Annotated in this window: 40 protein-coding genes and 1 tRNA gene; 24 read left to right on the top strand and 17 right to left on the bottom strand. The window is 52.8% G+C overall.

What is annotated here, in order from left to right; translation table 11 throughout:
• Positions 1–980 precede the first annotated feature (980 nt).
• From Pla144_RS23610 to Pla144_RS24910, 3 genes are all read left to right on the top strand, one after another.
• Complete coding sequence (locus tag Pla144_RS23610) at positions 981–1,844, top strand: PEP-CTERM sorting domain-containing protein (protein ID WP_146453174.1); 864 nt, start codon at positions 981–983, stop codon at positions 1,842–1,844.
• A 384-nt stretch (positions 1,845–2,228) separates the two neighbouring features.
• The gene (locus Pla144_RS23605) at positions 2,229–3,506 is read left to right on the top strand and encodes an Lpg1974 family pore-forming outer membrane protein (protein ID WP_146453173.1); all 1,278 of its coding nucleotides are present in this window, start codon (positions 2,229–2,231) and stop codon (positions 3,504–3,506) included.
• 442 nt (positions 3,507–3,948) lie between these two features.
• The gene (locus tag Pla144_RS24910) at positions 3,949–4,203 is read left to right on the top strand and encodes a hypothetical protein (protein WP_197530973.1); all 255 of its coding nucleotides are present in this window, start codon (positions 3,949–3,951) and stop codon (positions 4,201–4,203) included.
• 62 nt (positions 4,204–4,265) lie between these two features.
• On the opposite strand, the gene rpsU is transcribed toward Pla144_RS24910, so the two are convergent.
• Positions 4,266–4,484, bottom strand: a complete 219-nt coding sequence (gene rpsU, locus Pla144_RS23595) for a 30S ribosomal protein S21 (RefSeq protein WP_146453172.1) — start codon at positions 4,482–4,484, stop codon at positions 4,266–4,268.
• 338 nt (positions 4,485–4,822) lie between these two features.
• Here rpsU and Pla144_RS24905 point away from each other — a divergent pair, with 338 nt between their 5' ends.
• Positions 4,823–4,987, top strand: coding sequence for a hypothetical protein (locus Pla144_RS24905; protein WP_197530972.1), 165 nt, complete (start codon positions 4,823–4,825; stop codon positions 4,985–4,987).
• A 4-nt stretch (positions 4,988–4,991) separates the two neighbouring features.
• On the opposite strand, the gene Pla144_RS23590 is transcribed toward Pla144_RS24905, so the two are convergent.
• Positions 4,992–6,650, bottom strand: coding sequence for an ABC1 kinase family protein (locus Pla144_RS23590; RefSeq protein WP_146453171.1), 1,659 nt, complete (start codon positions 6,648–6,650; stop codon positions 4,992–4,994).
• 384 nt (positions 6,651–7,034) lie between these two features.
• Between Pla144_RS23590 and Pla144_RS23585 the strand changes: the two genes are divergently transcribed.
• From Pla144_RS23585 to Pla144_RS23545, 9 genes are all read left to right on the top strand, one after another.
• Positions 7,035–8,732 carry a PilW family protein gene (locus Pla144_RS23585; RefSeq protein WP_146453170.1) on the top strand — a complete coding sequence of 566 codons (1,698 nt, stop codon included), beginning with the start codon at positions 7,035–7,037 and terminating at the stop codon, positions 8,730–8,732.
• A 77-nt stretch (positions 8,733–8,809) separates the two neighbouring features.
• A complete protein-coding gene (locus tag Pla144_RS23580; RefSeq protein ID WP_146453169.1) occupies positions 8,810–9,109 on the top strand; it encodes a hypothetical protein in 300 nt (99 codons plus the stop codon).
• Positions 9,110–9,178: 69 nt separating this feature from the next.
• Positions 9,179–9,577, top strand: a complete 399-nt coding sequence (locus tag Pla144_RS23575) for a GxxExxY protein (protein WP_146453168.1) — start codon at positions 9,179–9,181, stop codon at positions 9,575–9,577.
• A 104-nt stretch (positions 9,578–9,681) separates the two neighbouring features.
• On the top strand, positions 9,682–10,848 hold the full coding sequence (locus tag Pla144_RS23570) for a 3-keto-disaccharide hydrolase (RefSeq protein WP_146453167.1): 1,167 nt from the start codon (positions 9,682–9,684) through the stop codon (positions 10,846–10,848).
• 246 nt (positions 10,849–11,094) lie between these two features.
• Complete coding sequence (locus Pla144_RS23565) at positions 11,095–12,309, top strand: argininosuccinate synthase (RefSeq protein ID WP_146453166.1); 1,215 nt, start codon at positions 11,095–11,097, stop codon at positions 12,307–12,309.
• Positions 12,310–12,345: 36 nt separating this feature from the next.
• A complete protein-coding gene (locus Pla144_RS23560; protein WP_146453165.1) occupies positions 12,346–12,705 on the top strand; it encodes a four helix bundle protein in 360 nt (119 codons plus the stop codon).
• A 49-nt stretch (positions 12,706–12,754) separates the two neighbouring features.
• Entirely contained in the window at positions 12,755–14,377 is a 1,623-nt protein-coding gene (locus Pla144_RS23555) for an ABC transporter permease subunit (protein WP_146453164.1), read from the top strand.
• Between the two features lie 129 nt (positions 14,378–14,506).
• Positions 14,507–15,769, top strand: coding sequence for an aspartate/ornithine carbamoyltransferase family protein (locus tag Pla144_RS23550; protein WP_146453163.1), 1,263 nt, complete (start codon positions 14,507–14,509; stop codon positions 15,767–15,769).
• Positions 15,770–16,181: 412 nt separating this feature from the next.
• Positions 16,182–16,799, top strand: coding sequence for an NYN domain-containing protein (locus tag Pla144_RS23545; protein ID WP_146453162.1), 618 nt, complete (start codon positions 16,182–16,184; stop codon positions 16,797–16,799).
• A 24-nt stretch (positions 16,800–16,823) separates the two neighbouring features.
• Here Pla144_RS23545 and Pla144_RS23540 read toward each other — a convergent pair whose 3' ends face one another.
• The 3 genes from Pla144_RS23540 to mnmG form a co-directional block, all read right to left on the bottom strand.
• Positions 16,824–17,501, bottom strand: coding sequence for a sensor histidine kinase (locus Pla144_RS23540; RefSeq protein ID WP_146453161.1), 678 nt, complete (start codon positions 17,499–17,501; stop codon positions 16,824–16,826).
• Between the two features lie 36 nt (positions 17,502–17,537).
• A complete protein-coding gene (locus Pla144_RS23535; protein WP_146453160.1) occupies positions 17,538–18,116 on the bottom strand; it encodes a response regulator in 579 nt (192 codons plus the stop codon).
• 468 nt (positions 18,117–18,584) lie between these two features.
• The gene (mnmG, locus tag Pla144_RS23530) at positions 18,585–20,417 is read right to left on the bottom strand and encodes a tRNA uridine-5-carboxymethylaminomethyl(34) synthesis enzyme MnmG (RefSeq protein ID WP_146453159.1); all 1,833 of its coding nucleotides are present in this window, start codon (positions 20,415–20,417) and stop codon (positions 18,585–18,587) included.
• A 246-nt stretch (positions 20,418–20,663) separates the two neighbouring features.
• Between mnmG and Pla144_RS23525 the strand changes: the two genes are divergently transcribed.
• Positions 20,664–21,680 carry an alpha/beta fold hydrolase gene (locus tag Pla144_RS23525; protein ID WP_197530971.1) on the top strand — a complete coding sequence of 339 codons (1,017 nt, stop codon included), beginning with the start codon at positions 20,664–20,666 and terminating at the stop codon, positions 21,678–21,680.
• On the opposite strand, the gene Pla144_RS23520 is transcribed toward Pla144_RS23525, so the two are convergent.
• From Pla144_RS23520 to Pla144_RS23510, 3 genes are all read right to left on the bottom strand, one after another.
• Positions 21,627–22,895, bottom strand: a complete 1,269-nt coding sequence (locus tag Pla144_RS23520; protein ID WP_146453157.1) for a hypothetical protein — start codon at positions 22,893–22,895, stop codon at positions 21,627–21,629. The two genes, Pla144_RS23525 and Pla144_RS23520, sit on opposite strands and share 54 nt — an antisense overlap.
• A 244-nt stretch (positions 22,896–23,139) precedes the next feature.
• The gene (locus Pla144_RS23515; RefSeq protein ID WP_146453156.1) at positions 23,140–24,525 is read right to left on the bottom strand and encodes an L-serine ammonia-lyase; all 1,386 of its coding nucleotides are present in this window, start codon (positions 24,523–24,525) and stop codon (positions 23,140–23,142) included.
• A 99-nt stretch (positions 24,526–24,624) separates the two neighbouring features.
• Positions 24,625–25,608 (bottom strand): Gfo/Idh/MocA family protein, encoded by a 984-nt coding sequence (locus Pla144_RS23510; protein ID WP_146453155.1) that lies wholly within the window; start codon positions 25,606–25,608, stop codon positions 24,625–24,627.
• Positions 25,609–25,708: 100 nt separating this feature from the next.
• Here Pla144_RS23510 and trhO point away from each other — a divergent pair, with 100 nt between their 5' ends.
• Both trhO and Pla144_RS23500 read left to right on the top strand, forming a co-directional pair.
• Positions 25,709–26,566: an oxygen-dependent tRNA uridine(34) hydroxylase TrhO gene (gene trhO, locus Pla144_RS23505; protein WP_146453154.1), complete on the top strand. Its 858-nt coding sequence runs from the start codon at positions 25,709–25,711 to the stop codon at positions 26,564–26,566.
• 85 nt (positions 26,567–26,651) lie between these two features.
• Entirely contained in the window at positions 26,652–28,634 is a 1,983-nt protein-coding gene (locus tag Pla144_RS23500; RefSeq protein ID WP_146453153.1) for a peptide MFS transporter, read from the top strand.
• Between the two features lie 52 nt (positions 28,635–28,686).
• On the opposite strand, the gene Pla144_RS23495 is transcribed toward Pla144_RS23500, so the two are convergent.
• Positions 28,687–30,150 (bottom strand): OprO/OprP family phosphate-selective porin, encoded by a 1,464-nt coding sequence (locus Pla144_RS23495; protein WP_197530970.1) that lies wholly within the window; start codon positions 30,148–30,150, stop codon positions 28,687–28,689.
• Positions 30,151–30,270: 120 nt separating this feature from the next.
• Between Pla144_RS23495 and Pla144_RS25350 the strand changes: the two genes are divergently transcribed.
• Positions 30,271–30,402, top strand: coding sequence for a hypothetical protein (locus tag Pla144_RS25350; RefSeq protein ID WP_261342341.1), 132 nt, complete (start codon positions 30,271–30,273; stop codon positions 30,400–30,402).
• Between the two features lie 6 nt (positions 30,403–30,408).
• Here the strand turns inward: Pla144_RS25350 and Pla144_RS23490 are convergent, their stop codons facing one another.
• The 6 genes from Pla144_RS23490 to Pla144_RS23465 form a co-directional block, all read right to left on the bottom strand.
• Positions 30,409–32,106 carry a SulP family inorganic anion transporter gene (locus tag Pla144_RS23490; RefSeq protein WP_146453151.1) on the bottom strand — a complete coding sequence of 566 codons (1,698 nt, stop codon included), beginning with the start codon at positions 32,104–32,106 and terminating at the stop codon, positions 30,409–30,411.
• 27 nt (positions 32,107–32,133) lie between these two features.
• Positions 32,134–33,585 carry a proton-conducting transporter transmembrane domain-containing protein gene (locus tag Pla144_RS23485; protein ID WP_146453150.1) on the bottom strand — a complete coding sequence of 484 codons (1,452 nt, stop codon included), beginning with the start codon at positions 33,583–33,585 and terminating at the stop codon, positions 32,134–32,136.
• A gap of 37 nt (positions 33,586–33,622) precedes the next feature.
• Positions 33,623–35,017, bottom strand: coding sequence for a proton-conducting transporter transmembrane domain-containing protein (locus tag Pla144_RS23480; protein WP_146453149.1), 1,395 nt, complete (start codon positions 35,015–35,017; stop codon positions 33,623–33,625).
• Positions 35,014–38,061 (bottom strand): DUF2309 domain-containing protein, encoded by a 3,048-nt coding sequence (locus tag Pla144_RS23475; RefSeq protein ID WP_231936531.1) that lies wholly within the window; start codon positions 38,059–38,061, stop codon positions 35,014–35,016. Before Pla144_RS23475 ends, Pla144_RS23480 begins: the two co-directional genes overlap by 4 nt.
• A gap of 220 nt (positions 38,062–38,281) precedes the next feature.
• Positions 38,282–38,572 (bottom strand): hypothetical protein, encoded by a 291-nt coding sequence (locus Pla144_RS23470; protein ID WP_146453147.1) that lies wholly within the window; start codon positions 38,570–38,572, stop codon positions 38,282–38,284.
• A 416-nt stretch (positions 38,573–38,988) separates the two neighbouring features.
• Positions 38,989–39,888, bottom strand: a complete 900-nt coding sequence (locus Pla144_RS23465; RefSeq protein ID WP_146453146.1) for a DUF4394 domain-containing protein — start codon at positions 39,886–39,888, stop codon at positions 38,989–38,991.
• A gap of 627 nt (positions 39,889–40,515) precedes the next feature.
• Here Pla144_RS23465 and Pla144_RS23460 point away from each other — a divergent pair.
• Entirely contained in the window at positions 40,516–42,519 is a 2,004-nt protein-coding gene (locus Pla144_RS23460) for a 2-oxoacid:acceptor oxidoreductase family protein (RefSeq protein ID WP_146453145.1), read from the top strand.
• A 48-nt stretch (positions 42,520–42,567) separates the two neighbouring features.
• Entirely contained in the window at positions 42,568–44,214 is a 1,647-nt protein-coding gene (locus Pla144_RS23455) for a thiamine pyrophosphate-dependent enzyme (protein ID WP_146453144.1), read from the top strand.
• Between the two features lie 4 nt (positions 44,215–44,218).
• Here Pla144_RS23455 and Pla144_RS23450 read toward each other — a convergent pair whose 3' ends face one another.
• Positions 44,219–45,355: an ABC transporter ATP-binding protein gene (locus tag Pla144_RS23450; RefSeq protein ID WP_146453143.1), complete on the bottom strand. Its 1,137-nt coding sequence runs from the start codon at positions 45,353–45,355 to the stop codon at positions 44,219–44,221.
• Between the two features lie 420 nt (positions 45,356–45,775).
• Here Pla144_RS23450 and Pla144_RS23445 point away from each other — a divergent pair, with 420 nt between their 5' ends.
• Together Pla144_RS23445 and Pla144_RS23440 are read left to right on the top strand one after the other, a co-directional pair.
• A complete protein-coding gene (locus Pla144_RS23445; RefSeq protein ID WP_146453142.1) occupies positions 45,776–47,299 on the top strand; it encodes a porin in 1,524 nt (507 codons plus the stop codon).
• Positions 47,300–47,385: 86 nt separating this feature from the next.
• Positions 47,386–47,856, top strand: a complete 471-nt coding sequence (locus Pla144_RS23440; protein ID WP_146453141.1) for a hypothetical protein — start codon at positions 47,386–47,388, stop codon at positions 47,854–47,856.
• Positions 47,857–47,888: 32 nt separating this feature from the next.
• On the opposite strand, the gene Pla144_RS23435 is transcribed toward Pla144_RS23440, so the two are convergent.
• Positions 47,889–47,959, bottom strand: a tRNA-Gln gene (locus Pla144_RS23435).
• A 166-nt stretch (positions 47,960–48,125) separates the two neighbouring features.
• Here Pla144_RS23435 and Pla144_RS23430 point away from each other — a divergent pair.
• The 3 genes from Pla144_RS23430 to Pla144_RS23420 form a co-directional block, all read left to right on the top strand.
• Positions 48,126–49,271 (top strand): tyrosine-type recombinase/integrase, encoded by a 1,146-nt coding sequence (locus tag Pla144_RS23430; RefSeq protein ID WP_146453140.1) that lies wholly within the window; start codon positions 48,126–48,128, stop codon positions 49,269–49,271.
• A 196-nt stretch (positions 49,272–49,467) separates the two neighbouring features.
• Positions 49,468–49,893, top strand: coding sequence for a hypothetical protein (locus tag Pla144_RS23425; RefSeq protein WP_146453139.1), 426 nt, complete (start codon positions 49,468–49,470; stop codon positions 49,891–49,893).
• Between the two features lie 172 nt (positions 49,894–50,065).
• Positions 50,066–50,314, top strand: a 249-nt coding sequence (locus Pla144_RS23420; RefSeq protein WP_146453138.1) for a hypothetical protein, incomplete at its 3' end; no start/stop codon positions are given.

The raw sequence follows: 50,314 nt of genomic DNA, 5'->3' as shown, positions 1-50,314 counted from the left end.
AGATCGTACTCCGTCTGGCCGAACAGGTTCGAGTCGTCCTTATCGGCCAGCAGCTTAGCCACGCGCTTACGCTCCTGCTCAAAGCAGCCCTCTAAACGCTCGTATAGGAGCTGTTCTTCTTCGTTGAGGTCCAAAGATTCCTGGGGGGATGTGGACATGATCGACTCCTAGAAATGTGGAAAATAGGAAGACTTACCCGCACAACAGAATTAGAGCAAATTTCACACCTACTTTCGAGACGCTCACACAATTCCGCAGATTCCGTGGGAATTTGATTGACAGCACTCTTACAAGCGATTAGAATCTAGATAGCGGCGTTCGAAATGCCTGCTTTTTAAGACATTTTTTTCCTTTTTCGATTGGGTTGTGGACCTCATGAACATTCGATCGGCGACGAGTCGAGTTGACTCTTCGTTGTCCGGACAGGTGAAATTGGTAGCCTGGGTTCACGACACCATCTTTCCTGCTGAGTGCAGTTCCTTTAAACGATTTTTCGTTTTCCAGGATTAGATAATCTCAGCTTTCCTGTGGATGGATCGACTTCCAGGTTTCCTGCAAGAGCATTTCCCACTTAGTTGTACGTGGGACCACCTTAGCTCAAGCCTGTGCCCCCCGGTATCAAACATATAATGTGCTTCGGCAAGCATTGAGAGATGCTTCTCGCTCCACCACATGTTTGCGGGTCTGGACACGCGGTTAATTCGACACGCTACAAGTGCGCGATTACTTCTTGAAGACAGCTCCTTAGCTGGCCGCAAGTCCCTGCATTTTTGCACCCCTCGCCAATCGAATGCTGTCAAACGTGCTTTACGTTTGACACACGTTCTATAGGTCTCCTCCCTGGCTTAGACCCATCACCACACCAGAGACTATTGCCCACACCGCTAAGGTTTTTGCTACGGCAAAACAGCAAACCTAAGTGCTAAGTCGGAAACGCCATCGGATGGCAAACCACGAGCGGTTGTAAATTGGAGACACCTATGAAAAACACACTACTACATCAGTTCATTTCGACCGCAACCGTGATCCGCTACTCGCTTGCATCGCTCGCAGCACTTGTGCTTGTTGGACTTGCAGCGAGTACATCTCACGCAGTAGTCATCGGCAATTTCAACTTCATGATCGGTGAGAGCGATCGCTATTTGGAGGCCATTCTGGACTTCAATCGCGGTGAAATCACCCAGGCACAGCTCAATGCCATTCATCACGAAGAGTCTTGCAAGAACCCCTCGATCCGCCTCCAGCAACGGAATCGTCCGGCAATTCTTGTTCAGAACCTTTCTGCACAGGAAAATGAGCTTAGCACCTTTGTGATTGATCTCAAGCAAGCTGGATTTTCGTTCGGACTTGGCGACAGTCCTTCCGAAGGATTTAACGGCACCCCCGTATCACCCACGAATCGCTCCGATCCGGGCGTAGGCGTCACGGGTGTGCTGGACGCTACCAATACAAAATTGACTCTTAGCTTCACAGGGCTGACTTCGACTCCAAGTATTCAGAACGCAGCCATTTTCCGTATCGATCTTGATCCCACTCCGTTTATCAGTGCTCTTTACCCCGACTATCGCGAAGTCCTGTTGGGTTCCGACGCTGGAAATGGACCAACTGATCCGGCTATGGTTCAAGCAACATTCAGCATGACCGGTATGCCTGATGCGACGACCCCCCTCACTACCTTGAATGGCCCTCCTACGGTTTCCGATGCAGGCCTACTTGAGGTCTACCACGCCCAAACCCCGACGAATATGTTCGAGACCGATGGGGGCACTATTCCTGAGCCTGCCACGGCATCTCTGCTGGGGATCGCAATGCTTGGTCTGATCGGTCGTCGCCGCCGCGCTTAATGATTCTCCTCAGCGGCGGCTGGAAGCCACCGCTGCTTAGAGTCGATTCCCCATACCGAAATGCCCCCCCACCCCTTCCTCGGCCGCCAATGCGTCCGACTCTCCCAGAGAGAAGGGATGGGGATTGGCACTTATTTCGAGTCTCTCCCTGCCTGGGAACTTTTTCCGGATAGGTGATTTCGCAGGATTGTACGAATTCCTCGGTTTATCCGGAAAAAAGGGAAAGTAACGGGTACGCGGGTTCCGATTCTCTTCTCTATACGAATAATCGAACTGGCGGACAGTGCTGGTAGGTGATCCAGTGCTTGTTTTGCTTCCTTCGCAGGCAGTGCGCCCGCAAGCGTCGTCCAGTTCGAAATTTCCTATGTAGGGGGGGGATCCAAGATGAAATTTCGTTTCAGGGAAGTTGCTGCGCTCGCAGTCAGCTTCGCACTCTTAGCGGGACAAACCGCACAGGCTGCCAATCAGAGAGAGTATCAGACCGCCAATTCTGCCGCTCGGCAAGCCAGCGATTCATTGGCCAATTACAATGAGATCGAGCAGGTAGACTATTTTGGCACCTGCTCAGCAGGGAGTTGCTCCAGCGGTTGCTCCGGTGGGGGCAATTTAGGGCTTGGCTCAGCACTGTGCTGTCATGATAGCCAGCTCTTTTTCTACGGCGACTACATTTACGCCCGAGCCTGCTTCAGTGAAGCACTCGCGTATATCGTTAGCGACCCGAACGATCCACAAGGTGGTCAAAGCATCGTCGAGTATGACATGGATTACACCTCTTCCTACCGTTTCGGAGGTGGCATTAATTTCTGCGACTGCGGTGGAGCAATTGTCTTCAATTTCGCTCGCTACCAGAGTGAAGGTGATTTCAATGTCACGGATACTTCTGCTTCGACCGGAACGACAATCTTCGGCCCTTATGAAGTAGACGCTCCCGGCGACAATGGTTCCTTGCGAGGTAACCTCGATGTCGACGTGAAGTCCTACGATCTAGGTGTATCGAAGACGATTCCACTGGGTTGCCCTATGGGTTGCTGCAGCAGTGGTTGCTGTGACTCATGTTGTGGCGACACTTGTTGCGACACTTGCTGTGGTGGCGGTTCCTCGTGCGGTTGTGGCAGCGGATGTGGTTGCTGCCCTTGTCCAGCTTGGGACATAACCTGGACGGCCGGTGTTCGTTTTGCTGAAGTCGATTGGGCACGCAGCAACTTGGCGCTTGCCAACAACGCCGACCAAATCGATAGTGCAACAACCACCTTGAATTTCAATGGGGCTGGTGCTCGCGTTGGCTTCATTGGCCGCAGGTACTTTGGTCGCTCCGGTTGCGTCAGTGCCTACGCCAAGGGTGACCTCTCCTTGTTAGTAGGCGACATGGATATTAGCACCTACACGACCGACGATCCTGATGGAACGGCTCCGCTGACGTTGCGTTCCTATAGCAACTCCGGTTGTCGCGTGATTCCAGTCACCGAAATCGAAGCCGGTGTTAGTGCCCAGGTATCAAACAATATCCAGCTTAGCTCTGGTTATTTCATCGCCGCTTGGCACGACCTTGGCATTCGCGACGAATACGACTGGACCGTTCCCGGCTTGCAGTTGAACAACTTCGACGATGCCAACATTCTGGGCTTCGATGGTTTCTTCGCTCGGGCTGTCTTTTCCTACTAAGAAGTACCATCACAGTTTGACTATCTCCGACACGCCAGCCGCGAAAACGGCTGGCGTGTTTTTTTTGTACGCAGGGATACGTGCATTGTCTCGGAGGAAGTTGTACGCCCTGAGGGATCTCGGCAGGCATTACGTGCGCAAGAGAGCCTATGGACCGCTAACCAAATTTCTTTAGTCGCCATTCTTTCCCTGCGGGATAATGTGGCTTTCCCTGAGGAACTTTATGGCTCCCCTCGGAATGACAGACATCAGAAGAAGCAATCTATGGCGCATCCCAAGATCCTTTTTCTCTGCACGGGCAACTCCTGTCGCAGCCAGATGACAGAGGTGTAGACGAGGCACCTGCATCCTGACACCTACAAAGTCCATTCGGCAGGGATTGTGGCTCACAGGCTTAGCCCACTTGCGATGCGTGTGATGCAAGAAGCCGGAGTCGATATCCGTGCAGAAGTCGCAGACGATTGAAGAGCTCGCTGATGTGAAGCCCGAAGTGGTGATAAACGTCTGCTCACACGCCGATGAGAAATGCCCGATGCTGCCAACGGCGACACACAAAATGCATGTGCCGTTTGATGACCCAGCGGGATTAGCGCGTAATGAGAGTTTGGAAGAAAAGGCGCTCGAGCATTATCGCAGCGTGCGCGACGAAATCCGGGATTTTGTTCAGCGCATGCCAGAAGTGCTGGCTGAAATCTAGCACCTGTCGCCGCACCCTTTTAGAATTCCGGGGAGGAACTGCGCGGGTCAGTTAGAGACGACTCATACTGGTCGTCGGCCAGCAGGGCTGGTGAGCATGAGGCGATCTCGACGCGCACGTCGTTGTGCCCGTAGCCGTGCACGGCGCTTGGTCTCGCTTGGTTTCTCATAAAACTCGCGGACACGAATTTCCTTCTTGATCCCACTTCTTTCCACCAACTTACGAAATCTACGAACGGCTTCTTGAGCAGATTCTCTTTCCCGCAACGTCAACTTAACCAAGGGTATCTCCTAACTTGTTCCATGGACAAGCCCGACCGACGACACTGCCAGCAGGCCTAACCTCTTGTGGGCAAACACTTAAAGTAGCATCGACACAGTTGTCAGTCCAGCCCACCGCCAGCCAAAATGCCTTCGCAGTCAGCAATATCCGCAGATTCTGACAATTTTAACAGCGTCTGCCAGTCCTCCTCGGCACAACCTGCATTTCCCTACTTGCTGAGCGAAAACGCAAGCTGAAGGGGCCCATCTTGGCTCCACCGCCGACGGTTTGCCTGCCGATTGCTTAGGGTGGCTCAACGAGCTAACGACTAAAAGCTAACACCCAATACCTTTCTTCCATGCCTGAACTTGCCACTAGCGAAACGCTCCAGAATCTCGACCGGCGTCATGCCGAGGTTCTCCAGGCCCTAGACTCGTTGTGCCTGGATATTGAGGAGGTCCTCAAGAAAATATCTCCGCCGAAAGAGGCATCGTTCGAACCCGACCTTCAGCAAGCCGCCTAAGCTGCTATTTCCGCCGGTCCAGGCTCCCCGACTTGCTGATCGCTCGCAGCAAGCGCAGTCCGAGAACTCCACTCAAAAGAAATCCTGCTGTGCCTGGGACCGAGACTTCTTTCAGTGGCCACACTTGATGGGTCACCAAGAGCACTGAGCCCAGAAATAAGGCACTGGTCAACATCCCCAATACGAGCCGATTGACCGAGGGCTCCAATCCCCGGTGATCCAAGTGTACGTCAAAGCGGCCCGCCTGTACCTGCTGCAGGATGTCGCGCAGGCGGCGGGGGACCACTTCTGCCAAGAGTTGCATCTCATACGCCATTCGCCGCGCCTTGCGAAGCTGCCTCTTGGGCGACATCCGTCGCGCGACGATCTTTTGCCGATAGGGTTCCAGAACTTCCATCAGGCTAAAGTCCGGCTGCAGCCGCTTGGCGGTCCCCTCCAGCATGATCAGCACCTTCAAGAGCAACGACATAGGCGAGGGGAGCATGATATGGTACTGGAGCATGATGTCGATCATCTCCGTCAGGGCCGCCCCCAGCTCAAACCGGTCAATCGACTGATTGGCATAATGCGCCACGAAGTCCGACAGGTCTAGGTTTAGACTCGTCTCGTCCAGTCCTGCCGGCACTGCACCCACACGAACTACCACCGACCCCAGCCGGTTGGCGTCCTGCTCGACAATCGCCAGGAGCATCTCTTCGATTGCCTCGCGGATCGAGTCATCCATGCGAACGACCATGCCAAAATCAAGTAGCCCGATCTTGCCGTCCGGCATCAAGAGTAGATTTCCTGGATGCGGGTCCGCGTGGTAGATCCCATGTTGGAAGATCATCTCTAAATAAGCCTCGGCCCCGGCCCGGGCCACTTCAGCCAGATCGACACCAACGGCTCGCACTCTTTCAGGCGAAGAAAGCGGCACACCGTCGAGCCATTCCATCACCAGTACTCGCTCGGTACTCAAGTCAGGATGCGATGCAGGAATTTTTACCTGAGTGCTCTCACCAAAGGCACGGTTGAAATGGTCAAGATGTCGCCGCTCGCAAGTGAAATCCAACTCCCGCCGGAGCATCCGTTGAAACTCGCTCACGACAAGTGCGGGCCGGTAGGGGCGTAGCTCTGGCAATTTCTCCGCAAGCTGGGCCAAACCTGTGAGAATCTCCAGATCGACACGCATTCGTTGTTTAATCTGCGGATGCTGCACCTTCACTGCCACGTCGGCACCCGAATGCAGTCGGGCCCGATGCACCTGGCCAATCGAAGCCGAGGCAACCGGCTTCTCGGAGAACTCGGCAAACAAGACATCAAGCGGCTGGCCTAACTCCGTTGCGATGACTGCGGCAACTTCCTCTAAAGAATCGGCGGGCACCTCCGTTTGAAGTTTCTGCAATTCGTTGGCCAACTCCGTGCCGACCACATCAGGCCGGGTACTCATAACCTGGCCAAGCTTGATGAAGGAGGGCCCCAATTCTTCCATGGCCAGTCGGATACGTGTTTCGCGACTCTCGTTGGCCAGCACCTGACCATTGCGGTTCTTCAGCAGCGACTTACCAAGCGAAAAATCAAAACGGCTCAGCCATCCCGCCAGTCCGTACTTACTGAGTATGGAAAAGATCTCTCCCCAGCGATTGACGTTGCGATAGATTTGGGGGATGGAACTGATTCGCATATGTCGGGTTGGCCTGAGTTGAGTTTGAAGAGAAGAAATGGAACGCTGACGAACACGGATTGTGCGGATTTTCGCCGATCATAGAAGATACCGAATTCAATGATCCGCGTTTTATCCGTCAAATCCGCGTTAGTCCGCGGCTAATTTCTCTACCAAATTGTATTGTAACACGCCACATCCCAATCGGCAGTGAGGCACAATTGCTCAATCACTGGTGGTGGACGTTTTAATGTGCTGCAAATTCAATCTCATTGCTCATTGGGTCTTGGCCGTTGGTCATTTCGACCGAGTTCTGCTTGACTTTTGGCCCCCTGCGCGGTGCAATGGTAGTATCAAGACCGTTGGATTCAGAGGCACCCGGTCCAGAGCGGAACAAGAGTTATTATGCCGAAAATCAGCTCATTCTACTTGGCGGCCAATTCGCGCCGCGCCCTCACCTTGATCGAAATGCTCGTCGGCATGGCGATCACCCTGGTGATGATGGCGGCGGTGGTCAATCTGTTCGCCAACATCAGCACGGGAGTCAGCAATCGCCAAGGGGCCATGGAGATCAGCGCCGACCTGCGCATTGCCAGGGCGCGCCTCTACAGCGATTTAGCCGGGGCGACTGTACGGACGGATGATGTCGGTGAACCCAACGGGTATTTTGAAATCGTCGAGGGAAAGGCCTCGGATGAGAATCCATTGAACGGTAGTTTGATAAATAATCCTCCAAACAATGTAGACCCTGCAATCTCCTTGATCCCATCTAGCAACACGGTGTCTGATGCAGAGGGCAATCTAGTTGACCCTTCACTGGTAACAGATTTTCGTTCGCTCGGAGATTTCGACGATATCCTGGCAATGACCGTCGAAAGCCGCGGTACTCCCTTTCGAGGCCGAGGCCGCACACTTATACCAGGCTCTGATCCCACCCAGCCAGCCAATTGGATTGGCACGACCATCGAATCTCAATTCGCAGAAGTGATCTGGTTCGCGGTAGAGAATCCTGCCGACGGTTCACGAGGTGAGCCTGGGATGAGAACTATCTATCGGCGCGTCTTGTTGATCGCGCCTTGGGTCACTTCTCAAGACACCACCGCGGGACCGGTAGACGATCCGATCTTCGATCTTAACAATCTGATCTTTAATCCGACTTCCGGCAACACTTTCGCTTCGCGGCTCCAGGCGATGCGCGATTTTCAAAACGATTATGACATCTCGGTGCGATTCGAAAATCAACAGATGGTACCCAATACTCTTGCTGACCTTTCAAGACGTGAACATCGTTTCGCCCACATGACAAACCCTAGTAATTACCCCCAGAACGCTGCAGGTCATTACCCATATCCTTTCCCCTATAACCTGGTCGACCTTCAGGGCATTCCTTCGTTCACCTATTATGAGCCGGCTGGAAGGGTAGATGCAGGAGGAGATCCCGTCAGTTCCTTACAACCTCTTAGTGGTGAGCGAGCGGGGGGAGATATTGTGCTTACGAATGCACTCGCGTTTGATGTGCAGGTATTTGACCCGGGTGCACCTCTTTACAATTATCAGGGCACTCTCATACGCCCTAATGCAGGCCAAGCTTTTAAGTCCGCAGTCGCCCTAGGAGCTAGTGCTATCACTGGCTTTGGTGCCTATACTGATTTGGGGTGGAACAATGGACCGTCAAATGTTCCTGACTATTTGGCGCCTGTGGGAGCACCAGCAACCTTATTCCAACAGGAACATCAAGTTGGTTGGCATCCTGGTTCAGCGCCCGGAAATTATCGTGGAACCCCTTCTACCTACGATTCCTGGACGAACTATTACGAAACGGATCAGGTCGATCAGGACGCTCGGGATGGCAACACAAACATACTTGACGGCGCAGACGAAGGCACCAATGGCCTTGATGACGAAGCCTACTACGATGACGACAACGATCAAACTACTCCTCCAATTTTTGTTGCACGCAACGGTCCTGACGATACAAATGAGCGTGAAACCTCACCCCCTTACCCCTCTCCACTAAAGGGAGTTCAGGTCAAGCTGCGGGTCTACGAACCCAATTCCCGTGCCATCCGCGAAGCCAACGTTACGCGAAGTATGGCTGATTAGGCGCTGGGCGCTAGTTGCAAGGCGCTAGTCAGAATACTATTAACTAGCACCCAGCGTCTCACAACTAGCGCCTACTAATGCCTGATATCCACACGATTCGACTTCGCGAGCCTTGGCAATGTGAACCATGCGCAACGGGGGTCGTCTGGTCGCGCAAGTTCAATTGGCCTGCCGGGCTCACGCCGCGTGAAAAGGTGTGGATCGTCGTTGAACCTCTGCCTGCCGACGCGCGAGTGTCGATCAATGGCCAACCTCTCGCCGACGAGCTAGAAATCACCCGCTTGATCGGTCTCACCAATCGCGTGGAGATCGAACTCCCCGAGGGCAGGGCAGGGGAGCTACCCTTTGCCGTGCGGATTGATATCGATGAGGGGTGAGAGAAGAAATGGAACGCGGATATCGCGGATTAAGCCGATGAACGCGGATTTTTTGGATAGAGTCTTCTGATGGCAGAGCAACTTATTCAAGGCGAACTCACTGATACAATCATCAAGAGTTTTTTTCATGTCTATAATTCGTTAGGATATGGATTCCTCGAAAAGGTCTATGAAAACTCTTCAGAACTTTCACTTACGAATGCCAGTTGTTTAGTCAAGAAACAGTGGCCTGTTGCCGTGAGCTTTGAAGGGCAAATCGTTGGTGAGTATTTTGTTGATTTGCTGGTAAATGATGCAGTAGTTGTCGAAGTGAAAGCAGCTAAGTCGATTGCAAGCGAGCATGAAGCTCAGCTCCTCAATTATCTAAAGGCTACAGGTTATTCTGTCGGCCTCCTGTTAAATTTTGGACCGAAAGCCGAATTTCGTCGCAAAGTCTTTTCACATCAACACAAGACTGGAACAGAATAGCTGGAGTTAACGATCCTACCTCTACTAACGAATCCGAGCATATCCGTCTAATCCGCCGAATCCGCGTTCTATTTCTTCATTACCTTTCTCGAAATCGCACAATCATGCCTAAACTCGCTTGCTCCTTGATCCTGCTCTTGTCGTTGTCAGTTGCCCATGCTGCGGACGAGGTTCTCACTCCAGATCAAATTAACGATGGCTGGATCGCACTCTTCGATGGCGAAACTCTTTTTGGCTGGGAGGCGACGAATGATGCCAACTGGCGCGTCGAGGACGGTGCGATCATGGTCGATTCCGGCGCCGAAGGTTGGTTGATGACTACCAGCGAGTTTGACGGCTATGATTTGCACGTCGAGTTCCAGGGCCCCGCCACCACTAACAGTGGTGTGTTCTTGCGTACTCCGCTCACCCCAACTGATCCCGCGAAAGATTGCTACGAGGTCAACATCGCGCCTGCGGACAATCCGTTCCCCACCGGGTCGCTAGTCGCCCGTATCAAGTCGGCCGGCCCCGCTTCAGCGGGCCTGCAAGGCTGGAACACACTCGAAATTACCGCCCAAGGCTCCACGATCAAGATCGTTCTTAACGATACCGAGGTTACTTCCTACGACGATCCCCACCCGCTTGCACGCGGCCACATCGGCCTGCAATTCCGCGAAGGACCGATCTACTTCCGCAACATTCGCCTCAAACCACTTGGTCTGAAACCGATCTTCAACGGCCGCAATCTCACCGGCTGGAACACCGATCGCGCGGACCAGAGCGAATTCTCCGTGGATGCCGAGGGTGAACTGACTGTCAAGAATGGCCCGGGGCAATTGGAAAGTGACGATCAGTTCGGCGATTTTTTGTTGCAGCTCGAGTGCAAAGTAAATGTCGATGGGATTAACTCTGGGATTTTCTTCCGCTGCATCCCCGGCGATCTAATGATGGGCTACGAAAGTCAGATTCACAACGCGATGCTGGACGGGGATCCCACGCAGCCAGTCGATTGCGGCACGGGGGGCATCTTCCGCCGCCAGAACGCCCGTCGAATCGTGGCCCGCGACCATGAATGGTTCGCCAAGACCATCGTCGCCACAGGTCCGCACATGGCTGTGTGGGTCAACGGATATCAGGTAAGCGACTGGACCGACGACCGGGCGCCCAACGAAAACCCCCGCCGCGGCCTGCGGCTTGAACCGGGCACGCTCATGATCCAGGGGCACGACCCGACGACCGACCTGGAGTTTCGCAAACTGCAGATCACTGAGTTTCCAGAGGAGAAATAGAACGCGGATAAACGCGGATTGGGCGGATGTTCGCGGATTTTATTTCAGCCTCATATCGGTAGATAGCAACCGACTGAATCCTATCTGCGTTAATCCGCTGAATCCGCGTTTCTCCGCGGGCCATTTCCCTCTGCTGCCGCTTGCCAGTCGAGCGATGGCGAACCACAATGGGCAGTCTGTTGTCCGAGTTTTTCCGTTCGATGCGTTGTATCGCGGTTGTTTTTGTTAACTCAGTGGAATGTGATTATGCCCAGTTGCGTGTTGGCTTATTCGGGAGGTTTGGATACCTCGGTGATTCTCGGTTGGCTCCAGGACGAGGGCTACGACGTGCATGCCGTGTATGTCGATCTGGGACAGCCTTGCGAAGACCGTGAAGCGATTCTGCAGAAGGCACGAGACAATGGCGCCAAATCGTCGCAGCTCATCGATGCCCGCGAAGAGTTGTGTCGCGACTTCGCCTTCCCAGTGCTCCAGTGGCAGGCCAAGTACGAGGGAATTTATCTCCTGGGCACCTCTATCGCACGGCCTTTGATTTCGAAGGTCTGCCTGCAAGTAGCCCGCGAAGTGGGTGCCGAAGCATATGCCCATGGCGCGACAGGCAAGGGGAACGACCAGTGTCGCTTCCAACTCGCCGCTGAAGCGCTCGATCCGGATGTGCAGATTATTGCCCCCTGGCGAATCAAAGAATTCCGCGACCTCTTTCCGGGCCGCACGGAGATGATCGACTACTGCGACGCAAAAAAAATTCCCGTGAAAGCTTCTGCGGCGAAACCGTACAGCAGCGACGAGAATTGCCTGCATATCAGCTACGAGGCGGGCAAGCTCGAAGACCCTACTGTGAATGGCGTCGCTATCGTAGATTTCGGGATGACCGTCTCGCCCCAAGAGGCCCCCGACAAGGTGGAGGAAGTCACGATCGATTTCGAGAGTGGCGTACCGATTGCTGTAAATGGCAAGAAGCTCAGCCCGTTGGCCATTGTCGAAAAGATGAACGAAATCGCCGGTCGCAACGGGGTAGGGCGGATCGACATCGTCGAGAACCGGTTTGTGGGCATGAAAAGCCGCGGTGTCTACGAGGCCCCCGGCATGACTGCCCTCTACGCAGCCCACTTAGCTTTGGAGCAACTCACCCTCGACCGCGAGACGGTCCATCTCCGCGATCGCATCGCTCCCGAAGTGGCTGAGATGGTTTACTACGGTTTCTGGTATGTCCCCAAAATGGACGCACTCCTGGCATTCATCCGCGAAGTACAAAAACCGGTCACCGGCAGCGTCACCCTAGGCTTGTACAAAGGCAATGTCATGGTCCACAGTCGCACCAGCCCCAACAGCCTCTACGACGAAGCCATCGCCAGCATGGAAGGCGGCGGCAGCTACGACCAGACAGATGCGGAAGGCTTCTTGAGGATTCAAGGCTTGCCGAGTCGAGTGATGGGAAATGTCAGAAGGCGCGAGTATTGAGTTGCGAGTTTCGAGTAAAGAAAGGCGCAAAAAGCTATGTCAGGTTATCGCGATTTGAAAGTGTGGGAGTTAGGAGTTGAATTATCTCTGAAGGTTTATCGCCTGACGAGTTGTTTTCCAAAAAGCGAGCAATACGGATTAAGCAGTCAAATGCAACGCGCGGCGGTTTCGATTCCTTCCAATATTGCAGAGGGTCATGCTCGCAGGTCTCAAGGTGACTTCTTACGATTCTTGCGCATCGCCAAGGGATCTCTGGCAGAGTTGGAGACGCAGTTAATCATTTCGCAACGTTTAGGACTCGCCGAAAAGGACCGCCATACAGAGATTCTTAATATGACTGAAGAAGAGAGCCAAATGCTGAGCGGCCTGATCCGCTCAGTTCAAGATACGAAGTAGCTTTTTGCTCTACTCGCGCCTCGAAACTCGCAACTCGAAACTTCTTCTCATGTACCTCTTCGAAAACCCTGTCCTGCAGAAAGAGCTCGTCAGTAACTTGCGGATGAACCGCACGTTTGTGTTGCTGTTTGCTTATGTGGCGCTGCTGGGGCTTTTGGTGTATGCCGCGTGGCCGGCGGAGGAGCGGCTGGACATGTCGAACTCCGACAAGGCCAAGCCGCTGGTGAATCTGCTGTTTCTCGGGCAGTACATGCTCATGTCGCTGATGGCACCCAGCTTCGCAGCCGGGGCGATTACAGGTGAGAAGGAACGTGACAGCTTTGAGATGCTGATGGCCAGCCCCGTCAAGCCGGGGGCCATCGTCTTCGGGAAACTGGCGGCGTCGCTTTGTCCACTCGCAGAACTGATGATCGGTTCACTGCCGGTGGTGATGCTCTGCCTGCCGTTGGGAGGAGTGCAATTCTTCGAAGTTGTCGCGGCGTATCTGGCGATGATCTCTTCAGTGACGCTCTTCACGGCCATCAGTTTATGGTGTAGTAGCTACTTCTCGCGGACTTCAGCGTCACTAGTAGTTTCGTATTTGTTGATTTTGCCCCTGGCCATGTTGGGCGTGTTCATTTGGCAGGCACTCGAACAACTCGGTGAGGCCCGTCTTGTGGTCGTCTTTGCGTTGGTTCCGCTCGTCTGCCTATCAGCCACTGCGATGCTGGTTGTAAACACTTCGAAGCGACTGCTTGCCGCCCCCGACCTGGGAAGTGCAGGCCAACAGGCGATTGACTTGAGCACGGAAGCGGAGTCTGCCGTCGGACTGTACATCAAACGCGAGGAATTTCCTGACCGGCTGTTCGCGCCCCCCAAGCGGACGACCTTCCTGCCAGAGGATGCTAACCCGATCTATGACAAAGAAATTCGTAGCGAGATTTTCAGTCAAGGAACCCTTATGCTGCGGCTGGTGATTCAAATCAGCATGGGGCTAGCGCTCCCGCTGATGGCGGTATTGCTTTATCTCAAGCCGCACCTTGCTCCGTGGTACATCGCCTACGTTCTTCTGTTCAATATGCTGGTCGGCCCGGTTTTTACTGCAGGCAGCGTTACCAGCGAGCGCGAGCGTCAGACGCTCGATCTGCTGCTCACTACCCTCATCTCTCCCTGGCAGATGATGTGGGGCAAACTTCTCTCCGGCCTGCGTGTATCGAGCGTGTTGACCTCGTTCCTGATGTGGCCGGTAGTGCTGGCCTGCATCATGCCGCTCGACTTTTGGCATAATTTGCCAACGATGATTGGCTATGCTGTCGTGGTTGCCCTGGCTTGTTGTACGACGGCCATGACCGCACTTTTTTGTTCGACGTTATTCCACAAGTCTTCTACCAGTTTGCTCGCCTCGTATTTGATTATTGTTACGCTGTTTCTTTTGCCTCTTGCCGCCAACCGGTTTGTCCATTTCTTCGGTAAGTCGGGAACGACCGCGAATATTGTCGAAATCTCCGGAATTGCGAGTCCCTTTGTTGCGATATTTAATCTGCCACTGGAGGTGTCGAGTTCTCCGGGGACTCCGCAAGTGTCGCTATCACTCTTTGGGGGGCATCTTTTGTTCTCTTTGCTTTACAACGGGGCGTTATTGCTTACCATAATGTGGCTATTTCAGGTCCGTTGGCGGGTTTCGGATAATTGATTTTCGGCCAGCCATCTTGGCTGCCATGGATGTGAAGTGGTGGTAGTCTTCCCCACTGTTGACGACCAATTCCTCGGTATGCGATAACTGTTAAGCACAGCTTGCGCCGCCTTCCCGAGGAATACCCCGATGTCGCCCGACAGTCCTACACCTACTCAGGATGAGTTGGATCTGCTGCACTACGAGTCGCGCATCGAACGGCCCGTGAGGATGAAGCTGCCTGAATTCGAGCGGAATGAACGGCTGCGGCACGTCATCTTCAGCGGTCAGTTTTCGGTTCCCATGCTCGAAGACTTGGCAGGCACGGCTGACAAAATCCGCATCCTTTCCAAGATGCGCGAAGGACAGGATTTCCTTATTCGACTGCTAAATCATAAGCGAGCCATGCTGTACTTCACACAGCCCTCGACACGCACTTTTCTCTCTTTCATGGCAGCCTGCCAAATTCTGGGGATCACCTGTAACGAGGTCCGCGATCCGACGACCTCCTCCGAAACCAAAGGTGAGACTCGCTTCGACTCCCTGCGGATGTTTTCCAGCTATTTTGATCTGATCATCATGCGGAGCAAACTCGCACGGCTGGCGGAATCGTGTGCGTATCTGATGAACGACTTGGAAGCCTCGGGCAATCGCAGCGTGCCAATTATCAATGCGGGTTCGGGATCGGACGAACACCCGACGCAGGCCTTGCTGGATATCTACACGCTGCAACGCACTTTTCAGTTCTCTCGCCCGCAAGACTCACCCGCTGCCACGCGGTTTGACGAGTTGCGTCGTGATTACCCGGATCTGACGAAGGGGCTGTCGGACAAAGTATACGGGTTTTGCGGCGACATCGGCAGGGGACGAACTGTGCGGTCCTTGGCAAGTTTGCTCGGCAACTACGAGGGAGTAACACTGATCTTCATCGCCCCCGACGATCCGACGCTTTCTCTCCGTGAAGACTTACGACAGCGCTTGGCCGACCGCGGAGTACGAACGATTGAAGTGCAATCGTTTGACGAACAGGTCGGAGGAATTCCCGTCATCGAGCAGCTCGATGCACTTTATATGACACGCATCCAGAAAGAACACAACCAGGCCTCTGACGATGCGCAATTTGCGGCCTTGGACTTGTCCCGGTACAAGCTAAACCTCGAATTGGTTGGCCGCATGAAACGTTATGCACCGATCCTTCATCCCTTTCCACGTGATCAGCACTTCGGCGAAATACCGTCGGAAATCGACAACGATCCGCGAGCCGTCTATTTTCGCCAAGCCCGCAACGGCATGTGGATTCGTGCTGCTCTGCTAGCCTCTATATTCGGCGTTGATCACCAAATATCGCGTTTCTTTCACGAAGAATACAGCGAGTGGCATGACTATAATGAAAGTCCCTCGTCTGTCATGTAGGCAAACTAGCTGCCATGAACGCGGAATAATTTCTTCGCCATAGATGCACCCAGCACGCCCCTGGCCGCACCCAAAAGGGAACAGGGGAATCGGTGGCGGGGCAGATGTATAGGGAAGAAATAGAACGCGGATAAACTCAGATTATGCTGAATTGCGCGGATCAGACTGATTGTCTTGGTAAGAATCAGCGAAAATCTGCTGAATCCACGATTGTCCGCGTCTATTTTTCCCCCTTTGATTCTTGTTGAATTAAATTTGCGATAACTCCGAAGATTTTGATCGTTCTTAGCACGGATAAAGCGACAAGTTTGTTTCTTGTCCGTGTTTCATCAGTGAAAATTCGTGGCTAGAATTCGTTCCCCCCAGTCCGCGATCCTCCCGAAAAGATTCCCCTATCCGAAATCTTCACACCATGAACCTCCTCATCGACGGCTACAACTTGTTGCATGTGACGGGCTTTGGAGGAGGTGGAGGGCCTAAATCTTTTCAACGGTCGCGGGAAGAATTGCTGAGTTTTCTAGCCGCTTCGATTTCGGAGAGTGAGCGATCGCAGACCACGATTGTGTTCGATGCCGCGGAAGCACCTCCCGGTTTGCCTCGAATTCAAAACTACCACGGAATCACCGTTCGGTATGCGGCCGAATACGCCGATGCGGATGCACTGATTGAAGAATTGATTCGTGAGGAAACATCGCCCCGCTCACTTCTTGTTGTGTCAAGCGATCACCGCATTCAGCGAGCTGCACGCCGCCGTCGGGCAACATATATTGATAGCGACCGCTGGTACAGCGAGATTTGGCAACGCCGCTTGGAGGCTGAAAACCAACCGGGACCCTCGCGACCCGACAAACCAATAAGACGGCCAACTGCCGAGGAAATCACCTATTGGGTCGAGAAGTTTTCAGAGACTACTGCTTTGGACCATGATGAAATCGATTCGGCAACCTCTGAAACTACAAAAGACAAAACAGATCTCGCCAATCCGTTTCCTCCAGGATATGGTGAGGACTTGCTCCGAGACGGATTTTGATGCGCAGGCCGAAACAGTTCCGGCCTACTCCAATGGCAAGCGAATTGTAATCGTGGCACCTAATTCATCATTGCTTTCCACGTCAACACTGCCTCCGTGCTGAGTGACAATGCGCCAACATTTGCTAAGTCCGAATCCAAGTCCCCGCCCCGCTTCTCGTCCTGAATAAAACGGATCAAACATATGCTCGCGCACCTCGGACGGGATGCCGGGGCCGTTGTCCGTGACCCGAATAGCCGTCGACTCATCCGTCTTACCAAGAGTTATCGAGATCTCGCTGTCACGACCAATGGCTTCCAGGGCATTATCGCAAACTGCACCCAGTGCAACATACAATTGTTGCCGATCACCCGTGAAGAGGATTGGCTGTTCAGGGATTTTCCAGTTCAGTTTGATCTGGCGAGACGCCGCCTCGGCAGCAAGTTTTGCTACGAGCTCGGAAACCAGTTCCCTCACGTCAAAGGGTTTGCACACCAACTGGGGCGGCCGTGCGAAGAGCATAAGATCGGAAATCATCTCATGCGCGCGCATTGCCTGTTGATGAATCGCTTCGAGAGATCGACGTCGATCGGGTTGCGTTTCTTCGCGCAGCAGTGTCTGAGCGCGCGCAGCAATGTTGGCCAGCGGATTGTTGATCTCGTGGCTCGCACCGTACGCCAATTCCTTCATCGCGTCGAGCTTATGCCGTTCGAGCTCCTCCATCCGACGCGGCCCTCGCGATTCTCAGACGAATGACGCTCAGGTCGAAGCGATCTCGACATCGAGCAATTGACAGACCCGGCCCACCAAATCGTCCACGTCGAACGGCTTTTTCATAAAGTCGTTCGCACCGGCATCGCGAAGCTCCTGAATCTTGTCTTGCTCGACCATCCCAGAGATACAAATGATGCGCACGTCGTCCATCGCCTTCTGACTGCGAACTAGTGTGCAGACTTCCTTACCATTGATATCGGGAAGCATCACGTCTAGAACGACCATGTCAGGACGAAATTCCTTGATTAGCATCCCCGCTCCAAAGCCATTGTTGACGCTACGGACGTCGAACCGGCCGTCTCGCTCGAGGGCATCTACGATCAATTCGACCAGATCTTCGTCGTCGTCGACAACTAAGACTTTGCGACGCCCGCTATCGAGAGCATCGGTCGGAATGCCATTGTCACGCATGAAGGAATAGAGCTGCTCGCGGGGAATACGCCGGAATCTGCTGCCAGGCACGCGAAATCCCTTGAGTTGCCCCGAATCGAAGCAGCGGATAATCGTTTGCTGGCTGACCTTGCAGATCTTTGCGGCTTCGCCGGTAGTGAAAACGGTCTTCATAGTTCGAACCACCTCTCTCCTTAGTCGATGGTGAAAGGACCAGTAGTACTTTCAAGGAATAAACGTAGGCAATCAGGTCGATATGAGGCCAAGCCTAAAAACCAGCTGGACAATGCAGTATGGCTCTTTGACTCAGGAGTGCATCCTGTTCAAATCACCCAGTTTTCAAAATACACACGTTTCATTTCAGCACATCGGAAGTGCGTATTCTTCCAAAGCATCGATTACCGACTCAAATAAGCAAAGCTATTTAGACGACAATCTTCTCCATGTCTGCCGATATCCCCTGAATTGCCAATTGCACGAATTATAGCCGCCCGTGAATTCCAGTCAACAGAGATCAAATCTCTGTAAAGTCTTTGCTTACAATAAGTTACAGCTGCACGCTATCAGTTATCTCAATTTTCTCGCAGCAGGTCCTCCTCTTACCTCTCCTTCCAATGCTCACAAGTCAAAGAGGCACCGGGACTAATGTGCGGTAGCTTTACCTTCGAAATGCACCATTAGCAGAGCAATATCGGCTGGCGTGATGCCACTGATTCGACTTGCTTGGGCAAGACTTATTGGCTGAACCCGTTGGAATTTTTCCCGCGCTTCGGCGCGAAGCTGCGTGAGACGGGCATAATCGAAACCCTGGGGAATCCGTTTCTGTGCAAGACGATGCTGACGATCGACTTCAACTGTTTGTCGCGCAATGTAGCCAGCATATTTTAGATCGTACATCACTTGGTCCGCAGCCTGCTTGCCTAAGCTCGCCAACTGAGGCAGTCTCCCCACGATCGCAGGCCAGTCGATCTCAGGACGCCGCACGATCTGGGCAAGTGGTGTTCCATCGCAGCGTGTGTTTTCAATCAACTCGGTCGCGGCTTCGATTTCTTTAAGCTTGAATTCAAAACGCTCAAAGCGATCTCGACCAACCAGCCCTCGCTGGAAAGCCAACGGGGTTAGTCGTCGATCGGCGTTATCTTGACGCAAGAGCAGGCGATACTCGGCCCGACTGGTGAACATTCGATAAGGTTCATCGACCCCGCAGGTAACCAGGTCGTCTATGAGCACACCAATGTAAGCCTGATCCCGGTCGAGCACGAGCGGTTGCTCTCCTCGCAATGCCAGCACTGCATTGGCGCCAGCCACGAGTCCCTGAGCCGCGGCTTCTTCGTAACCTGTGGTTCCATTGATTTGCCCTGCGAAATAGAGACCTTCCACTTGTTTCGATTCCAGGCTGACCCGCAACTGATCCGGAGGCGCATAGTCGTACTCGACCGCATAGCCATAACGCATGATCTCGGCGTTTTCCAAACCTGGTATCAGCCGAAACATCGCATCCTGTACATCACGCGGCAGGCTCGTCGAAACGCCGTTCACATACACTTCCTGTGTGTTTCTGCCTTCTGGTTCGAGGAACAATTGATGTTGCGACTTGTCGGCAAATCGTACGACTTTATCCTCGATGGACGGGCAGTATCTCGGCCCAGAAGAATCGATTTGTCCGCTGTACATGGGTGCGCGCTCTAAATTGGCGCGAATCAACTCATGTACTTGTTCGTTCGTATAGGTGATGTAGCAAGGAAGCTGTTCGACCTCGATGCTATCGTTGAGAAACGAGAACGGCTGAGGCTCGTCGTCACCGGGTTGCAGTTCGGTGCGACTCGTGTCGATCGTGCGGCCATTCAATCGCGGTGGTGTTCCTGTTTTGAATCGCTCAAGTCGAATGTTTAGTCGACCCAATGCTCCGCTGATTCCCCCACTCGTTCCCTCGCCCGCTCGGCCACCTGCGGTCTTCGTCTCACCGGTGTGCATCAATGCCTGCAAAAACGTACCGGTGGTGAGCACGACCGTGCGGGCCCGGTAGACCGCGTCGCCTCGGACCTCGACGCCGACAATGCGGGGCCGCTCGCCGCCAGGCTCAGTGAGCAGATTCTCGACTACCTCTTGTCGCAGCGACAGATTGGGCTGCTCTTCGCACAGTTTTTTGATTTCGGCCTGATACAGTTTCTTGTCGGCCTGCGCCCGGGGGCTATGCATCGCAGGCCCTTTGCGCCGATTGAGCATGCGAAATTGGATGCCTGTGGCGTCTATGGCGCGACCCATCGCCCCCCCCAGTGCATCGACCTCGCGAACAATCTGGCCCTTGCCAACTCCACCAATGGCCGGATTGCAGCTCATCTGGCCGACTGTGTCGCAGTTGGTGGTCAGGAGTACCGTCTTGGCACCCATCCGCGCAGCTGCCAGGGCCGCCTCAGTCCCGGCGTGACCGGCGCCAACGACAATCACATCAAAATCATAGGTGCAAGCAGTCATAGCTTTAGAGTACAGCAGTCCAAAAGCTATTGCGAGCCATGAGAATGACAAGGTGAAGTTTTACTCGGAACTGTCTATTTCTCCCCGTAAATGCATGTTTTTCTCTGAGCAGGCGAACCTCCGTACCGCCTACCCCGTAAACCGGTTGGGCTGCTGGGCCCGAAGGAGTACAATCCACGCAAGCGTGTCGCACTTCCCACCACTTTTATGGAGCGACCGCCATTCCGCAGGAAGAGGAGTTCTAAAATGAAGAAACCCCGCAATCAGCATTTCGCGGCTCTCGTTATCGAAAGCCTGTTTTTCCTGACCCTTTTGGCTGCCTATGCTAATGCCGAGCCAGCGCTTTTTGGCATTGGCAGCAAAACCTTGGGAGGCCGCTTCGTTTGGTCTGATGAGGTGATCTACGACGACTGGCGGATTCAGAGGCATTCGACCTTTGGACATTATCGGCTGATCGACCCCAATGACCGCCGGCACACTTTTGGCACATTCGAGAACTGCCTTGCCGAATTGGAGCGGGCTAAGCAAGTTGAGAAACTTCCACCTCTCCCTAAGGAGGTTGTAGTGATGGTGCATGGCCTGGGGGCCAGTCGGCAGATGATGAATGGCCTGGCTGACTACCTGGAGGAAGAAGGCAACTACTATGTGATTAACTTTGGCTATCCTTCCACTGTTGGAGACATCAGCGAACATGCCAAATCACTCACTAATGTTCTGCGACATCTAGATGGCGTGGAGAAGATTGACTTCGTCGCTCACAGTATGGGCAACATCGTCATCCGCATGGCCCTGGCAGACTTGGCCTCGCTACCACCTTCAGAGCAACCTGAATTCACCTACAATCGATTTGTGATGATTGCACCGCCTAATCACGGGGCTTCGATGGCCGACAATTTTGCCGAGAGCAAAATCGCCCAGGCGTTCGCCGGCGAGCCGCTGCAACAACTCGCGCCAGGCAAAGGCTGGCAGTCATTGGAACAGCGACTCGCGACGCCCAGTTTCGAATTCGGGATCATCGCCGGCGGTCATGGTGACGGCGAAGGCTACCTTGCCGCCATTCCTGGCGACGATGACGGACTCCTTTCGGTCGACACGACTCAGTTGGCAGGCGCCAGTGATTTTGTGCTCGCGAAAGGAATCCACCAACTCTTGCCGCAGAATGACCAGGTGCGTGAATACACCGTGCGATTCCTACAGCAAGGACACTTTCTACCTTCGGGAACCAAACACCCGATTGCGGCGGTGGCTGGTGCGGCTCCCTGAGGTAGTTGACTTAGAAGAAGTTGCTCGGCGAGGCTTGGCAGCTTTCTCTTCGGCCAATTCAGGGGAATCGACTTGTGATTCCAGTTTCGCAGCAACCGTTACTGGCTCCTCGTCTTTCGCCGTTTCTTTGTCGGCTTCTGCTAATTCTGCAGCCACATTGTTCTTGGCAACCATTGGTCCGCAGGACTTGCATCCGCCGAATGCGATGCAGCAGATGGCTGAAACAAAACGGTTGTTCTTCAGGTGAGCCGACAGATAGTGAGAACGCTTGTTCTCAGGATAGGTATTCATCTGGCAGAGCTTGTGGCGGTATTGGCCCAGGCAACGTGCTGGCATGCCGATGTAACCCAAAGCTTCGCGACCGTGCCATGAAGTATCGGGCCATTTCTTGAGCGTCTTGTCGTGGCAGTTGAAGGTCGAGAAAATCTTCTCCGCCGACACGAAAGCCTGCCCATATCGGTGGCCAGGAAGAAGCATGTCATAATCGAAGGCAGCGGAAATCATGGCACCACGCAGATTGGGTCGCTCGACGGGCTCAGCTCCTGCCAAGGTCAATCCACGAATACAACCGCCACCCATCAAATGCAGGGCCACCGATGAACTAATTGCACCATAGCTGTGACCCGAGAGGGTTACTCGCTGGGTGAGGCTCATTTGATCAACAAGCTTGGCAAGGTAGTAGCCTTGATATTCGGCGTACACATATTTAATCCGGAGATTCTTTTCGACCATCTCGCGGAACCTCAAACCCTTCATTTTGAAGACGCGTTGTGCTGGCCACGACCAGCAAACCAATCGCTTCTGACCAGGGCAGCAACGGAGCTTTTCGTAGAGATCCCAGAAACCTTTCATCGCACCCTTGTGCTTGAGGGTGTTTCCATGCAAGTAGAACATGGTAGGCATCGAGGCTTCTTGGGCCAGGAACGACTCGCGAGATTCTTTAACAAAACAACCTCGGCAACGGTCGTAACGCTGATATGAAATGCACTCGAAACCATTGTCGAGATTCGAACACTTGGGGACATGTCGGGTGTTGATCACCCACAATTCCGGGGCTGAGTTGCAACAATTCAGGCAGCTGTTGCACATGCTGCATTCGTCGCATTGAACTTGAGCCGAGGCAAACGCAGCCACGGCGACACTGGCAAGCAAGGCGATGGTGGCTAGTCGCAAAAAGCGACCGTACGAAAAATCGCGGGGGAGGGAAGTATTCATTTCTGTGCCTTCTTCGAACTGGGAATTGGGAAGACTAACTGCCGCAGGTTGGTAAACCTTGCCCATCACAGGGACTGGGCAAACCAGGAAAACTCTGCGGGTCTGGAAAACCATACATCACGTTGACAAAACGCAACGCGACCCAGAATGAAGATGTGGCAAAAATTCACCACCCTATGCCGGCACAATCAGCACAGGTCGTAAATTGTGAAGAGCCACCGGTAAGACAGACCTGCCCCAGCCATCAGCAGGCAATCGAATTAACGGCCAGGCCACCCTGCGAAGTTTCTTTGTACTTCGAGAGCATGTCGGCACCTGTTTGTCGCATGATTTCAATGACGTGGTCCAGTGAGACGCGGTGTTGGCCGTCTTCCCGCAGAGCCAACCGGGCAGCATGGATCGCATGGGAAGCTGCCATAGCGTTGCGCTCAATGCATGGAATCTGCACCAAACCACCAATCGGATCGCAGGTGAGACCAAGATGATGCTCCATCGCGATCTCCGCAGCCTGCTCTACCTGGGCCGGGCAGCCGCCCAGTACTTCAGCCAGTGCACCTGCAGCCATTGAGCAGGCAGCCCCCACCTCCCCCTGGCAACCCACTTCTGCACCAGAGATCGAGGCATTCTGTTTGTAAAGAATCCCAATTGCCCCGGCCGTTAGCAGGAACCGTCGCACGGCCTCTTGGTTTGCTCCCTGGCAAAACCGGTAAAAGTAGTGCAGCACCGCCGGGATAATACCGGCGGCACCGTTTGTGGGGGCGGTTACTACGCGGCCTCCACAGGCATTTTCCTCGCTCACTGCCAAAGCGAACACATCGACCCAGTCGAGGGGAGAAAGTGGATCCCCATTTGAAGCAACTGGCGCGGACTGCAGCTTTAGATAAAGTTGTGGGGCACGACGACGCACCTGCAGGGGTCCCGGGAGATAGCTAGACTGCTGTTCCTGCTGACGGCAACCCTTTTCGACACACCGCTGCATAACGTTCCAGATTTCATCCAGACGTGAGTCAAGACCTGCCTCGCCACGGTAAGATCTCTCATTCTGCCGGGCGATCTCGCTGATTCGAAGTCCCGCTAAACTGGCATACTTCAGCAATTCAGTAGCCGAACAATAAGGATAAGCCAACGGACATCGCAATTCAATTTGCATCAATGGCTGACCTTCGCCGTCAACTACAAATCCGCCGCCGACCGAGTAGTATACTCGTTCCAGCAATTCTGAACCCGAGGCATCGGAGGCTATAAATCTCATTCCATTACTGTGCAAGGGGAGTTGGTCGCTAGTTAAATAGTGGAGATGCTCCGCCTGCGAAAAGTCAATTTGATGCCCACCAACCCGCAACTCGCCAGTTTGGTCCACTTTGGCAACAAACGATTCAATTGCCTCTGGATCGACTGTCTCTGGTGTTTCACCTGACAAACCCAGGAGGATAGCCCTGTTCGTTCCGTGCCCCAAGCCAGTGAGAGCAAGCGAACCGTATAACTCGACTCGGATCGCAACTGTCGTTGCCAATCCACCATTGTCCCTCAACTCAGTCGCGAAATACCGTGCGGCGCGCATCGGCCCCACACAATGAGAGCTTGAGGGCCCAATTCCGATCGTAAATAAGTCGAGAACACTGATAGACACGATTCGTGCCCTGTAGTGAAAAGAGGGATCAAGGAGCGCCACTCTTCTATTCTATACTTGTGTTCGAGAAAAAGCGCGAGCAGAAAATCTAAGAGAGCTTTAAACCCACCTGCGCGAACTAGCGCTAGTCTTTATTGCTTCGATCACGCGCATATTGGCCACTGCGTCGGCCAAAGGGGTGGGCACGGGAGAGTCGTTAAGTATCGACGATGCGAATAAGTCCCCTTGGATCGTGTACTGGTCGCAAATGGGAAACTCGATCTCAACCGTTTCGCCATTCTTCTCATGCCAAATGCGGCAGGGGCGATCCGGAGGGGCGTTGAAGGGAATCTCAATCTCGACACGAGCCTCAGTTCCAAGAACATTGACACGCTGATAGGGAACCAATTGGGTTGAGCATACAAAAGATGCCAGGCCTGTGCCAAAATCCAAGATAGCCGACGCCAAACAGTCCGTTTTAAAATTCGGATCATGTTCTAATATGCCACACACTTTTTGGGGCTCACCCACGAACAGAAATCTGGCGAGCGATATGCAGTAGCATCCAATGTCCATCAACCCACCGCCACCGATGTCGGCATCATTGCGAATGTTTGCTGGGTCTACATTAAAATAGGAAAATGTCGCTTGGATGGCACGCAATACACCGATCTCGCCATCGTCCACGAGTTGCTTTGCTTTTTGCCATTGGGGATGATGGCGATACATGAACGCCTCCATCACCTTAAGGTGCGGATGCTCTGCAGCCGCTGCCAGCAATTGCTCTCCCTCAACCGAGGAGAGCCCGATGGGCTTCTCACATAGCACGTGCTTACCCGCCTCGATGGCGCGAATCGACCACGGCACATGCAGATGATTCGGCAGCGGGATGTAGACCGCGTCAATATCTGGATCGGTGAGCAAGGCCTCATAACTACCGTACGCCCGAGGGATTGCCAGGTCGGTTGCCGATTCGGCGGCAGTGTCCCGATTTCGTGAGGCAATGGCCAGCACTTCGCACAATTCACTGCGCTGCAGCCCAGGTATTACCTTTTGGGTACCGATCTTAGCTGTACTCAGAATTCCCCAACGGACTCGCTGCATAGTTCTCTCGACTGTCGGAAAAAGGTGGTGAAATGAACCGCAAGATTGCTTATGCTGGAAGCCTGGATTCTACCGTCATCGAGAAAGAATTAGAACGAAGATGGACACGACACAAGAAGATTTATCCGAATGTTGTCCGCAAACACATTTTCTCAATGTGGCTGCCTATAAATTTACACCGCTCACGGGCCTTTTCGAGCGGCGGGAGCGACTCCGGGAGTATGCGCGCGATCTCGGACTAAAGGGGACCATACTGCTCAGTCCCGAAGGAGTTAATCTATTCGTGGCGGGACCCCCAGGCGAAGTTCGACTCCTACTTGATAAGTTAACTAATGATGCGGAAATTGGCCCGCTCGAGGTGAAAGAAAGCATTAGCGATTCGCAGCCCTTCAGCCGGATGTTGGTCAAGGTCAAGAATGAGATCATTGCCTTCGGAGTGCCGGGTATTGATCCCGTGAACAAACCGACGAAAAAGATCTCTCCTACTGAACTCAAGTCCTGGCTCGATGAGGGAAGGCCATGTCTGCTGCTTGACGTACGGAACAATTACGAGGTCGGTCTCGGAACTTTTGAAAACGCCCTTCCGATTGGCGTCGACCACTTTCGCCATTTCCCTGCGGCTGTAGCAGGATTGCCTCCCGAAACCAAAGAGCAACCGATCGTCATGTTCTGCACAGGTGGCATCCGATGCGAGAAGGCTGGACCGTTCATGCAACAGGCAGGTTTCCCCGAGGTATATCAGCTTTCGGGAGGGATTCTCAAATACTTTGAGGATTGTGGAGACATACACTATCAAGGCGAGTGCTTCGTTTTCGACAAACGCGTCGCCCTGGACGCCAATCTTCAGGAGACAGACACCGAAATGTGTTTTGCTTGCCAGGAACTACTCTCCCTCGAGGACCAACAATCGCCCGATTATATCATCGGCGAGCAGTGCCCGTATTGCTGTGAACAGTAACCCTCCCATAGCAAAATTGCTACTGTAACGCGTAGCATGTTTGATTACACTTGCTGTGTCTACTCCCACCGATTCAGGAGCAAATATGAGCACGGTACCCACCACGCAGCGTGAATTCCTCGGCCATCCTACCGGATTGTTTGTGTTGTTCTTCGCCGAGATGTGGGAGCGTTTCTCCTACTATGGCATGCGGGCCTTGTTGGTCTTTTACATGCTCAAGGGGTTCCTGCAATATAATGATGCCCGCGCTTACGGCGTGTATGGTGCCTACACGGCCCTAGTCTATATGACGCCATTCTTCGGTGGCTTGATTGCCGACCGGCTAGTAGGTGCACGGATTGCCGTCATCATTGGCGGTCTGCTTATGGCTGCCGGCCATTTGGTAATGACGATGCAATCCGCTGTGATGTTCTATATGGCGCTTGCGCTCATCATCGCCGGCAATGGGTTTTTCAAACCAAATATTTCAGCAATTGTTGGCGAACTCTATCCTGCCGGCAGTATCAAACGCGACGGCGGTTTTACGATTTTCTACATGGGAGTGAATCTAGGCGCATCTCTAAGTCCACTTATCTGTGGCTATGTGGGAGAAACCTATGGCTGGCACTATGGGTTTGGACTGGCGACGATCGGCATGATGATCGGTCTGGCTATTTTTGTGATGCCTACTATCGTGACCCAAATTTTGATCGGAGCAGGCGCCTTGGGGACTGCTGCTTCGCTCTTTTATTTCGTACCAGACAACACTGCCGCCAAAGTCGTCAATGCTATCGTGGCCACTGCGCTGGTCATCGCCGGGGCGCTCTCGATTCGGGCGCTTTCGTTGGGAGGAATCCCCGACGAAGCAGGCCGGCCTCCTGGTGGAAAAGCGAGGTATCTATTGCCAATTCTCTTCGGCATTGCAGTTTGTATCCCGCTCTTGGCTTTGTTCGTTTCCGATTTCTCGATTTTGCGTGAAAGCGGCGACCCTGTGCGTCTCATTGCTGCCGAAACCATCGACAAAATCAAAGCAGGTGAAGGCTTCATGGCAGAGGTGGGAGGCATCCTGCTAACCGAGATTAGCAAGCCCGCCGGAATTCTACTCGTGGTGACAGGCATCCTAGCCTTCGGCTACTTAATTGTTGAAACCTTTCGCCTCCAAAAAATAGCAAGAGAGCGAATGTTTGTGGTTTTGATTCTCACCTTTTTCTCGATGCTTTTCTGGGCTTTCTTTGAGCAGGCCGGTAGCAGCGTAAATAACTTTACCGATCGCAATGTCGATCGCGTGTCGGAGTCTCAATTAATTACTGATGCCGACGTGGGTACTATTATCCAATTGCAACCGACTCAAGAACAACTCGGCTTCACCAACGGCGACACACTCTTTACGATGTCGAATTTGGACAAGCTCCGTAAAAAGAACCAAGTTGGCGAAAGCGAAGGAGCCGATCCAAACTTTACCATCGACTGGCTCGTATCCGAAGACAACGTCGGTATGGGCCTCGCTGAACGCAAGAATGAACTGGCAGCCAGTACCTTCCAAGCCGTAAATCCAGTGTATATTCTGTTCTTCGGCTTGGTGTTCACAGCATTGTGGACTTTTTTGGGTAGCCACGGTATTGAACCGGCGACCCCCTACAAGTTTGCCTTGGGACTATTTCAACTTGGATTGGGCTTCGGGATGTTCTGGCTGGGCGCCACGAATGCAGATGCGCGGGGGATGGTTGCCGTCTCATGGCTGTTGCTAGGCTACATGCTCCAGACCACCGGCGAGTTGTGCATTTCCCCCGTGGGGCTTTCTATGATAACCAAGCTTTCACCCAAAGTGCTCGTGAGCACCGTGATGGGAGGCTGGTTCTTGGCTACTGCATTCTCTCAATACCTGGCCGCAATTATTTCGCAGTTCACCGGAGTTTCCGAAGGAGAAAACGGCGAACAGCTTATACCGGCCCCTATCGAAACAGTGCAAATCTACGGCGACGTTTTCCAAAAAATCGCCATCGCCGCGATCGCGGCTGGGATGATTTGTCTGCTGCTCGCCCCACTGCTTAAAAAATGGATGCACGAGCATGAAGAGGAGACTCAGTAAGGAATTCGATAAAAACCCTTCTCTTTGGACCAAGTGTCCCGCGTTCGTCACTCTAAAATACCACCTGCGCCCGGGCTGCCGTGATGTCGGCATCGCTGTCGCCAAAGCCGGGTGAGTTGAGGAAGACGTGGATGTGGCCAAATTGAAACTTGAAGTTCTTATTCAGATACCAGTTGAGCCCTGCAGTCACGTTGTTCATGCGGCCCCCGGCAATGTTTTGGTCGTTCAGGTCGATGGCCGACCATTGGGCAGCCAATTCCCATGCACCTGAACCTGTACAAGTGCCAAAGGGACACAAAGGCGTTACGGTTCCAAGCACGCCAGCCTTCCGATTGTAGGGCCGAACCTCACCGGTCAGAAAATAACCAGCCCGAGCGTAGGCGCCCCAGAAGTCGACCGTAGGCCCGGCGATCTGATCGACATGAGAGTAAATCGCCTCGGACTGAATGTAGAGCGAGCGATAGACAAGTGCTAATTCACCACCAAAAAGTTGCACATTCTGGGCGGAAATATTTCCAGTATCTGCAAAAGGCAATGTCAGATTCGGCACACCAGGCGGTACGATGTCGGCTGGAAGATTGTTTTCTACGACCGCAAATTCAGGGAAAGCTCGATAGCGAATAATATCACTCGCAGGGTCGGCAAACGTATAGGCCCCACCCACATGCAAGAGCCGCTGGTCATCATCATCCGCCCAAGGGACAGCGGTTAGCCGGCCTACTGTTCCATATCCTCCGTTGTCTCCAACGTTTCCACCATAAAAATCTGTGGGAAATCGTATCGCTGATAGAGCCCAGGTGTAGTCGCCTTTTTCGGTTCCATCATAGATCCCAATTCCCGCTTGTCGAAAGGGGACGAATGTGAAGGGCAAAGCCCGTTCGAAGAACGTTAGGTCTTTGACGCTCGTCAATGCATCCATTGAAAAAGGCTGCCGCCAGTAACCCAGTCGAAACGTCGAATCTCCTACAAAACTGCGGAGGTCAACAATGTTGTCCATGAAGCTGGGGCGGCCTGGAAACGCAAAATCGTATTCCATGAAATAGCCAATGTTCTCGGCTACGTCTCCACCCGCACTTAGTCGCGCGCGGCGAAAATCGGCCCCATCCTGCAAATCGCCGTTCGGTACTCCATTGATAGCCGCCAACGAAGCCTTGTTCACTGCATCCTGACCAAACCATCCCGTATCTGCCTGAAAGAAACCATGGAGCTGCACATTGGGATACGTCGGAGATGACTTTGATGCAGCCGGTTTCTGATAGTTCGCTTCCAGAATTTGTGTGTCGAGTGGTTCGCTTGGATTGTCGTTGAGGAGAGGAAACTCAAAAGGTGTGGCAAGCAAAACACTTTCGTTGGGAGTCTTTAGTACTGGCTCGGCACTATTCAAATTTGATTCAGTAGCAGTCTCCGTCTCCTGAGATACTGCTGCTAAACAGACGTTCGTCGAAGCATTGCTACCAAACGCCACTAGCACGACAGCAGAAAGGAGCCGCCCACAGTAATTGGGTCGCCTGTCCATTAGAAATGCCTTCCAATAAGATCTGCGCAAGAAAAGGTCTAGAAGAGAAACAGGCAAATAGAAAAACCAGCTCTGAAACGAGCGGAATACTTCCGTATTCATCGACATTTGAGTACCTCCATGAAAAGATTTTTGGCGATGAGTGCACGAGCATCCTGCCATCGTGCTAGCTATATCAACCGCATCACGCAAGCAAACGGTTCTTTGGCAACTCGCGAGAACCAATTGCTAGCGTTTGCGGCTGACATCTGAATAGGACTAAACAGGCATTATCACTTTCTTGCGGGCGGCAAGATCATGACTCGAGAGAGGTCGATGATTGTCCAGTCCCTGCAATTCGAGCCGAACACCTGCGTTCTTGAATTCCTGTTGCAGCTCGTGAAGCTTCTCCATAACGGTATGGTCCACATATTTTGTCTCAGAGAGGTCCAAAGTGACATTTTTCTTTTCATCCAGTCCAAGCCTTACTAATTGGCGACGAAACAAGATCCAGTTGCTAAACACGGCCGAGTATCGTGCCCGAACCACAGCGTGGTCGTCCGACTCAAGCTCAACGTCGAGATAGGGCTTCAACAAGGATCGTATTGGCACACCATTGATCAGGTGCAGCAACAGTTTCACACCAATCCCGATAAAAATACCGATCAAGAGATCCGTGGCCAGAACTCCCACCAAGGTAGAAACAAATATCAATAGTTGCTCCTTGCCGATCGAATAGATGTGCATAAATTCTCGCGGATGCGTGAGTCGAAAGCCAGTATAAATCAGCATTGCTGCCAGTGCCGCTAGGGGAATTCGATGCAATACTGTGGGGATCAACGCCACACAGGCAAGCAGAAAGATGCCGTGCCACATATCTGCGAAACGTGTACGGGCTCCATTATCGATATTTGCTTTGCTGCGTACGATTTCTGAAATCATGGGCAAACCACCTATACTAGAGGCACACAGGTTGGCCACACCGACCGCCAGAATATCCCGGTCCATGTTAGTCTTGCGCTTCCAGGGGTCAATGATGTCGACGGCCTTGGCACTAAGGATCGACTCAAGGCTACCGATGATAAAAAACATCATTACCCATTTGAATGCTTCCCCCCGGTGCTCACTATCGAATGCAGCAAAGTCGGGAGTCGTGATGTAGTCGAACATACCAAATACACGATCCGGCATGTTGACCAGAAACGATTCGCCAATCTCATACTTGTGACCGTGAAATGAGTAGGTATGTGTATGCATCATGTCGAAATAGATGCCGAGTGGCACGGTTGCCAGTATGACAACTAATGCTGCAGGCACGGGCTTAAATAGTGCGCTTGCCTTTTGTACGATTGGCCAGAGAAACATGATCAAGACACCTATTCCCCCAACAAACGCGATTTCTGGATTCATATCATGGAAATACTGGGGTATATCTTTGATCATTTCTAATGGTTCCCCGCGAGCTTGCACCCCCAAGGCAACCGGCAACTGCTTTACGATGATGATCACGCCAATTGCCGCCAACATGCCATGTACTGCCGAGAGGGGGAAAAATTCTCCCAAGGTACCCGCCTTAAGCAGACCAAAGATTATTTGCAGAATGGCAGCGGCGACGCCGACCGCCAATGCCATGCGATAGGCGGTCAAATCGGCCTCGCTAAACCCACCGATCGCACCATCGCCACCGAAACCTTCGATGCACCCAATGGCAATGACGATCAATCCTGCAGCTGGACCCTTGATCGTCAGTTCTGAATTACTGATGAAGGTGGTAACGATTGCTCCCACGATTGCGGTAAAGATTCCTGCAATCGCTGGATAACCGCAGGCCAAAGAGATACCCAGGCAAAGTGGCAATGCGATCAGGAACACTAGGAATCCTGAGAGAATGTCATATTTGAAATACTTGGCAAACCCTGCAGCATTGCCGACAGGCCTTTCAATAGGGAGCGATTCCTCTGTTTCATTCGCTGACATGATAAATATCTCTTTTTGCAAAAGGGATTAACGGGAAGTCTTGCTTACAGCGACAACATGTTTGTTTGGTGATTGGACTGCCAATCCAGGATGCGATTCGCGCGTTTCTAGGCGGGCAATTATTTCTGTGGCGGCGTGATATCGCGACGCCACACCAGGTTGCGGAACCAAGCCACCACCTAGTATCAAGGCTGAGAGAATCAACATAGCGAACTGCTCTCTCCAACGTGCTTTCAGAGAAATGGAAGTTGTATGCTGTGTACCGGTAAATAACTTGAAGTAGGCCTGGAGCACTGCGATGCTATTGAGTGCTGCGGCAAACACAACTAGCACGCCGACAAAAGGATTCACGGCGACTGCACCTTCCACTAGTAATTCAGCCCCAATGAAACCGACCGTGCCTGGGAAGCCGATGCTTGCCAAGCCCGTAAGCAGGAAAAACACAGCCAAACCAGGCATGTGTTCGTACAGACCGTGGTAATCGGCAAGAGAAAGACGCCCAGACCGCGCTTCGAGGGCTCTTAATGTAAGTCCCAGGCCAGCCAGCGACATTCCCACTGATAGCCACACGCAGAGGCCACCAGTTAATCCAATCGGGGTGGCAACTTCCAAACCGACCAGCACCAACGAAGCATGACTCAGAAACAGGTAGCAGAAAAAACGTCGAGCCTCTTGCTGGATCAAGGCCATGCCAGCGGCGTAGACGGCTGTCGCGAGTGAAAGTAAGGCAATACTTTGCAGGGCCCAGTCAGGTGCAACGGGTAGCACTAGTCGTACAGCGGCATAGGCGCCCGACATGGGTGCTACGAAAAGAATTGCTGTGCCTAAACTTGCATTTTCGAACAAATCCGTCATCCAGCAGTGTAGCGGAGCGACTCCGCTACGAATCAGGACAGCCAAAGCCAACATAATAATCGCTACATTCTTCAAGGTGCCAGCTTCTGTGGAAAGCAGCATCCAACCGGCGATCAGTAAACCAGTACAAAGAAGCATGTGAAGCGTGAAGACACGAGTCGATCGGCCCCGCGAACGAATTTCAACCCAAGGCGGCACGGCCTGGGCAGTCAGCAGAGCAATAATTCCCCATGGCTGACGACAACTCAGAAGTGCCAGCAACAGAGAGAGTGAAACTAAGTTCCAAGCAAAGGGAAATCTCCGATTCTTGGTTTTCATAGTGGTGAGTGTAACCAGAAAAAAAAGTAGCGCAGCCAAGGGGATCAAAGGCGCACTCAGTTCATCCACAACCAGGGCGTCGGGTCCTACAAGCGGCGTGAAGATGTCCCAATGGTCATGCGCTTCAAACGTGTGCAGCGAATTGAAGTCTTGCCATTCACCCACTGTGAAACACAACGCTGTAAAAGTGAAAACAATAGCACGCCGCCAGGCCAGCTCGGGATCATGGACGCGAAACACCAGTGCGGCACCAACTAGCGGTGTTACAATGGCCAGCTCTAACCAGGGCAAATGAAGTTCAAACATTTTAAGCGTTACCAGTTAAAATCCACGGCTAGTTTCATCACAGTCGCAACTCTTCGACAATTTCATTGTGGATTTGAACTTCGTCCGATTCACGAGAATGCCCGCCCGAAAGGAAATCGGTCCAGCACCTCTCGGCCGCGTCACACCACTGAAACAAACGTTGAAATGGGCGAACGACAAACACATCAAGCATGCCGTCGAGATAGCCTCGCTCGGAGGCAAAGCGGTAGCTCCAATTCTGGAGGCTACGGGGAAGCCTCCGGCCCCAAAATCCACTTTCCTCAGTCGACCGACCTCCGATTGCATTCTCAATCGTGTGGTAGTCATGGAGCAGAGTTGGCGCTCGCAGGAGTTGTAGAGTTCTCAAGCAGGCGTGACCCAAGATGTGAATCAAGGCGATGTATCTAAATCCCAGGCCGATCTCTACTACGATGATTCCTACCTGAGTTAAAGATGCAAAAGCCAATGCGCTCTTGATGTCGGTTTGCACTCGGGCCATCAACGTGGCCATGAGTGAAGTCATGAGTCCAACAATGACTACGGCAACCGCCAAGGGCACTGAGACCTCAAGCAGAGGGCTCACACGCAGCAAGAGATACGCACCAAGATGCACAGACAAGGCACCATAAAAGATCGCACTCGAAGGAGTGGGGCCCTCCATCGCCCTCGGTAACCAACCAGAAAGCGGCACTAAAGCAGACTTGCCTGCCGCGGCGACTAACAGCAGCAATCCCACAGAGAGCGCCTGCCCACCGGTCATAACAGCTATTCCGTCTGGCCAGGAGCCCGTTCCGACCAAGCGATCAAAGTCGCCAGCGCCAGTCAAATGGTGCATGGCCACAGCTGCCATTAAGAACGCGGCGTCCGCTATGCGGTAAACACTCCAGACACGCAGTCCATTTATGACCGGGGCTGGACGCTCCTGGAAATAGGCAACCAACAGAGCTGACGAGAGTCCCACCAACTCCCAACCGAAGAACAACACTTCGATAGTGCCGGCAAGAGAACTTACGATCATTCCCAACAGAAAAAAGGAATAACAAACATAAAACCTGCCGTAACCTTGTTCACGATGGAGATAGTGACTCGTAAACGCACTGACAGTTCCGCACAAAAGAAACGAAAGGATCACATAGGGTATTGAGAGTCGATCAAAAATGAACTTCAAGTGGAAATGGAAGTGCTGCTGGGGAATTATGACCCAGTTCCCCAACTCAATGGGTACATGCCTAGTACCTACCACAAGCATCATGGCAAGCATGAATAGAGAAGCCAATAACCCTATAACGGTTGCAGCGTAGGCATAACGATTGATGGTTTTCTCACTCAGTGGTCGCCCCACGAGAGGTGGTAGCCCCAAAATGACTACCAATGTCGCCGGGCAGACCAAGACAGCAATACCTAGAATAAAGAACAGTGTATTCGTGCTCATTGTGTTTGTACTGCTCTTTTCGAGGGTGAGATACTCGCGAATCCTAAGTGATCGCGCCAGCCGCGATACCAGTCGGCAGAAGAAGCGACTTCCGGTAGCTCGCCACTCTCCTGCGTATAGGGCTCAAATTTCCCTCTGACGAAATATTGAATTTGAGAAGTATAGGGGTCGATCGTTGCCAATTGAACCCATTCACCACGGACCAGACGATCGATACCCTCGTTCTTATTCAAGATCTGCAGCATCGCCTCGGGCGTCGTTTCGATGACAAATAGAATGCGAACGGGTTCGTGAATTTCTACCATCTGTGCTGAGAGTCCAGGCCTCAAGTCGCTGGCGGCTCCTGTCATCACCCCCAGCAATGAAGTGATATTATGAGGCAACTTGTTGCCACACCCATACCCTTCCGAATCGACGGTTGAAAAGTAGTATTCAAGACTAATACCTGCACAAACGGGGATTGCCGCTTGCAGGATGCGAGTGAGAATCGTGCGTTCCTCGTCGTCCTGGCTAGGGTCGTAAGATGTGAGAAAAGCGCGACGATCCAGAAAGAGTCCTCGATTCCATTCGCGACGCCCGACAATGCAAAGTGCATTCGTGGCGTGGTTGTACTCCGGTCTAGCCTGGGAAAGATCTTCGGCACGTGATTCAACGTGTTTGAGAGCGGCATCTGGCGTGGCCGTCAGGCTTACGGAGCGAAATCTTCGGCATCGCTCATGGGCATTTCGTCGTCGAGCCTCGCCAAGAAGTCCTTGCACCTCGTCGAAGAGCTCGCGGTGGGAAAGCGGAAGCTGATCTAGATCATAGAAGGCGACGCTATCATCGCAAGTGTCGTGGTAACAACCGACGAAGGCTGTTTCAAGCGGGATCCTCAGATTGCGTTCTTCGAGCAGAGTCCGGACGCGAGGATCATTAGCCATCTGTGCGATCGCACGTGCATTTGGTCCTCCTCGTGCCCCCGCACACGCGCCGCAGTTGTAAGCCGATTCATGGGGATTGTTCAGGCTAGACGAACCATGACCACAAAAAATTACCAACGGGGAGAAATTGTGAGTCAGTCCGATGTCCTGCAAGATACGGGCAACAATATCTGCCATCTCCTTTGTGCTGTAGCCGATGTGCCCGTTAGATTGGCCCGGCGGATCTTCGGTTCGTTCTAATTGCAATTCTGTTGCTGAGGGTGCTTGCACAAAACCCCCAATCAGGCTGCGAAATCTTGAAGTCGCTCGTGGGTAGAGAATGCGCATCACCAAGGGCAATGAGGCTAGCGAACCAAACAAGGCTGCAAACCAGCCACCGGCAAAAGTTCGGCTCCCCAAGTGGACTCTCTGTGTGACAGTTCCGATAGTCCGGCGACGATTTCTATGGAGATGTTCTTTCTGTTTTTGAGAGTACGCAACATGCTCTACGACATAATGAGAAGGTTTGATGATGACAGGACAGAGCGGTGTGAAGTAGGCATCAGCAGCTCCGCGGTAGTACATTGCCACGGCGTAGAAACCTGCAGCGCTGAGTGTTTCGCTCTGTGGAGCCACTTCCTCCAGATGCCTACGGAAGGACTCCTCACGATCGTCGATGCAGGTAATGAATTGAAATGCCGGTGTGTCCGAGCCAGCAAATTGAGTCAACTTCGCTTGAGGAACCAATCGTTGGGCGTGAACCAACATCGCATCTAGAGCCTGCAACCGATAACGCCGCTCGTAAGCACGATGATAGATCGAGCGACGTTTAACACTAGAAAACTCTTCGACTTCTCTCAGAACGATCGACCAATTGTCCACATGAAGCTGGTAAAGCGTTTCCGGCGACCATCCCAGTAGTTGAGCAAGTTGAAATATCAGAAAGGAGCGTTGATCGACACTCGGAACATTGCAACTCTGCGCGTGCTCTGTGACTGCGGCGCGAACTCCACGAAGGTCTCCCTGATAGCCGATTCCCTCTCTCGCCACGTGAGTAACCGCCAATCGATCCAAAATCAATCGAACGGCCAAGAACTCGAACAGAGTATCAGGAGGGACTGGCCGGGCAACTCGGTCGCCACGACATTCTAGTTGCCACAACATGCCGGCGTAGCCCCTGAGTGCGAGAACTGTCTGTACGAGAAACTCTGCCTCTTCCTTCTCTCCGACCCCTAGTAGTTCAAGTGACTCAGCAATCGATTCCAGGGAGGTGAGCCCTGCCTTCTGAATTCGTTCCAATTCCGCACGAAGTCCTCGCATCCAAAGTGACGGCGGACCGTAGGGGCAACCATACAAAGCTACGAACGACTCGAAAAAACCTCCCGCTTGTGGCAAGGGCCAACTTCCAAATCCTTGATCCATAAATGCTGCACAGAAACGGATCAGCACCTCATGCACCAAACGGTCACTGTCGGCCCCAGTTGCCTTAAGCAACACATCCCTGTGGCGAGATGAAGCTGGGTGAATCTCTTTTTGCAGAGGTGCATTGCCAACACCATCCCGGCACACGAACCACAGGAGGTGAAGCGTAAAATCTTCCCAGGTCGATTCGTCCCAGTGCTCGATGTCAGGCTTGTCAAAATGCTCGAGAATTCCATCGACCAATTCTCGAGCTCGAATATTATTCGCAGCGGGCGGATGACCATTCCGCAGGTCACGCATCACCCAACGTCGCGTGGTTTCAATTAAGTGATCTCTATTAGCAGGAGTCGTCTCCTCTCGAAATTTGCTCAATGCATCTGTTTCAGCTACCACCCATCGCAATTCGGCGACAGGCCCTGATCGCAGCGGATAGGCCAACATATTCAACTGCAGGCTGTGTCGGGTGCCCAAGAATCCCAGAAATTCATCCCCGCGGTCCCCAAGATCTTCGCTCAACACAGCTTCGATGTCTTCGGGCAGGATCCTGCCGTGTTTGAGCTTTTCTCGATAACGTTGTTCAGGCAAATAGGGATGACAGCTAAACAACTCTCCCCCCTTGATCACAGCCTCATCGAAAGTCAGGTGGTCAAGAGCGTGCAGAGTGTTATGGTGAACGAAGGCCGTAATTGGCCCCTGGGCCGGTAACAAGTGCGCAGCTTCCACAACAGCGCTTCGCAAAATGTTTAGTCGGTCTTTCAGGGACGAAGCAAGAGATTCTTCCGAAGTCCGGGAATTAGTCGACGCAGTCGTAGCATCCAAAGTAGAAACGTTCATCAGGGACTGCCATCATAGATTGGCCACAAATTGCCAGCGATCAGACAAAGTCCAATGAGCGCAGACTGACAGCGGCAAAGCATTGTTGAAAGCGAACGGCGAGCAGAGACTAGCTCAGAGGAGGGCCACGCAAGAAGAGGGGGGGACCCTCGTAGAAGCTATCCGGAATAAGAATCCGATCGCAAGGCTTGCCGAAAACAACTTCTATCTCTACGAACGCGGTATCACAGATCGCAATTGAATCCGTTCCGCAATCGCTTCCGTCGACCTCTTCAGCAACTTCAGCTGAATAGCCATTCGACGTATCATGCCTTACTAGATCGCGAATCTGGCCGGACTCAAATGCCAGCAAACAGGCGACCGAAAGCAAGAGCAAGTTCTGAAGGTACCGATAGGACATTATCGAGCAAGTGTACGTTGCTCCGAATCAGGTGTCAATCCAAACTATTGCTTGGCATGACTCCTTCGCTTATTCGTCCGGCTAACGGCATGCTCAAAATCGTCGGGGCAGTTTTCAATCCTCCCAAATGCAAGCTTGACCAAGCAATTGAATCACTCAGGCAGGTTCATCAGCACCCGATTGGTGAGGAGGGGTCTTTGCTATGTGGTTGGGTTGATATGAGGCTTGAATCCGGTCAACGTCCTGGGACGATGGTGAGTCGGGTGGAAAACTCGGCAGGATGCATGTTTACCGGCTCGATTTTGGGATCGTCGTCCTGGCGAATTGGGAAACAGGTGAAGTAGATCGACTTGCAAAAAAACGAGCCCAGCTATTGCTGGGCTCGTCTAGTAGTTTTCAGAAAATCTCTTTACTGCCTATACTCGATTTCGACGCAACGAACATAGTCCAACTACCCCGAAGATTGTAAGGGCTAAAGATGTTGGTTCGGGAACATTGGGTTGCACAATCTTATCAGGGGCAACTGCCAAGGAAGAGATAAACAGTCCTCCATCGATTTGACCCAGGTTCGTCGCGAATCCCGTCCCAAGGTTGATTGCATATAAGTTTGACTGCGAGGAATTTGATGGCAAGAGAGCTGCGTACGCAATTTGGTTTCCACGTGGTGAGATATCAAAGCCACCCACAGAAACTACATTTATTCCCAGCGGGCCAACAGTTCCCAAAGTTCCTGCCGAATTAGCTTGGGTGACGAGAATGTCCAACCCGGTATCGATGCCATAAAGCTGTGTAGCATTCGCACCCGCTACACTGTTGGTGTAAGCCGAATCGACGACATTGGGATCGACTCCAAAATTTGGATCCCCAGCACCATAGAACAGGTTTGTAACACCAGTGCCTGTGCCATCATTCGGGTTCAAAACTGTATTCGTATTGGTCTCAGCAACCACCCGAATGCGGTCAATCACAGGGTTGAAATCGAAACCAAAACTCGTCCCATTCAGGGTCGGCGTGAAAGGGGCTCCGACTGCAAACACCTGACCAGTAACCGTGTTAACCTGGTAAAGGCGACTGGTACTTCCGAGAGCATAGAGCTGACCAGTTGCGGGGCGGAAGTCGATGCCCTTGATTGATTCGTTCTGTTGCAGGCCAGAAATCGCAACACTGGTTACGATATTCGATGGAGAGCTTGAATCGTATCTTACAAGGTTTTGAGATCCCAATTCGGCAATCCCATAGATCATTTCTGCGTGGGAAAGTGCAGTAAGGCTCATCAAACCTATAGCCAGAGCAAGAAAGCAAGTTGTGGTTTTCATCTCAGTAGTTCATCCTCTTGTTTAGGTGGAATAACTTTCGCTCGACGGTTAACAGCAGATTCATCGGATATTACACCCGAAGTCAACCGACTTGAACCGTTCCGCACGGAAATGTACTACGAACTACCTGATCGAGATAGATTGAAAAAAGTTGGAATCTTTTTGAGTTGGTTTGTCATTAATAGAAACAATCATGCGAAATACTGTCCCATTCGGTTCCGCTTAGTACCCGCCTAATTGCAAGTCACACCTATCGTAAACCGCTATAACTCGAATCTGTCAAAGACTTTACGGTATTAATTCCCGATTATTCAGCTGGGCTGGGTGCTTGCAATCGCGGCCATGAAGTGTAGGATCATGGGTAGTTGGACTTGTCTTTTTTTTATTCTCGACTCGTAAGCTTCGCGATCCTGATCGGCAATCTTGCAGTCTTCTATTCAGCCTTCGCAACTCGGTTCCTGCAAGTTTCGCCGCAACCAATAGTTCCGCCGGGTAACCGGCAAACGGCCATTTGAATCTTTCCCGTGCTGGCCGGCGCAACAGGCGCTCGGTTCGGTTGGATTTGCCTATCGCGACAGATTAGTCGGGCAGGGGGGTTCTAGGCAAAACTCTTGCGGAGGACTACATATGGCGACGGATTCTGTATATCGCGCTACCGATTTCACCCTGGATGAAGCAACCAACTCGCCTTATCCGGGAATCCCCACTACCTGTGATGGTGCAGAAGCCGTGGTGTGGGTTGAGACACACATCAGCCAGGGTTCGGGTGCCTACCCAATCACCAGTTCTACCACGATGGGGGGTGGGTTCAATCATGCGGTCGCCAATGGGGAGACAAACTTGTGGGGCGATCCACTCCTATTCTTTGAACCGGAAAGTGAGCACTCGGCAGCCACCTTCTGCGAAGGCTTTGCCGTCGCGGGGGGACGAGTCACCAATTTTACATCGGGGCAGGGTCTCGTCTTGATGAAAGAGGTTCTCTATACCATTTCGGGCAAGCGTTTGCCGGTGGTGTTTAACATTGGTGCGAGAGCGCTCACCAGCCACAGCCTTAACGTTCACGCTGGTCACGACGATGTGATGAGTGTGGCGGACTGCGGCTGGGGTGTGTTGTTCGGTCGCAATGCCCAAGAGGCGGGTGACCTCTGCCTGATTGCCCGCCGTACGGCAGAGGCCTCTCAAACGCCTTTCTTTAATGTGCAGGATGGATTTCTGACGACGCATACAGTTGAGAGTGCGCGACTCATCGAACCGGAATTTATGAAAGAATACATCGGCCGTCCCGAAGAAAAACTGATGAACCTGATGGACCCCTCCAGTCCATTGATGTCTGGGGTCGTGCAAAATCAAGATTCCTACATGAAAGGGAAGATTGCTCAACGGTGGTACTACGATCAGGTAGCTCCGGCCCTCATGGATGCGTTCGAAGTGTTCTACCAAAACACGGGCCGCCGTTACGACATGGTAGGCTCTTACCGCTGCGAAGATGCCGAGTTCATTCTGGTTGGAATTGGCTCCTACATGGAAACCGCCCAGATCACGATTGATTTTTTGCGCGAAAAACGCGGAATCAAAGCAGGCTGCTTGAATCTGTATTGCTTCCGACCATTTCCGGCGAGGCAGATTGTCAATGCTTTGAAAGACTGCAAGGCCTTTGCCGTCCTGGAGCGGATGGACGACCCGCTCTCCACTACTGGCAATCATCTCACTCGTGAGATAAAGGCCGCGTTCTGCGATGCAGTCACCGGGCAGAATGGACAGGAACGAATCGAAAGAGTGCCTATGATCTACTCAGGCTCAGCCGGGTTGGGTAGTCGGGACGTTCGACCCGGAGATATCAACGCCATCTTCGACAATATGATCGAGGAAGGGCAGGATTATTTCTGTGTCGGCATCAAACATCCACTGGCGATATCGTCCGACGATGATCCCGATCTGCGTCCGCCACACGCCTTCTCGATGCGCGGCCATTCGGTCGGCGGGTTTGGCTCAGTGACCACCAACAAAGTGATCGCCACGATAGCTGGCCAGGTCTTTGGAAAAGACGTGCAGGCCTATCCCAAGTACGGCTCGGAGAAAAAAGGGCTCCCGACTACATACTATCTTACGATTGCCGACACTCATATCTATTCACATAGTGAACTGGAGTACGTGGATCTGGCAGTGCTCAATGACACCAACGCTTTGTTCAATGGCAATCCACTCAAAGGCATGGTTGACGGAGGGGCAATCTTCATGCAGAGTTCCTACGGGAATCCCGCCGATGTGTGGGCACGTATCCCTGAAGCCCATAAGAAGACGATCCGAGAGAAACAGATCCATATCTACTACATCGACATGGTCTCAATTGCTCGCGAGGTGGCGACTGCCTCTGACTTGCAGATGCGCATGCAAGGCATCGTCTTGCTTGGAGCATTTCTGAAACTCACACCCTACCGCGAGATGAGTGGCATGGACGATGAAGGGGTTTACGCTGGCGTCGAGAAGGCGCTCCGCAAATATTTTGGCAAACGGGGCGAGCAAGTCGTGCAAGATAATCTCACTTGCGTCAAACGTGGATACAGCGAGATTCAAGAAGTGCCTCCTGAACTTATGCTCACAGGAATGAACGGAAAAGTCCAACTTCGATAGAGTCAACTTTGCTTTGCTGGCTCAGCCGGCATTAGAAAGGGATATTACATGGCTACTGTCAACGAACCCTTCTCGATGAATCAGGCTCATCCCCGCGACCCCCACAATAACAATTGCTACGGAACTCTGGTCGACAGCAGTTATGTCGAAGTAAGTCTACCGATCTTGGACGCGCGCGAGTTCAACGATCGTATAATCCGCGGGTACGAAGAAGGACACGGCGAAAAACAACTCCCTGCAGACCTCTCAGTGGCTCGGTCTCTGGTTCCCGCCGGAACTGCTACGCTGCGAGATTTCAGCTACGTCTCTCCGGAGATTCCTGAGTATATTCCCGACAACTGCACCGGCTGCATGGACTGCGTTACCCAGTGCCCCGATACGGCTATTCTTGGCAAAGTGATTGCCGAGCCAGACCTGGATGAAAAACTCTCGCTTTTCGCTGAAGAAGCTGATCGCTCGATGTTCGAGGCCCAGTGGTCTCGCCCGCGCAAATATTACGATGGTCCCAAGAAAAAAGGGCAGGAAGGGGGTCGATTTGCCATCATCATCGACCCGAGCAAGTGCAAGGGTTGCGCCGAGTGTGTAAAAGTATGTGATGACTTGGCACTTGAGATGATTCCCAAAACAGAGCCTGTAATGGAGAAAATCCGCCGGAGTCATCGCTACTTCAAGGAAGTTGGTCCCTCGGACGAGCAGTACATTAACGACAATCTCTTAATCGACATGATGCTCCGAGAACAGACGCACATCTACGTTGGCGGGGCAGGGTCCTGCGCCGGGTGCGGTGAAGGGACCGCGCTGCGGATGTTGTGCGCTGCCACCGGTGCTAAGTACAAGGATAAATGGGGTATTGTCGCAGCCACTGGTTGCAACACTGTCTATACCTCGACCTACCCTTACAATCCGTACTTGGTTCCTTGGACCAACTCGCTGTTTGAAAACGCACCCGCCGACGCGATGGGAGTCCGCCTGCGTTGGAACCAAATGGGCTGGCAAGACAGACCTCTCTGGTGCATCGGAGGTGATGGGGCTATGTTCGACATCGGCTTCCAATCTCTATCGCGGCTATTGGCCTCAGGTCTGCACGTAAAAGTCTTTGTGCTCGACACACAGGTCTACTCGAATACGGGCGGCCAAGCATCCACCAGCAGCTTTACTGGACAAAACACCAAGATGAGCAACCACGGCAAGCTGCTCGGTGGCAAGCAGGAGCGGCGAAAAGAAATCGCCCAGATCGCGATGATGCATCCGCACACCTACGTGGCCCAGACGACTGCTGCTCATGCCAACCATTTCTACAAGGCTGTTCTGGGGGCTTTGGAGTTCGACGGGCCGGCAATCGTTAATTGCTACACGACTTGTCAGCCGGAACATGGTGTGGGAGACAACATGGCCGTCGAACAAGCCCGTCTGGCAGTCGATACCCGAGCGTTTCCACTGCTGGTTTATGATCCCAACAAAGGATCAAGAATCAAACAGCGGCTGTCCCTGCAGGGGAATCCAGCGATGAAAGAGGATTGGTTCACCAATCCAAAGACCGGAGAGCAAGTGGACTTCCTCGACTTCGCCCGCAGCGAAGGACGATTCGTCAAGCATTTTGACTCCGAAGGAAATCCGTCCGAAACCTTGCTCCGTGCTAAACAGGACCGCCTCGAAAACTGGCACGTTCTCCAGGAATTGGCGGGGATATTTTAACCTCTCACACCAACTCCCCCTCCGCCGATCGCAAACTTCGACCATAGGGGTCTTCGGCAGAACTCGGCTCAAAGAGGTGAATCTCTGCGGGGTCAATGAGTAACGATACCAGTTTGCCTTCGGTCATCGAGGCGGCAGAAACTCGGCAAACTATTCGCGCCCCCGACTTGAGCACCAGATACACATCCATCTGACTCCCTAGTGGTTCGACCACTTGGACGGTCGCTGCGATTGATTTGCCATCTGCGACAGAATCAGACTCGTGAATTTGGAAACTCTCGGGTCGGATTCCTGCCACAATAGGACGGTTAACTTCGCCAGCCAGCCACTCGCTTGATGCTCCGTCCAAGCGGAGGCGAGCATCACTGCTGGCGAACCACACTTGTCCGTCCAGCTGTTGCAGTTCTCCCTGTAAGAAATTCATCGAGGGCATGCCGAGAAAGCCCGCCACAAATCGGTCGGCCGGATTGCGGTAGATCTCCAGCGGCGGCGCACACTGTCGTTGCAAGCCATCGCACATCACACACACGCGATCCCCTAGCGTCATCGCCTCTTCTTGATCGTGGGTAACATAGATAGTCGTCGTACCGAGCTGCCGATGCAATCGCTTTATCTCAGCACGCGTTTCGACTCTCAACTTTGCATCGAGGTTTGAAAGAGGTTCATCAAACAAGAACACGGCCGGCTTGCGAACAATCGCCCGACCCAGGGCCACGCGCTGTCGCTGTCCACCCGAGAGCGCCTTTGGTTTACGGGCTAGCAACGGTTCCAAACCCAACAGACTTGCGGCCCAAGCGACGCGCTCCTTGATTTCTGACTTGGGTGTTTTGCGCATTTTGAGGGCAAAAGCCATATTGTCGAACACCGTCATGTGCGGGTAGAGCGCATAATTCTGGAACACCATCGCGATGTCCCGGTCGCGGGGATGTACGTCGTTTACTACACGATCGCCAATCTTGAGAGTCCCAGCAGAAATTGTTTCCAGTCCCGCAACCATCCGCAGCGTTGTGCTCTTCCCACAGCCCGAGGGACCCACAAGGACTAGAAACTCGCCATCGGAAATTTCTAGATCAAAGTCACGAACACCGTACACGTCGCCGGGATAGATTTTGGCAACATTTTCCAGGGTAACAGAAGCCATGGGGGCAGCTTTCAATAGTGGGGGGACTCAGCGGATAATGCGGTTCAGGGATCGATTATAACCCGAGTTCGGTGCCATCCCTATCCTTGGGCCGCAATTGAGGGGGAAAGCTTTCCCAACTGCGTCGCGAGAACACGCACGGTCGTGGGCATTGGCTGCCGTGAGGTATCTGGCAGCCAAAAACCCGCTCAGCTTCCCCTGTTAAACCTTGCGGATTGGCAAACCCCGGCGGTTTGAGCAGAAGTTTCTGGTTCTACCGATTCTGCCATGCGGATTGCGCGGGTTTTATCAATCGTACCGCTCTTAACCCATTTGTCATGTCGATTGTGCCGATTATTCCAATATTGCGGCCTATTCATAGCGATTTCGCCCAGCGAAAGTGCGTCCTAACCTTCCAACGATCTGTCCGGCAAGCACCGAATGTACATCTCCCGCCTGAACAATTGTCTTTACCCTCCGGAGAAGCTGCTGACCCTCTCGTTAACGATATTGGCAGCACTCCTTTTAACACCTGTTTGGGGCGACGAGACTGATCTGAAATTAATTCCGCCTATTTATCAAGATGCCAGCGTTGTGGCCTCCGCTTTTGAATCCTACCTTGTCGACGAATCACCTGAAGAGAAATCAATCGAGGAGCGACTTGCTGAGTTAGAAGAAAACTACACCGATTTAAATGATAACTATGGCAAACTGGAAAAGAACTATAGCGAACTGAAAGGCAAATTGAAGAATGCCGCCTTCTCAGGCCACAATGAATCGACGATGAAAGTTATTGGCCGCATCCACGAGGACTACTGGGCATTTCCCGGTAATTCCCCCGGGACAAATGCATTCGAAACGGGTGATCCCACGATGACTCCCCAAGATCGTTTTGGGTTTCGTAGATTGCGATTCGGAGTCGGTGGGAATTTGTGGAAAACCATGGAATATAGGATCGAAATGGAGTTTGCAGACCCAAACGAGCCTGAATTTCGCGATGCCTATCTTGGCTGGCACGATGTTCCTTGTTTACAGACACTTCTGGTTGGCAATCAGAAGCGTCCCTATGGCTTAGATCACATCAATAGCAGTCGCTACAACGTATTCATGGAGCGACCCTTCATAATTGAGGGCGATGATCAAGACGCCAGACGATTCGGCATCCAATCCTATGGATATTCTGAAGACCTGACCTGGAACTGGCGCTATGGAGTGTTTAATCTCAGAAACATTCAAGATGAAGGTTCCTATATCGGTGACCATTACCAAGGCCAAGTCGCTGGTCGATTGGCAACGACCTTTTGGTACGATGAACCATCTGATGGTCGCGGCTACGGCCATTTTGCAATTTCAGGTACAGTGGCAGACCCCGATGGCACGGTAACTCCTGGTCAGTCGTCAAGCGAAGCCCAGTTTCAAACTCGCCCCGAAGCGCGGAGTTCGTCGCGATGGCTTAACACCGGGATCATCTCCGGAACCGATACCTACCAATTGTGTGGCTTGGAAAATGTTTGGAATTTCGGATCTATACAGCTTGTCGGCGAGTACCAAGGCACCATGGTCGACCGCAAGGGATTCGAGGACGTTTACTTCCATGGCGGCTATGCCTATATAGCTTATTTTCTGACCGGTGAATTTATGCCCTGGGATCGAGAGACAGGGCAGCTCGCTCGTCCCGAACCGTTGGAAAATTTCTTCCTCGTTGACACTTGCAACGACGGTGTGCGAGGTGGCTGGGGTGCCTGGCAGGTTGCTTATCGCTGGTCTTATGCCGACTATACGGACCAAGACATACTCGGCGGCGTTGGCAAGAGTCATACCCTTGGCCTCAACTGGTACTGGAATGCTTACGCCCGCATGCAATTCAATGCAATCCATGGCGAAATCGACGATCACGCCCCGGTCGCTGGCCTGACGTCAGGCCATTACACCATCCTCGGCACACGTTTTATGGTGGATTTTTGAATGAACATTCACACCATGCCTAACAGCACCGCAGCCCACGGCTCCCTACAATTTATCTCGAAGCTATCATAGCTGGAAACAAGAATATGCAATTCGCTCGGCAATACATGGTGCTCTTGCTCGCCGTCGCCGTTATCTGCAGCAGTCAATTCCTATCCACCCTAGGAAATGCTACCGAAAATGCGACGCGACTCTCAACTCCCGTGCAAAACAAACCAATCCAAGACAATCTGGTCAACCCCGCGGCCTGCCGCCACTGCCGTTCGACAACCTGCACCTGTGAACCAGTCTGCTGTCCCAAAAATGTGATTGGCACAGAAGAGAAATCCTGCTGGAAAGTCGCCTGCGAATATGTGTGCGTCCCCGGTTTTCGCTTCCCCTGGGACAAATGCTGTGGACCCGTCTGTGGCTGGGTCCGCCGTGTTAACGTACTCGAAGAGCACAAATACGAATGCGAAACCTGCGGCTACGAATGGGAAGTAAAATGCGTCTGCACAAATCAAGGCCACAGCCGCAAGCACAGCAAATGCCCTCGCTGTCAACGCGATTGCCGCTAGCGACCACATCGCAGCAGCAGATTAGAAAAAAGCTGGGGAACTAGGATTTGAACCTAGACTGACGGAGTCAGAGTCCGGAGTGCTACCGTTACACTATTCCCCAAAACATCAAATTTTATAGGATTTTTCTTGTTTTCAGCGGTACTAGCCATCCTAATTGACACCCATTCTGACACCTGCTAGCTTGGATGCCATAAGAGACACCCGGCGGAGAGTAGCCGCCGAGCGTCCGTGACACCACCTGACACCTATAGCTAGAAGGTAGTACCGTGGCTAATTCTACCAAGCCGACGAAGCCGAAGAAACCCTATCCCGACTTCCCCTTATTCCCCCATGCAACCCGCAGATGGGCCAAGAAAATCAGGGGGAAGCTCCACTATTTTGGCCGCTGGGATGCTCCCGACGCGGCACTCTCCAAGTACCTGGATCAGCGGGACGATCTGCACGCTGGACGTGTCCCCCGGACTGACCGCGATGGCCTGACGATTCACCAGCTTTGCAACCGCTTTATCGAGGCCAAGAATCAGCAAGTTGACGCCGGAGACATCACCGCGCGGACCTGCCAAGACTATCACACTAGTTGCGTGAAAATCCTCAAAGCCTTTGGCAAGAATAGGCTGGTCGATGATCTTACTGCTGAGGATTTCGAGAAACTGCGGGCGACTCTCGCCAAAACCCATAACCCCAACTCGTTGGGCAACGAAGTTACGCGGATTCGAGTCTGTTTCAATTACGCTTATCAGTCGGGGTTGATTGATCGACCCATCCGCTACGGGCCATTATTCAAGAGACCCGCGAAGCGAATACTGCGAGCCGAGAGGCAGAAACGTGGTATCCGCATGTTTGAGGCCCGCCAGATTAGGCGACTTCTCAAGGGAGCCAGCCCGCCGATGCGAGCAATGATACTGCTAGCTGCGAATACTGGCTTTGGCAATACGGATTGCGGACGGTTACCGCTGTCAGCATTAGACTTGAAAACTGGCTGGGTAAACTTTCCGAGACCCAAGACGGCGATCGAAAGACGCGCGAAGCTGTGGCCCGAGACGGTCGAAGCTATTAATGATTACTTAGCGGTTCGCCCGCAGCCGTTGAAAGCTGAATACAATGAATTGGTATTCATTACGAGATGGGGAAAGCCGTGGGCTAAGGGCACCGCCGAAAATCCCATCTACGGCGAGTTTAAGAAAATGCTTCTGAAGCTGGGGCTGCATCGTCCACAGTTAGGATTTTATGCATTAAGGCACGGATTCGAGACCATCGCCGGCGAAACAGCTGACCAGGTGGCCGTGAATGCTGTGATGGGTCATGTCGATGGCACGATGGCTGGAGTCTACCGGGAGAGAATCAGCGACAAGCGACTTGAAAACGTGTCCCACTACGTACGCCGATGGCTGTTCCGAAAAGGGCATATTTGAATGGCGAAATCGGAACGTTTAGCTTTTCTCCGAGTTGAAAGAACCCAAACGAAACCACTGTCCCTGATGGTTACCGCTCGAGATCGGCCCAAGGCTTGTGTTCGTTTTAACCAGCATCGATGTTTACATTCCTTTACGAAAAAAGCTAAGTTGCCTATGTCATCAATTCAGACCGTTTAAACGGCAAGGAAAACGGATGGAAATTCAAACAGGCGAACGTGGGCGGGATGGAAAGTTCACCAAAGGCAATCCGGGGGGACCCGGCAGACCTCGCAAGGAACGAGAAGCGCACTACATGAAGGCCTTCTGCCATGCTCTTGGTCCTGGTGCGCTGGCTGAGATCGTCGATGCGATGCGGGAAAAGGCCTTGGGCGGTTCCGTGGCGGCTGCCCGGTTGCTCATGGAATTTGCGATGGGCAAGCCCCTCATGCAACTTGAAGTTTCAGCCTCGGAGGGGGAAGAATTCCGAGTTGCTGGCATGTCGCCTGGGGCTATGCAGCAGAAGTACCTCAATCGGCTGCTTGAGAAGATACAAGAGCGACTGGAGTACGAAGAGACGCTAAAGAGCCAAGGTTATCAAGTGAATTTCTCGCACGGTGTTGATGAAGACAGCGGCGAGTAGCAAGTGTCAGGGAATTGGTCCCCCGTGCCCAGTTGGCTGTTCCAAGCAAACGATCATGGGCTGCTGCACCGAGCAGCTGATTTTCGGTCAGTTCTCGGCACGTCGATTTCGGGCAAAATCTTAGTGACGTTGGCACAAGAAGATCCATCAGCCAAATTGCTGATGGCGATCGGTGTCCAACAAACTGATGTTTCTCGGTTTCTCCATGGCCGTCGACGCTTCCCCCGCTAGGGGGGCACTAACTGCAGAGGTGATTTTCACCGACGGCAGTTTGCCAATTCGGTTTGGCGCCGAGGACCAGGTGGCCCTGGGTGATTACTCACCCAGGGCTCCCACAGACCCGTACGTGCCCGCATTAGAGCATACGGTTCCTCAAATCATGGTTTCGCTGCGTGACGAAGCTGCGAACGAACTGCGCGTG

The sequence above is a fragment of the Bythopirellula polymerisocia genome (assembly GCF_007860015.1).
GTDB lineage: Bacteria > Planctomycetota > Planctomycetia > Pirellulales > Lacipirellulaceae > Bythopirellula > Bythopirellula polymerisocia.
The sequence above is the reverse complement of the archived record's forward strand: the minus strand, read 5'-3'. Positions and strand labels throughout refer to the sequence as shown.

Excerpts from the sequence above, each read along its gene's own strand:
- Pla144_RS23610 (WP_146453174.1), top strand. The coding sequence starts at position 981 with ATGAAAAACACACTACTACATCAGTTCATTTCGACCGCAACCGTGATC.
- Pla144_RS23605 (WP_146453173.1), top strand. The coding sequence starts at position 2,229 with ATGAAATTTCGTTTCAGGGAAGTTGCTGCGCTCGCAGTCAGCTTCGCA.
- Pla144_RS24905 (WP_197530972.1), top strand. The coding sequence starts at position 4,823 with ATGCCTGAACTTGCCACTAGCGAAACGCTCCAGAATCTCGACCGGCGT.
- Pla144_RS23590 (WP_146453171.1), bottom strand. The coding sequence starts at position 6,650 with ATGCGAATCAGTTCCATCCCCCAAATCTATCGCAACGTCAATCGCTGG.
- Pla144_RS23585 (WP_146453170.1), top strand. The coding sequence starts at position 7,035 with ATGCCGAAAATCAGCTCATTCTACTTGGCGGCCAATTCGCGCCGCGCC.
- Pla144_RS23580 (WP_146453169.1), top strand. The coding sequence starts at position 8,810 with ATGCCTGATATCCACACGATTCGACTTCGCGAGCCTTGGCAATGTGAA.
- Pla144_RS23575 (WP_146453168.1), top strand. The coding sequence starts at position 9,179 with ATGGCAGAGCAACTTATTCAAGGCGAACTCACTGATACAATCATCAAG.
- Pla144_RS23570 (WP_146453167.1), top strand. The coding sequence starts at position 9,682 with ATGCCTAAACTCGCTTGCTCCTTGATCCTGCTCTTGTCGTTGTCAGTT.
- Pla144_RS23565 (WP_146453166.1), top strand. The coding sequence starts at position 11,095 with ATGCCCAGTTGCGTGTTGGCTTATTCGGGAGGTTTGGATACCTCGGTG.
- Pla144_RS23560 (WP_146453165.1), top strand. The coding sequence starts at position 12,346 with ATGTCAGGTTATCGCGATTTGAAAGTGTGGGAGTTAGGAGTTGAATTA.
- Pla144_RS23555 (WP_146453164.1), top strand. The coding sequence starts at position 12,755 with ATGTACCTCTTCGAAAACCCTGTCCTGCAGAAAGAGCTCGTCAGTAAC.
- Pla144_RS23550 (WP_146453163.1), top strand. The coding sequence starts at position 14,507 with ATGTCGCCCGACAGTCCTACACCTACTCAGGATGAGTTGGATCTGCTG.
- Pla144_RS23545 (WP_146453162.1), top strand. The coding sequence starts at position 16,182 with ATGAACCTCCTCATCGACGGCTACAACTTGTTGCATGTGACGGGCTTT.
- Pla144_RS23540 (WP_146453161.1), bottom strand. The coding sequence starts at position 17,501 with ATGGAGGAGCTCGAACGGCATAAGCTCGACGCGATGAAGGAATTGGCG.
- Pla144_RS23535 (WP_146453160.1), bottom strand. The coding sequence starts at position 18,116 with ATGAAGACCGTTTTCACTACCGGCGAAGCCGCAAAGATCTGCAAGGTC.
- mnmG (WP_146453159.1), bottom strand. The coding sequence starts at position 20,417 with ATGACTGCTTGCACCTATGATTTTGATGTGATTGTCGTTGGCGCCGGT.
- Pla144_RS23525 (WP_197530971.1), top strand. The coding sequence starts at position 20,664 with ATGAAGAAACCCCGCAATCAGCATTTCGCGGCTCTCGTTATCGAAAGC.
- Pla144_RS23520 (WP_146453157.1), bottom strand. The coding sequence starts at position 22,895 with ATGAATACTTCCCTCCCCCGCGATTTTTCGTACGGTCGCTTTTTGCGA.
- Pla144_RS23510 (WP_146453155.1), bottom strand. The coding sequence starts at position 25,608 with ATGCAGCGAGTCCGTTGGGGAATTCTGAGTACAGCTAAGATCGGTACC.
- trhO (WP_146453154.1), top strand. The coding sequence starts at position 25,709 with ATGGACACGACACAAGAAGATTTATCCGAATGTTGTCCGCAAACACAT.
- Pla144_RS23500 (WP_146453153.1), top strand. The coding sequence starts at position 26,652 with ATGAGCACGGTACCCACCACGCAGCGTGAATTCCTCGGCCATCCTACC.
- Pla144_RS23495 (WP_197530970.1), bottom strand. The coding sequence starts at position 30,150 with ATGGACAGGCGACCCAATTACTGTGGGCGGCTCCTTTCTGCTGTCGTG.
- Pla144_RS25350 (WP_261342341.1), top strand. The coding sequence starts at position 30,271 with ATGAAAAGATTTTTGGCGATGAGTGCACGAGCATCCTGCCATCGTGCT.
- Pla144_RS23490 (WP_146453151.1), bottom strand. The coding sequence starts at position 32,106 with ATGTCAGCGAATGAAACAGAGGAATCGCTCCCTATTGAAAGGCCTGTC.
- Pla144_RS23485 (WP_146453150.1), bottom strand. The coding sequence starts at position 33,585 with ATGTTTGAACTTCATTTGCCCTGGTTAGAGCTGGCCATTGTAACACCG.
- Pla144_RS23480 (WP_146453149.1), bottom strand. The coding sequence starts at position 35,017 with ATGAGCACGAATACACTGTTCTTTATTCTAGGTATTGCTGTCTTGGTC.
- Pla144_RS23470 (WP_146453147.1), bottom strand. The coding sequence starts at position 38,572 with ATGTCCTATCGGTACCTTCAGAACTTGCTCTTGCTTTCGGTCGCCTGT.
- Pla144_RS23465 (WP_146453146.1), bottom strand. The coding sequence starts at position 39,888 with ATGAAAACCACAACTTGCTTTCTTGCTCTGGCTATAGGTTTGATGAGC.
- Pla144_RS23460 (WP_146453145.1), top strand. The coding sequence starts at position 40,516 with ATGGCGACGGATTCTGTATATCGCGCTACCGATTTCACCCTGGATGAA.
- Pla144_RS23455 (WP_146453144.1), top strand. The coding sequence starts at position 42,568 with ATGGCTACTGTCAACGAACCCTTCTCGATGAATCAGGCTCATCCCCGC.
- Pla144_RS23450 (WP_146453143.1), bottom strand. The coding sequence starts at position 45,355 with ATGGCTTCTGTTACCCTGGAAAATGTTGCCAAAATCTATCCCGGCGAC.
- Pla144_RS23445 (WP_146453142.1), top strand. The coding sequence starts at position 45,776 with ATGTACATCTCCCGCCTGAACAATTGTCTTTACCCTCCGGAGAAGCTG.
- Pla144_RS23440 (WP_146453141.1), top strand. The coding sequence starts at position 47,386 with ATGCAATTCGCTCGGCAATACATGGTGCTCTTGCTCGCCGTCGCCGTT.
- Pla144_RS23425 (WP_146453139.1), top strand. The coding sequence starts at position 49,468 with ATGGAAATTCAAACAGGCGAACGTGGGCGGGATGGAAAGTTCACCAAA.